Raw genomic sequence first — 55011 nt, 5'->3', positions numbered from 1 at the left:
ATCCTTGCCGCACAGCTCGATGACCTGGGCGCACTGGTTCAGGTTGCCGGTGGCTTCTTTGACGGCGAAGGCCTCGGGCACGGGTCCACGATCATCTTGAGGTGCGCGGGCAGCAGGTTGAGCCCGGTGCGGCCCGGCACGTTGTAGATGACGAAGGGCATGGAGGCTTCGGCGGCGATGGCCTTGAAGTGCTCCACCAGACCCTGCGGCGTGGGTTTGTTGTAGTAGGGCGTGATCTGGAGCGCGGCGTCGGCCCCGGCCGCCTTGGCCATCTTGGTCAGCTCGATGGCCTCGCGGGTGCTGTTGGAGCCCGCGCCGGCCACGACCGGGACACGGCCTTTGACCTGGTCGACGCAGATCTTGATGATGCGGCCCTGTTCCTCGTGGCTCATGGTCGCGGCTTCGCCGGTGGTGCCGCAGGGCACCAGGCCGTCGATGCCCTGCTCGATCTGCCATTCAATGAAGTCGCGGTAGGTGGCTTCATCCACCTGACCGTCCTTGAACGGCGTCGAGAGGGCGGTGATAGCTCCTCGAAGTTGCATGGTCTTCTCCCCTTGCAGTGTTGGAATTGACCGGCGCGGGCCGCTATCTGAAAAGCGCGCTCACATCCGGATTGTCAACGTATTGATCGCCGAGCGGCAGGGACGCCGTGGTGGCCGCGTCCTTGGATTTCCAGGCGGATTTCCCGGAGCGGTCGGGCCAGGCGAAGAGCCGGACCTCGCTCAGCGTCCGTCCCCTGTCGTAGGGGCGGACCCACAGGCAGCGCATGTCGGATTCGAGCCGTCCGTCCACTCCGGAGCCCCAGCCGCTGCCCAGCAGGATGTCGGGCACGGCGTCCGCATGTTGCGCCAGGTATTCCCGCTCGGCCGTCCATCCCCAGTCGGAGAGGGCGACGACGAGACGGGCGTTCTTGCGCTCCGCCCGGATGGTCCGGGAGAGCTTCTCGACCAGGTCCTCGGGCGGGGATTCCTGCCCGGCCCTGAGCGGGGGCAGGCGGAGAAAGGCCACCACATCGCCTCCGGAGGTGGTCACCAGGGTGACCGGCTCCTCGCGCGCCGTCTTGAAGCCCGGTCCGGGGGATGCTTCCGCCCGGGCCAGGGCCTTGGCCTCGTCCTCGGTCAGCAGACCGAGATCATATTTCATCAAATCAAACGCCTTTGCAAGGGCCTTTGTCGCCGCCGGGGCTGGCGGAGCCTCATCGGGATGGAGAAACTCCCAGGCGCCTGCGAGGAGCAGGCGCTGGGAGTCCGTCTTGTAAACGTCGAAAAGATACGTGGCCCGCCGGGCCACGCCGCCGAGAGTACGCCCGCCTCAAGAGGGGCAGGGCTTGATGACGCCGTAGGTGTTGGCCGAATAGAGGAGAGTCAACACCGGCTGCTTCGCCCCGGCCTGGAGAGGGAAGAGCGAGAGGATGGCCAGAAGCAGGCAGGGGAGAAGCCGGCGCATGCTAATCGTTGATGTACTCTTTCAGCTCTTTGCCCGGGCGGAAGAAGGGAAGTTTCTTCGACCGGACCTGGACCACGCTGCCGGTCTTGGGATTGCGGCCGGTGTATCCTTCGTAGTCCTTGATCTTGAAGCTGCCGAAGCCCCTGATCTCGACCCGGTCGCCACGCAGCAGGGCTTCCTTGACGGAATCGACGAAGGCGCCGACCACCTTGGTAGCCTCATCCACGTGCATTTTCTTCTGTTCCGACAGAGCCTTGATCAATTCGCTCTTGTTCATGGTATTCCCCCTGAAACATTGCGTTGCCCGCAGCCCGCATTGGCGGGGTGCGGGGGAACAAAGTGGAGTCACGTTTTAAATTCTTACTAACTATGCCAAAAATTGGCTCTTTTCGTCAACCTCTTATTTGTTTTTTTCACATGAGGACGAAATCCCGCAAAATGGGGCGTTCGACGATCCTTTCCCGGTTGTCTTCGCGGTAGCGCATGAGCCGCCGGGCCAAGCTGTTGATATCCTTGCTGGCCCTTGCTTCCGGGGCGAACTTGAGCAGCGGCGTCTGCCGCCGGACGGACTCCACAAGGGTACGATCCTGGTGGATATAGCCGAGGCTGCTCAGCGTAATGTTCAAAAAGTTTTTGCAGGTCATGGCCAGCCGTTCGAAGGTCTGCTTGGCCTCGGCGGCCGAGGTGGCCTGGTTGACCAGGATGAGGAAGTCACGGATGCGGTGCTGGGTGACCAGGACTTTTATCATGGCGTAGCTGTCGGTCAGGGACGTGGGCTCGGGCGTGACCACCACGATGCGCAACTGCGTCATGGCCGCGAAGGACAGCACAGTGCTGCTGATGCCCGCGCCGAGGTCGAGCATGAGGTAGTCGTACTCGCCCGCCAGGTTGACGAGCTTTTTGAACAGGATGTCCTGCATGTCCTCGTCCATCTCCACCAATTCGGGCACGCCGCTGGTGGCCGGGAGCATGTCGAAGCCGTCCTCGATGGAGACCAGCACGTCCTCGGCGTCCACCCCCTGGCGGAGCAGGTCCTGCAGGTTGCGCTCGGGCGAGATGCCGAGCAGGACGTCCAGGTTGGCGAGGCCTAGGTCGCAGTCCATGAGCATGGCCGTCATGCCCGCGTTGTGCAGGGCGTAGCCGAGGTTGAGCACGATGTTGGTCTTGCCGACACCGCCCTTGCCGCTCATGATGGAGAGGCTCAATGTCTTGTTGGTATTCATATCCTGTCTCCGTTACTTCCCGCCGAACAGGAATTGCTTTTCATGCGCCTGAACCAGGGTGTCGTTGGGCACGCTGTCGAGGAAGGGCAGCTTCGAGATCCTGACCTGGTCCTTGCCCGCCGCCTTGGCCTCGTAGAGCGCTTCGTCGGCCAGGTTGATCAATTCCTTGTCGGTGATGTCGGCCATGCCCTTGAAGCAGGTCAGCCCCACGGAGCAGGTGACCGAAAACGTCTTGCCGCTCGCGGGGTCATGGAATTCCAGCATCCTGAATTCGCTCAGGAAACGGTTCAGCATCCGTTGCGCCTTGACCAGCCCGGTGCCCGCCATGATCAGGGCGAATTCCTCGCCGCCGAAGCGGGCGGCCAGGTCGTAACGCCGGGTCGTGGCGCGAAGCTTTTCCGCAAAACCGGCCAGAACCGCGTCGCCAACGGTGTGGCCGTAGGTGTCGTTGACGGCCTTGAAGTTGTCGAGGTCGAAAATGGCCAGGGATAGCGGGGTCTGGCTCCGGCGGCTGCGCTCGACCTCCACGTCCAGGACGCGGTCGAAGGCGCGGCGGTTGGCCAGCCCGGTGAGCGGATCGTGATCGGTCTGATAGGCCAGCCGCTCCAGGGTTTCCTGGAACCGTTTGAGGTGGGGGAAGGCGTCGCCGTCGATGGGCAGGCTGAGCCAACTGCGCAGGTCGTGGCGTTCGCAGATGTCCTTCCATTCCTCCGGGGTGACCCCGTGAAAGAGGCGGAAGACCCAGACCGAGGAGCCGTTGTCCTCCCCGCCGACCTGGCGCAGCTCCTGCTGGAGCATTTCCAGTTCGGAGGCGAGTTCCCGCTCCGGGAAATTAGTGTCTGTTTCCTTTGGCATGTACGTAGAGTAGGTGGTTTCGGATCATTTCGTCCAGGTCCCCGTCAAGGAACGCGTCCACATTGCCGGTCTCGCTGCCCGAGCGGTGGTCTTTGACCAGCCGGTAGGGTTGCAGGGTGTAGGTCCTGATCTGGCTGCCCCAGGCGATGGCGTCTTTGGACTCGTAGTCCTGGCGGCGGCTTTCCTCGATCTTCTGCAGCTCCATTTCGTAAAGGCGGGCCTTGACGATGCGCAGGGCCGTCGCCTTGTTGCGGTGCTGGGACTTCTCGTTCTGGCACTGGGCCACGATGCCGGTGGGGATGTGCGTGATGCGCACGGCCGAACTGGTCTTGTTGACGCTCTGGCCGCCGGGGCCGCTGGAGCGGAAAGTGTCGATGCGAAGGTCCTCGTCCTTGACCTCGATCTCGATGTCCTCGTCCATGTCCGGGTACACGTCCACCGAGGCGAAGGAGGTGTGGCGGCGGCCCGAGGAGTCGAAGGGCGAGATGCGGATCAGCCGGTGCACCCCCGCCTCGCCCTTGAGCAGGCCGTAGGCGTAGAGTCCCTCCACCTGGAGGGTGACGGACTTGATGCCGGCCTCGTCGCCCTGCTGGAAGTCGAGCTGGGAGGCCTTGAACCCCTTGCGCTCGGCGTAGCGGGTGTACATGCGCAGGAGCATCTCGGCCCAGTCCTGGGACTCGACGCCGCCCGCGCCGGGGTGGATTTCGAGGATGGCGTTGTTCTTGTCGTGCTCGAAGGTGAACATGGTGGCCAGCTCGGTGGTGCCGAGCCGGGAACGGAAGGTCTCCACCTGGGCATCCAGGGCCGTGAGGGATTCCTCGGACGGGTCTTCCTGGGCCAGCTCCAGCCACGCGTCCAGGTCGTCCTTGGCCTCAAGCAGGCTCTCGTACATTTCGAGCTTGCTCGTAAGCTGGCTCTTCTCCTTGAGCACGGGGGTCAGGCTCTCGGGCTTGTCCCATGCGCCGGGGCGGGAGAGCTCCTCTTCTATGGCCGCGAGTCGGGCCCTGATTTCGTCATAGTCAAAGACGCCTCCACAGCGACTCGAAATTGTCCAAGAGTTGCGAGGAGATGGCTTTGAGTTCCGGATGTTCAAGCATTGGATGAAGTTTCCTTTGTTCGTTTGCGATGCGAGAGGAGAATACCCGCAAACCCCAAAATGGTCAGCAAATAAATGCCGCGGCCGATGAGGTGGTAATTGTCATGAAAGAAGGTGGTGTCCCGGCGCGGAGCGATTTTCATGCTCAGGGTCTCGGCCCTGAACTGGTCCGTACGCATGAGGACGCGACCGGCGGGGTCGATGAAGGCGGAGATGCCGGTGTTGGTGGAGCGCACGAGCCAGCGGCCCTGCTCCACGGCGCGCATGGCGGTCAGGTCGAGGTGCTGGCCCGGGGCCGAGGTGTCGCCGAACCAGGCGTCGTTGCTGATGTTGATGATGGCCTGGGCCCCGCGCTCCACCTGCTGCTGCGCCAGCTCCGGGAAGATGGCCTCGTAGCAGATGAGCATGCCGAGCGGCACGCCCTTGATGACCAGGGGCTTATTGTCCGTGCCGGGAACGAAGTTGCCCGCCGCCTGGACCAACTGATCGAAGGGAATGAATGACTTGAGTGGCATGTATTCGCCGAACGGGACCAGGTGTTCCTTGTCGTAGGACTGGTTGGTGCGGCCGGTTTCGTCCATGAGCCAGGCCCGGTTCAGGAGCACGTAGTCCTTCTTTTGCAGGTCGATGACCCGGTAGGCCGGGGCCCCGATGATCAGGTGCGTGCCGGTGTCGCGGGCCAGGATTTCGAGCGCGGTGCGAAAGGAGGTGTTCTCCTCTAGGTAGAAGGGCATGGCCGTCTCGGGCCAAACCACCAGTTCGGGGTGGAAGTCGCTCACGGCCCGGAGGGTCAGCTTGGCGTACTTCTCAACGGTCCTGGCCTGGAAGGCCGGAACCCATTTTTCGGCCTGGTCCACGTTGCCCTGGGCGATGGAGACGCCGAAGTCCGCCTTTTCGCCGGACTGGGCGTCCAGGTGAAAATAGCCGAAGCCCAGGACGGCGGCCGCGAGCCCCACGGTCAGGAACAGGGCGGAGCGGTAGGTGGAGGCGAGGAGCCCGGCCACGGCCAGGGCCGCGAACACGCCGGACAGGCCATAGGCCCCGACCAGGGCGGCCCCCTGGATGGCCAGGGGCCAGGGCGCGAAGGCCGAGGCCAGGTTCATCCACGGGAATCCGGTGAAGACCGAGCCGAGCAGCATTTCCAGCGAGGCCCAGGTCAGCCCGGCCAGCAGGCACAGGGGCACGCCCGTGACGCTTTTCCCGGCCAGGTGCAGGCCCAGGCTGAAAAGGCCGTAATAGAGGGCCAGGAACGCGCCCAGGAGCGCGGGGCAGGGCAGGGCCACGTACCAGGGCAGGCCGCCGTAGAACTGGACCGGGATGACCATCCAGTAGAAGCAGCCCACACAGGCGAGCAGCCCGGCCAGCCAGCCGAAGAGAAAGGCCTTCCTGGCCGAGGTGGCGCGCAGGCCGATCCAGGCCAGCCCGACGGGGAAGGCAAGGACGGCGAGCGGAAATTGGAGCACGGGGTTTGCAAACCCGATCCAGGCCCCGAGGGTCGCCAGCAAAACCAGTTTGAGCACGATGATTATTCCAGCGGTTCTATCTTGATGGACCAGACCTGCCGTTCATCCGCCTCAAGTACGGTGAACCGCTTGCCGTCGCAGGTGAAGGATTCGCCCACGCGCGGGATACGCCCGGCCATGGCCGCCAGGAAGCCGCCGATGGAGTCCACGTCGCCGCTTTCCAGCTTGAGGGCGCAGCATTCGCAGACCTCGTCCAGGGGCACGCGGCCGGAGACGATGAACGTGCCGTCGCCCAGGTCCCGGATCTCGTCGGGCCGGTCCTGGTCGTATTCGTCGGCGATTTCGCCCACGATCTCCTCCAGCACGTCCTCCATGGTCACCAGGCCGGAGGTCCCGCCGTATTCGTCGATGACGATGGCCATGTGCAGCTTCTCGCGCTTGAAGGTGGCCAGGACGTCGTCGAGGCGCATGTCCTCGGGCACAAAGTGGACCTGGCGCATGATCTCGGGCACGGGCATGTCCGCGCGGCCCTCGATGAGCGGGTTGAGCAGGTCTTTGGCATGGACCACGCCGATGATGTGGTCCTTGTTTTCCTTGAAGACGGGGATGCGGGAGTGGGCTCCCTGGGTGACGATGGCGTCGGCCACGTCGCGAATGGTGCCGGTAAAATCCACACAGATCATGTCCGTGCGGGGGACCATGATCTCGGAAACCTCTTTCTTGTCGAAATCCAATATGTTGAGAAGCATCGAGACTTCGTCCCGATCAATCTCGCCCTCGGCGCTGGCTTCCAGGATGTGCGATTCCAGTTGTTGCTCGTTGGAGCCGAAAAGTTTTTTGAAAATGGAGGCGATTCGACTGTCAGACCCTTCGTCCAAGACCAGACTCCTTGAAAAGTGTTAACGGCTTTTCGTTTGGGGAAAAGCGCCCGACGGCGCGGGCTCGCATCATATTTGAAATTCTTAGACAGTGGTTGACACCCTGTCAATAGCATCCGTTGGCGGTATTGTTACAATACCCCTTGTTTTTTCAGATGAATCTCAAGGCAGGCCAGGGCCGCCGGGGTGACGCCGGAGATGCGCCCGGCCTGTCCCAGGGTCACGGGGCGGACGGCGGACAGCTTTTCGACCACCTCCCGGGTGAACCCGGCCACGGCCGAATAGTCGAGGTCGGCGGGCAAGGGCACGTCCTCCAGGCGGCGAAACTTGGCCACCAGCTCCTCCTGCTTGACCAGGTAGCCCTCGTAGCGGACCTGGGTCTCGGCCTCGCGCAGCACCTCCTCGTCCATCCCGGCCAGTTCGGGATAGAAAACGGCCAGTTGGCCGATCTCCACCTGCGGCTGGCGGAGCAGGGCGGCCAGCTCCACGGCCTTGCCGGGCACGGCCGCGCCCAGCTCGTTCAGCAGGTCGCGTGTGGGGGCGTCGGGCCGGACGCGGATGGAATGCAGCCCTTCAAGCACGGTGCGCAGCCGGTCCTGCTTGGCGCTGAAAAGTTTCCAGTGGCCGTCGTCCACCAGGCCGAGCTCGCGGCCGATGCCGGTCAGCCGCTCGTCCGCATTGCCCTCGCGCAGGAGCAGCCGGTGCTCGGCCCGGGAGGTGAACATGCGGTAGGGCTCGCGGGTTCCCTTGGTCACCAGGTCGTCCACCAGCACGGCCATGTAGGCCTGGTCGCGCCTGAGCAGGAAGGGCGGACGCCCCGTGAGGGCGCAGGCCGCGTTGACCGCCGCCCACATGCCCTGGGCCGCCGCCTCCTCGTACCCGCTGGTGCCGTTGATTTGCCCGGCCAGGTAGAGCCCCGGCAGGACCTTGGTCTCCAGGGTGGGCAGGAGCTGGGTGGGCGGCGCGAAGTCGTACTCGATGGCGTAGCCGGGCCGCACGATCTGGGCGTTCTCCAGGCCGACCACGGCCCGGACCATCCGCTTCTGCACGTCGAAGGGCAGGCTGGTGGGGATGCCGCTCGGGTACATTTCGGGATGGTCCAGCCCCTCGGGCTCGACGAAAATCTGGTGCCGGTCCTTTTCCGGGAACCGGGCCACCTTGTCCTCGATGGACGGGCAATAGCGCGCGCCCGTGCCCTCGATGACGCCGGTGAACATGGGCGAGCGGTCGAAGCCGGAGCGGATGATCTCGTGCGCCTCGGGGTTGGTGTAGGTCAGCCAGCAGGAGACCTGGGGCATGGGCGCCGAGGTGTTGCGAAAGCTGAAGGGGCGGGGCGGATTGTCGCCAGGCTGCTCCTGCATCTTGCTGAAATCGATGGAGGACTTGAGCAGACGCGGGGTGGTGCCGGTCTTGAGGCGGCCGAGCTCCAGGCCCACGGCCCGCAGGCTGTCGGACAGGGCGTTGGAGGGCGGGTCGCCCATGCGGCCGCTGCCGAAATGGTTGAGGCCCACGTGGACCAGGCCGCGCAGGAAGGTGCCGGTGGTCAGGAGCACGGAGCGGGCCTGGAGGATTTCCCCGAGCTGGGTGCGCACGCCCGCAGCGCGCCCGTCTTCCACGAGCACGGCGTCGGCCATGTCCTGGAAGACCCAGAGGTGGTCCTGGTTGAAGATAGAGCGCTGGACCACGCGCATGTACTCGGCGCGGTCGATCTGGGCGCGGCTGGAGCGCACGGCCGGGCCCTTGCGCGTGTTGAGAACCCGAAACTGGATGCCTGCGGCGTCGGCCCACAGCCCCATCATGCCGCCCAGGGCGTCGATCTCCTTGACCATGTGGCCCTTGGCCAGGCCGCCGATGGCCGGGTTGCAGGAGAGGTGGCCGATGCGCTCGACGTTGATGGTCAGCAGCAGGGTGTCGAGCCCCATGCGGGCGGCGGCCATGGCCGCCTCGCATCCGGCGTGGCCCGCGCCGACCACGATCAGGTCGAACCGTTCGGGGAAACGGGGCTTTTCCTGCATGAGCCCTCCGGGACCGGGCTAGGAGACCAGCATGTCGGCGATGACCTTGGCGTCGCCGATGGCATGCTTGATGGAAGCCGATTCATTGGGCTGGTGCGCGTTGTGGTGCAGGGTGGCCCAGACCACGGCCTGGTAGCCATTGCGGCGCAGGAAGGCTGCCACGGTGCCGCCGCCCACGCCCATGGGACGCGGATTGTTGGCGTAGACGCGGCGCGAGCTCTCCATGACCTTGCGCACGATGGCGCTGTCCGGCGGGGTGACCGGGGCGGCCTGTTCCCACATGACCGGCTCGCAGGAGATGGCCACGCCGTATTCCTTTTCCACCTCGGCCCCGTATTCGCGAATCTTGTCCAGGACCTCGTCCAGCGAGTACTGGGGCATGACGCGGCTGTCCACGTAGAAGACGTCGCGGCCGGGGATGGTGTTGATGTTCTCCACGTTGGCTTCGCGCTTGGTGGGCTGGAAGGTGGAGCGCGGCGGGCTGAAAAGCTGGTCCTCCGCGTCGAACACGGTTTCGAGCTGCTTGAGCTTGAGGATCAGGGCGGCGGCCGGGATCATGGCGTTGACGCCCTGGTCCGGGGTGGAGGCGTGGCACTGCTTGCCCTCGACCACCACCTTGAGCCAGAACATGGATTTTTCGGCGATCTCGACCATCTCGCCGGTGGGTTCGCCCGAGTCGGGCACCAGGAACATGTCGTCCCGGCCGAAGAGGTCCTCGTGGGCGCGGACCAGGTAGTCCAGGCCGAACTCGCTGCCGGTCTCCTCGTCGGCCACGAAGAGCATGCCGAAGTTGATCTCCGGAGTGACGGAGAGGTCGAGCAGCGCCTTGGCCACGAGCAGCGTGGAGACGATGCCCTGCTGGTTGTCTTCGACGCCGCGCCCGTAGAGGGTGTCGCCGTCGCGGACCATGTCGTAGGGATCGGTCTTCCACAGCGCCAGGTCGCCCGGCGGCACGATGTCCATGTGGGAGATGACCCACAGGGTCCTGCTCCGGTCCTTGCCGGGAATCACGGCCGCGACGTTGGGCCGGTAGCCGCAGGGGACCGACTGGTCCGGCGCGGGGTATTCGCGGATGTCCTCGATGCCCAGGGCCTGGAGCCGGTCGAGGAGGTATTCCGCCTTTTCCTTCTCTCCATCGCCGCCGTTCTTCGGCCCCAGGGCCGGAATGGCCGTCAGGGCGCGTTGCAGCTCGACCACGGTTTCGGTCTGCCGGTCCAATTCCTCGAAAAGTACGTTCATGATGCCTCCCGGCTTGGTTTTCTTTGCCGGCCCAGTATGGTGCAAGCGGTTGCAATAGACAACCCGGGGCCAACAAAAAAGGCGGGGACAAGCCCCGCCTCCATATCCGATCTCGTGGTGTCTACCGACCGCGCGCGGCGCGCTTGGAGGCCTTGAGCGGGTTGATCTTGACCTTGCCGCCCTTTTCCACTTCGGCGCGGACGTGGGTGGCGAAATTGCAGACCCCGGCGGCCCACTTGCGAGAGGGCTGGGCGTAGGTGGGGCAGTACTTCTGGTCCTCGAAGTCGACGGCGCGTTCGCAACCTTCACACTTCTCGACAATGGGCTCCAGGACGACGCCCTTGTAGGTCAGGCCCGCATCGGTCTTGACGGCCCCTTCCAGGGATACGGTGTTTTTCTTAGCCATGCTGTTCCTTCCTTTCGTATTGATGCGGCGTGGGCCGACAATGAAATTCGCTTTGGTGCAAGAGCAGATTTCGATAGGCGGCCAGGCCGGGTGTTGTCAAGTTTTTTTGAGAGATTTTTAGGAGTCGCGGACCGAACGGGCCCACTCGGCCGCACGGCGCGCCTCCTCCCGGAGCGATGCCACGTCCAAAGTCTTGAATTCCCCGTAGAGGTAAAGGACCCGCCCGGCGACCATGGTCATGCACACCTCCTTGCCGGTGGTGGCGTAGACCGCGTGGGACACCGGGTCGAACAGGGGAATCAGGTTCGGTTCCGCCAGCTCCAGGGCCACCATGTCGGCCGGGTGGCCCGCCTGGATGCGGCCGAGCTCGGGCCAGCCGATGCACCGGGCCGATCCGCGGGTGGCCATGTCCAGCACGGACGCGGCGTTCACCGCCGAGGCGTCGCCCGCCTGGATCTTGCCCACCAGGGCGGCCAGTCCCATGTCGCGGAACAGGTTGAGCTGGTTGTTGCTCGATGCGCCGTCCGTGCCCAGGCCCACGGTCACCCCGGCGTCGAGGTAGCGCTGGGCCGGGGCCATGCCCGAGGCCAGCTTGAAGTTCGAGGCCGGACAGTGGACCACGCAGGTGTCGGAGTCGGCCACCAGCCCGGTTTCCTCCTCCGAGAGGTCCACGCAGTGGTGCAGCACAGTGCGCGGGGAGAGCAGCCCTTCGTCGCGCAGGATCTCCAGGGGGCGCTTGCCGTACTTTTCCAGGCAGGTGGCCGTCTCCACCGGGGATTCGGCCAGGTGGGTCTGCCAGGGGATGTCCAGGTCGCACGCCAGCTCGAAGCTGGCCGCCAGGTTCTCCGGCGACACGGTGAAGGCCGCGTGGGGCGTCACGGCCGTGCGCACCAGGGGATTGCCCCGGAACCGCTCGTCCAGGCGACGGACAGTGGCCCAGCACGCCTCGGCGTCCGGGAACATGGGGGAGGGGAAATTGAAGAATCCCTCGCCCAGCACGGCCCGGAGTCCGGCGGCCGAAGCGGCCTCGCCGGTGATCTCCTCATGAAAATAGCCGTTGAGGAAGGCGGTGCATCCGGTACGGATGAGCTCGGCGCAGCCGATGCGCGCCCCGATGTCGAGCAGACCCTCGGTGAGCCGGGCCTCCACGGGCCAGATGTGGTCCCGCAGCCAGTCCATGAGGGGCAGGTCGTCGGCAAAGCCCCGGAACAGGGTCATGGGCAGGTGGGTGTGGCCGTTGACCAGCCCCGGCAGGAGCATCTTGCCCGAGAGGTCGAGCCTGGCGTCCGGCTCGTAGCGGCGGTCGAGATCGGCATAGGGGCCCACCTCGGCCACCAGGCCTTCCCGCACGGCCACGCCGCCGTGTTCGAGGGTGGTCCGCTCGTCGTCCTGGGTGACTACCAGGTCGGCCCGGACGAGCAGGTCGCAGCGTCTGGGCCGGGACGAGAGGGGAATTTCCGGGGACATGGATCAGTCCATGGTCTTGATGGTTTCGAAGAGCAGGGAGACCACCTTTTCAACGTTGCCCTTGAAGACCTTGAGGATTTCCTCCCAGGTCACCGGGGCCTCGTCGGTCTTCCAGCAGTCGTAGTCCGTGCTCATGGCCACGCAGCCGTAGGGAATCCCGGCCTCGTTGGCCAGGATGCACTCAGGGGCCACGCTCATGTTGATGACGTCCGCGCCCCAGATGCGGAACATGTTGGATTCCGCACGGGTGGAGAAGCGCGCGCCCTCGATGGTTATTACGGTGCCGGTCTTGTGGTGGGCCAGGCCGAGCTTGTCGCAGCCCGCGTTGAGCAGCGCGCGCAGCTTTTCGTCAAAGGGGTCGGCCATGGCCGTGTGCACCGCGCCGTGGGGCTCGAATTCCTCATGGAAGGAAACGGCGCGCCGCCGGGTGAAGTCGATGAACTGGTCGAGGATGACCAGGTGCCCCCGTTCGATCTCCTCGCGCAGCGACCCGCAGGCCGTGGTGGACAGGATCACGCCGCAGCCCGCGTCCTTGAGGGCCCGGATGTTGGCCCGGTAGTTGACGAAGGTGGGGGGAATGGTGTGCTCGCGGCCGTGGCGGGCCAGCATGACCACCTCCCTGCCCGCGATGGCGCCGGTCTTGAGCGGGGCGGAGGGCTTGCCGTACGGGGTGCATACTTCCACGTCCCGCGCGTCCTTCAGGATGTCGGGATTGTCCAGGCCGCTGCCGCCGATGATGCCGATCTTGGTCATGCGTAAGCTCCGGCGGTTAGTCGATTTCCAGCAGGAAACAGTGCTGCTGCCCGGCCTTGTCCAGAATCTTGGCGCCGTCGAGGAAACCTAGCTGGACCACGAAGCCGCAGCCCACGATGTCGCCGCCCGCCTCGCGCACGAGCTGGAGCATGCCCTCGGCCGTGCCGCCGGTGGCCAGCAGGTCGTCGATGATAAGCACCTTCTCGCCTTCCTTGATGGCGTCCTCGTGCATGCACAGGGTGTCGGTGCCGTATTCCAGGTCGTAGGTGACGCAACGGGTCTTGTAGGGCAGCTTGCCCGGCTTGCGCACCGGGACGAACCCGATGCCCATCTTGTAGGCCAGTGGAGCGCCGAAGATGAAGCCGCGCGCCTCGGCGGCCACGATCTTGGTCGCGCCGGAGTCCTTGAACTTCTCGGCCAGACAGTCCACGGTGTAGCGAAAAGCGTCGGGATCGGAGAGGATCGGCGTGATGTCGAAGAAGACGATGCCTTCCTTGGGGTAGTCGGGAATGTCTCGAATGTAGTCGCGAATGTTCATGGATGCCTCCTGGTGGTGAATACCGGTGATTCATAAGGTTATGCCCGCCATGGTGTCAATGCGGTTGCCACCTTTCGCGGGTTCGGCTAGTGATGGCCCACACGGAGAGGACGACATGCAGCAAGACCCCGGACCCCACCGGGCCAAGAAGAGCCTGGGCCAGAATTTTCTGAAGGACGACAACATCTGCCGCAAGATCGTTGACGCACTGGGACTGGAGCCCGGCGACCGCGTCGTCGAGATCGGCCCGGGGCAGGGGGCCCTGACCCGGTTCATCGCGGACGCGGCCCCGGCCCGGTTCACCGCGGTGGAAAAGGACGACGCCCTGGCCGACCGGCTGGAGGCGGAATTCCCTACTATGGAAATAGTCCGGCAGGACGCCCTGGAATTCCCCTGGGACGAACTGGCCGGGCCGTGCCGGATCGTCGGGAACCTTCCCTACAACGTCGGGTCCAAACTCATCTGGGACATCGTCAGCCGGGCGCGCATGCGCAGGGCCGTGTTCATGGTCCAGCACGAAGTGGCCCTCCGCCTGACTGCCGAGCCGAACGGCAAGGCCTACGGCGGGCTGACCGTATGGGTGCGGAACTTCTGCGCGACCCGCTACCTGTTCAAGGTGCCGCCCACGGTTTTCCACCCCCGGCCCAAGGTGGACTCCGCCGTGGTCCGGTTCGATCCTCTGCCGGCGGAGGAGTGGCCCGTCCACCCGGAGCGGCTCTCCCGGCTCATCAAGCTTCTGTTCCAGCAGCGCCGCAAGCAGCTCGGGACCATACTCAAAAAAGATTGGACGCCCGAAGTGGCGGAGTGGTTCGAGCGGCACGGGATGGACACCCGGTTGCGGCCCGAAAATCTCTCTCCGGAGCAGTTTCGGTCCCTCTCCGGGCACGTTTAGTTCTTTTTTTCACGAAACGCCGTCTTTCCGAGGCGTTGGCGCTGTTCGTTGACGCTCTGGAACGAAAGGGGACGGATGTGACAAAAGGCCGGAAAGCACCAGTTGGCGGGGTTTTTTTCTGTTTTTTGCCGCTACGGGCTGGACACGATGGCAAAGTTCCTTTAAAGCCCAAAAAGGAACTTGGCTGGAAACAAAGCGCATACGCCGGTTGCGGCCGGACGCACTGAACTCAATAGTTTTTCATTTGAGGAGGAAGGACTGATGACTAAGGCTGATTTGATCGTAAAAATCGCGGAGAAGGCCAATCTGACCAAAGCCAATGCGGAGCGCGCCCTGAACGCTTTCCTGGAGACCGTCGAGGCCACTCTGGTCAAGGAAGGCAAGCTGACCCTGACCGGCTTCGGCACCTTCAGCGTCGACAAGCGCAAGGCCCGCGTGGGTCGCAACCCCCGCACCGGCGCCGAGATCAAGATTCCCGCCACCAAGGTGGTCAAGTTCCACCCCGGCAAGGTCCTCAAAGACGCCGTCAAGTAGTCGGGAGGATTACCAATGATCCACGGTGAAACCGTTCATAGCCCGTTGCCTCAGGACCTTCCTTGGTGGCAGCCCGACCATTTCGTCTTCTTCGGTGTTCTCTACATCGTCCTGGGCGTCATCGGCATCGGCCTTGCCTACACCATCTTCAAATCCTGGACTGACTCCAAGTCCGTTCACCACTAGTTCCGAACCCCGACAGGGGACGAGGGCCTGCCGCCGGTGCGGCAGGCCCTTTTGCTGACCTGCGTCCGCCTTGCATTTTTTGCACAAATTCTGTTGCATTTCACGGCGGATGCGGCTATGGATACCTTCCATTTCGCCCGCCAAGCACACCAGTGCTGGTTCACCGAGGAGGTGATTTACTTTGCCCGGCGTATACTTAGACGAAGGCGACAACTTCGACATCTCTCTCCGCCGCTTCAAGAAGCAGGTCGAGAAAGCCGGAATCCTTTCCGAGTTGAAGAAACGTCAGCACTACGAAAAGCCCAGCGTGCAGAAGAAGAAAAAGAAAGCTGCCGCCAAGAAAAGGCTTGCCAAAAAAATCCGCAAGATGCGCGGTGTGTAGCCAATGAGTCTTTCTGAAAGGATCGACAAGGATTACATCGCAGCCTACAAGGCGAAAGAGACGACAAAAGTGGCCGTCTTGAGACATCTCAAGACGGCCATTAAAAATCGTATGGTCGACGAGATGCGCGACGCGCTCTCCGATGACGTCGTGCTCGAACTCATCGCCAAGCAGGTCAAGCAGCGCAAGGACGCCTTTGACCAGTATTCCAAGGCCGGCCGGGACGATCTCGCCCAGGTGGAGGCCGCGGAAATGGTCGAGCTTGAGCAGTACCTGCCCAAGCAGCTCACCGATGACGAGCTTTCGGCCGCCATCGATGCGGTCATCGCGCAGACCGGCGCTTCCGGCATGAAGGACATGGGCAAGGTCATGGGCGCGGTTCTCGCAGCCCACAAGGGCCAGGTCGACGGCAAGCAAGCCAGCGACATGGTCAAGGCCAAGCTCTCCGCCTAACTCTCCAACCATAGTCGACTCGCATGGAGTCAAGAACATTCGAGCTATTGGAATTCCCCAAGGTCCTCGGGGCGCTGGCCGGTTTCGCCGTTTCGGAACCGGGGGCTTCCGCGTGCCGTGGGCTCCGGCCGCTCAACTCCCTTGAAGAGGTCCGCGCGGCCGCCGAGCTCTTCGAGCAGTGCGCCGCCTGGGTCAACGAGACCGGCTTTTCCTTCCCGGCCTTCCCGGAGCTCGACGGGATGTTCGCCTTCCTGAACAACCCCAAGGGCGTCCTGGACCTGGACGACCTTTTCGCCCTCAAGCAGACCCTGGATATCGCGAGCGGCGCCCGCGACTCGCTGCGCCGGTTCGAGAACCGGGGCTGGGACGCGCTCCTGGCCACGCTCTTCGGCTATGACTGGCCGCAGAAGACCGTGTCCGGCATCGGCCGCTGCCTGGACCCGGAAGGCCAGTTGCGCGACGAAAGCTCGCCCGGCCTGCGGGAGGTCCGGGGCGAGATCCGCGCCATCCACCAGCGCTGCACCAAGCGGGTCAAGGACTTCATCCTCCAGGAAAACCTGGCCCAGGCCGTTCAGGACGAGTTCATGACCGTCTCGTCCGACCGTTACGTCCTGCCCCTGAAGGTGAACTACAAGAACAAGATCAAGGGCATCATCCACGACTACTCCCAGACCGGCGAAACCTGCTATTTCGAGCCGCTCTTTCTGGTGGAGACCAACAACCGCCTCCAGGAGCTCAAGCGGCGCGAGCGGGAGGAGGAGTACAAGGTCCTGACCTACCTGACCGGCCTGGTCCGCGACGAACAGCGAGGGCTGGCCGACGCCTACGACGGCCTGGTGGTCCTGGACGTGCTCATGGCCAAGGTCAAGCTCGCCCGGGCCTTCGACGGCCGGGCCATCGAAATCACCGACGGCGGCGAGCCCCGGCTGCGCAAGGCGCGCCATCCGCTCCTGGCCCTGGCCGACGAGTCGGTCCACCCGCTGGACATCCTGCTCAACGAGGGCCAGCGCGCCCTGATCATCAGCGGCGGCAACGCGGGCGGCAAGACGGTCTGCCTCAAGACCCTGGGACTTATCGGGCTGATGGCCCTTTCCGGGCTCCCGGTCCCGGCGGCCGAGGGCAGTTCGCTCCCTCTCTGGGCCAACGTCTTCGTGGTCATGGGCGACGAGCAGTCCCTGGAGGAGAACGTCTCCACCTTCACGGCCCAGATTCACTATTTGAAGCGGGTCTGGGAGCGCATCGACGCGCGGACCCTGTTCATCCTCGACGAATTCGGGGCGGGCACCGATCCCACCCAGGGCGCGGCCTTGGCTCAGGCCGTGGTCGACAGCCTGGTGGAGAAGCGCGCCGTGGCCCTCATCGCCACCCATTTCCCGGCCCTCAAGGCTTACGCCATGGCGGCCAGGGGCGTGCGCGCCGCCAGCGTGCTCTTCGACCCGTCCACCAAAAAACCGCTCTACAAGCTGGCCTACGACCAGGTGGGGGCGTCCATCGCCCTGGACGTGGCCCGGGAGCACGGCCTGCCCGCCGAGGTGCTCGATCGCGCCGAGCGCTACCTGCTCCTGGACGGCTCGGACACCTCCGCCGTTCTCGACCGGCTCAACGCCATGGCTGTGAAGCGGGAGGGCGAGCTGGAAGCCATCGAGGCCGAACGGGCCCGGATGGAAGCCAAGCGCGCCCGGCTGGAGGAGCGGTTCGAGAAGGAGCGCGCCTCCCTGCTGAAGGACCTCCAGTCCAAGGCGCAGACCATCGTTCGCGAGTGGCAGTCCGAACGCGTCGGCCGAAAGGAAACCCGCAAGAAACTCGCCGAGGTGCGCGAGCGGATCGTTGAACTCGGCCCTGAGGTTGAAACCGAGGCCCCAACTTTTTCGATCAAGGATATTGTTCCGGGCCTCAAAGTGTCGTATCCGGCTTGGAACAAGTCCGGCGTGGTCCTTGAAGTCAACGACCGGAAGCGGCAGGCCAAGGTGGACATCGGCGGCGTCGCCATGTGGATCAAGGCAGATCAACTCGCCCCGGCCGAGGGCGGTCCGGACTTCGGCAAGCCCGCGCCACAGGCCCCGGCGGCCCCGGCATCGTCCGGCCCGGCCCTGGAGGTGGACCTGCGCGGCCAGCGGGCGGACATGGCGCTCAGCATGTTGGAGCGCGCCCTGGACGAAGCCCTGCGCAAGGGGGCGGGCCGCCTGGAGATCGTCCACGGGCGGGGCACCGGCGCGCTGCGGCGCGAAGTGCACGATTTTCTGAGCCATTACCCGGCCGTGGAGAGCTTCTCGCTGGCCAACGAGGAGCGGGGCGGGGATGGCATGACCGAAGCGGTCCTCAAATAGCCGGTCGACCGACCGGTACGGAGCTTGGCAATGGACAGGAGTGCCATCGAGGCCGTCAAGGCCCGCGTCAGCATTGCGGAAGTGGTGCGCCGCTATGTTGACCTGAAGCCGGTCTCGGGCCGGTGGATGGGGGCCTGTCCCTTTCACCAGGAGACCAAGCCGTCCATGTCGGTGAACGACGAGGAGGGCTTTTTCTATTGCTTCGGGTGCCAGGCCTCGGGAGACGTCATCGATTTTTACGGCCGGATCAACGGCCTCGACTTCCGCGAGGCCCTTGAGCAGTTGGCCGCCGAGGCCGGGATCGAGCTGGGCAACGTGGCCCCGGACCCGCAGGCCGCGGAGCGCAAGGCGCGCAAGAACCTGCTCATGACCATGCACGACGAGGCCTCGGAGTGGTTCCGGCGCAACCTGCGCATGGCCGCCGGGGAAACGGCCCGTCGCTACCTCTCGAAGCGGGGCATGACCCCGGACGTCATCGAGAAATTCGGCCTGGGCTACAGCCCGGATGACTGGCACGGCCTGCTGAACCACCTGAACAGCCGGGGCCGTACCCCGGACCTGGGCGTGGAGGCCGGGCTGCTCTCGAAAAACGATAAAGGCAACATCTACGACCGGTTCCGTGGAAGACTGATCTTCCCCATCCAAAATTTATCGGGCCGGGTCATTGCTTTTGGCGGCAGAATAATTACAGAGGGAGAACCAAAGTACCTGAACAGCTCGGATACGCCGATCTACAAGAAAGGCGACCACCTGTACGGGTTGCATCTGGCGCGGACCACCATGACCCGTTCCAAGCGGGCCTTGCTGACCGAGGGGTACATGGACGTGATCTCGCTGCATCAGTTCGGCTACACCGACGCCTGCGGTGTCCTGGGCACGGCCCTGACATCGGACCAGGTCAAACGGTTGGCCGGCTTCTGCTCGCGCGTCGATCTTGTTTTCGACGGAGACAACGCGGGCCGTAAAGCCGCGCTCAAAAGCAGCCGAATGATCCTGTTGCAGGGAGTGGCCTGCCGCGCCGTGCTCCTGCCCGACGGCGAGGACGTGGACAGCCTGCTCCAGACCCGCGGCCGGGACGGCTTCGAGGCCTGCCTGGCCGACGCGCCGTCCGGGCTGGATTTTTGTCTGGAGACCCTGCGCGCGCAGTTTGCGCCCAGGGAGATCATGGATTGGGCCAAGTCCTTCATGGCCGAGCTGGCCGATCCGTCGTTGAGGGCGTACTACCTGCCTCGCATCGCGGGCGGGCTCGGGCTTTCCGAGGCCGACTTCCGGCGCGATGCGGGCGTTGCACCAGCGCGGTACGCCGGACAGGGCCAGCAGGGGCGGGGACCGGCGCGAAACGTTCCGCAGGGACAGGGCAGAGGGGCGCAGCCGCGGCCGCGCAACCTGACCGCCTGCGGCAAGGAAGACAAGGACGATCAATATTTTTTGCGGTTCCCCATCCAGTACCCGGACTACGTGCCGGAGCTGGCGAGAAGAGGGTTTGGACAGATCCTCGGGACGCAGTGGGCCCGCGACATCTGGGAAAAGCTGAAACATGCGCAGCAAGGCCACGTCATGAGCCTGCTGAACGAAGAAGAAAAACGCTTTTACATCCGATGCCGCGAGGAGATGCGGGAAAACGTACTTTCCGGCAGCGAACTACTGGACGAATGGGAACACATCTGTAATAAAATCGCGTTTGGACAGCAGAAACAGGATCGGCAGCAGCTCAAAGAGGCCCTGCGTGAAGCGCAGATCAGCGGAGACAGCCGACGAATCGACGAATGTTTTCGGGCCTTGGAAGAATCTCTCAGGAGGGACGATGAGCAACATTAAGGAAATCCAACAAATCAAAACCCTGATCTCCGAGGGCAAGAAACGCGGATTCCTGACGTACGAAGAGTTGAGCAAGGCACTGCCTTCCGACTATAATACACCGGAACAACTTGAAGAAATCCAGTCCATCTTCGACCAGATGGGCATCGCCCTGGTGGACGAGGACGAAGACGTCAAGGACATCGATCCCGACAAGGACGATCTCGATCTCACGGACGACAAGGACGACGACAGCGCCGACTACGCCTCGCGCAGCACCGACCCGGTGCGCATGTACCTGCGCGAGATGGGTGCCGTGCCCCTGCTCGACCGCGAGGGCGAGGTCGTCATCGCCAAGAAGATCGAGAACGGCGAGATGGAGGTCCTGTACTCCCTGGTGGAGGTCCCAGTGGCCGTGGAGGAGCTCGTCGTCGTGGGCGACGACCTGCGCGACGGCCGCGTCAAGCTCAAGGACGTCGTCAAGACCATCGAGGAGGACGATCCCAGCGAGGACGAGATGAACCAGCGCCAGCGGGTCATCTTTCTGCTCGACGAGGTCAAGAAGCTCTACAAGAAAAAGAGGAAGATCTACGAGAAGCTGGACTACTGCGCCCAGACGGACAAGCGCGTGGCGGGCGTCCAAAAGGACATCCTCGGCTACAAGGACGAGGTGGTCAACCGGCTGCGCGACATCAAGCTCGAAAAGACGCTCATCGACCGCGTCATCGAGACGGTCAACGACTACGTCCGCCAGATGCACAACTGCCAGCGCGACCTCTCGGCCTACGTCCTGTCCGTGGGGCAGACCAAGGCCGAGATCGAGGTGCTGTTCAAGAAGGTGGACGACCGCGAGATCAATCCCGTGGTGGCCGCCGACACCCTGGGCATGACCGTGGAGGAGTTCTTCTCCTTCAAGGAAATGCTCGCGGGCAAGCTGGAGATCATGCATCGGCTCCAGGAGAAGTGCTGCCACTCGGTCCACGACCTGGAAGAGGTGCTGTGGCGCATCAAGCGCGGCAATGAGTCCGCCATGCGCGCCAAGCAGGAGCTCATCCGGGCCAACCTGCGCCTCGTCGTGTCCATCGCCAAGAAGTACACCAACCGCGGCCTCCAGTTCCTGGACCTGATCCAGGAGGGCAACATCGGCCTGATGAAGGCCGTGGACAAGTTCGAATACCAGCGCGGCTACAAGTTCTCGACCTACGCCACCTGGTGGATTCGCCAGGCCATCACCCGCGCCATCGCGGACCAGGCCCGGACCATCCGCATCCCGGTGCACATGATCGAGACCATCAACAAGCTCATCCGCACCTCGCGTTACCTGGTGCAGGAGCTGGGCCGCGACCCGTCTCCCGAGGAAATCGCCGAGCGCATGGACTATCCGCTGGAGAAGGTCAAGAAGGTGCTCAAAATCGCCAAGGAACCCATTTCCCTCGAAACCCCCATCGGTGACGAGGAGGATTCGAGCCTGGGCGATTTCATCGAGGACAAGAAGGCCGCCGCGCCCGCCGAGGAGGTGGTCTCCACCAAGCTGAGCGAGCAGATCGCCTCGGTCCTCTCCGACCTGACCCCGCGCGAGGAACAGGTCCTGCGCAAGCGGTTCGGCATCGGCGAGAAGTCCGACCACACCCTCGAAGAGGTGGGCAAGCTCTTCAACGTCACCCGCGAGCGCATCCGCCAGATCGAGGCCAAGGCCCTGCGCAAGCTGCGCCATCCGGTGCGCAGCGCGCTGCTTCGGTCCTACTTCGAAAACTAGACTCGACCGGGGGCCGGGAGGAACATTCCTCCCGGCCCCTTTTCATTTTTCACCATGGAACAATACTTCCTCGCCTTTTTCATTCCGGCCGCCGCCATGCTCCTGGACTCCCTGTTCGGGGACCCGCGCGGCCTGCCGCACCCGGTTCGCTGGATCGGCAAGGGGCTCGACCTGTACGAGGCCTCGGCCCGCAGGGTGGGCTTCAACCTGCGCGCCGCGGGCTGGACGGCCGTGGTCCTCTTCGGGGCCGGGGCCTTGCTCCTGGCCGAAATCCTGATGGCCATCCCGTACGTCGGCGTCCTCATCGCCGTGTACCTGGCCTATGCCGGGCTGGCCATGGGCTGCCTGGTGCGCGAGGCCCGGCAGGTGGCCGCACGCCTGGACGACGGCGACCTGGACGGCGCGCGCAGGGCCCTGTCCATGCTCGTCAGCCGCGACACTTCGGTCCTGGACGCACAGGGCGTCCGCCGGACCCTGGCCGAAACCGTGAGCGAGAACCTCAACGACGGCTTCGTGGCCCCGATGTTCTATCTGGCGATCTTCGGCCCCGGCGGCATGTGGGCCTACAAGGCGGTCAGCACCATGGACTCCATGTGGGGCTACCGCACCGAACGCTTCCGCGACCTGGGGCGCGGCGCGGCCAGGACTGACGACGTCCTGGCCTGGATTCCGGCCCGGATCACGGCCTGGGCCCTGCTGATCACCGGCAGGATGCGCGGCCTGGACTACCGCGCGGCCAGGGCGAACTTAGCCGCCGACGCCATGAAGATGGAGAGCCCCAACGCGGGCTGGCCCATGGCGGCCGCCGCGTGGCTCATGGACGCGGGCATGGGCGGCCGGGCCGTGTATTTCGGAAAGGTGAAGGAGAAGCCGGTGCTCGGCCCGGGAGAAAAGCCCTGGGACCGGGCGAAAATCCGCGCCCTGATCGCCCTGTGCAAGGTTTCCGGCCACCGGGCGGGGTGGGTGTTCATCCTGCTGTTCGGATGGCTCCGGATTGCTTTTTAGGCGCTATAGCCACAACAGGAAAGAAGAAGGGCTCCTTGCGGAGCCCTTTTCGTTTACTTGCCGAGTTCGATGCTCCGTTCGCAGCACTTGAAGATGGCGTCGATGATGTCGCCGCGCATACCCTGGCGGTCGAAGTGCATCAGCGCCCGGACCGTGGTGCCGCCGGGAGAGGTGACCATTTCCCGGAGCTGGGGCACGGAGTGCTCGCTCTGGTCGGCCATCTTGGCCGAGCCGAGGAAGAGCCCCTTGACCATTTGCGTGGCCTGCGGCCGGGTCAGGCCCAGGGCCACGCCCGCCTCGATCATCGCCTCCATGAAGTAGAAGACGTAGGCCGGGCCGGAGCCGATGACGCCGGTGAAGGCGTCGAAGAGCCTCTCGGGCAGGATGTGCACCTGGCCGATGGCCTTGAACAGGCCGGGGATGAAGGCCCGGAGCTCGTCGCTCAGGTCCTTGTCGTCCAGGCAGACGGCGGAAACGGATTCACCCACCAGGGCCGGGGTGTCGGGCATGACCCGCACCACGGGGCAGCGGCCCTCGCTCCAGTCCCGGAACCGCTCAACGGTCAGTCCGGCGCAGATGGAGACCAGGCATTTGGACGCATCGAGGGAGGCGGCGATCTCCTTGACCACTGCCTCGGCGTACTGGGGCTTGACGGCCACCACCACGATGTCGCAGGCCTCGGCCAGGGACAGGACGCTGTCGTGCGCCTTGAGGCCGCAGGACGCGGCGAGCTGCGCGAGCTTCTCTTGGTGATGGTCGTAGCCGTGCCGTTCGATGTCGTCGCGGGAGGCCAATCCGTTCAGGATGGCCGATCCCATGTTGCCCGTGCCGATGAACCCGATTCTCTTGGTCATTATCCCACCAGCTCGTCGTCGTTGAAGAAGTAGGCCACCTCGGTCCTGGCGGTGTCGGGACCGTCGGAGCCGTGGCAGGCGTTGTTCTGGATGCTCATGCCGTAAGCGGCGCGGATGGTGCCTTCCTCGGCCTGGGCCGGGTTGGTGGCGCCCATCAGCTTGCGGTAGTTCTCGATGGCGTTCTCGCCTTCCAGGCAGGAAACCACCACCGGGCCGGAGATCATGTAGTCCACCAGCTCGCCGAAGAAGGGGCGCTCCTTGTGGACGGCGTAGAAGCCCTCGGCCTTGGCGCGGTCCATGCGCATCATCTTCATGCCTTTGATCTTCAGGCCGGAGTCGGTGATCATCTTGAGGATTTCGGCGATCAGGCCGCGCTCCACGGCGTCCGGCTTGATGATGGAAAAGGTGCGTTCGATAGCCATTAATGCCTCCCTATGGTTGTCTGTCTTATACGTATCGGCAGCAATTTGCCAGTCTTCCCCGGGGACCGCCTCGCGCGGGCCCCACCAATGGGTCATGCGGTCCCTAGTAAAACCGCGCGATCCACTAACAAAGCAACATGCGGTCGGACACGCCTTCGTCGCCGCGCAGTTCGGAAAAGCGGCGGAGCAGGTCATCGACCTTGAGATTTCGTTTTTCCTCGCCCGCGATGTCCAGGACGATCCGGCCCCGGTGAAACATAATCAGCCGGTTGCCCAGGGTGATGGCCTGGTTCATGTTGTGGGTGACCATCAGGGCCGTGAGGTTCTGGGACCGGACCAGCTCCTCGGTCAGCTCCAGGATCATGCTTCCTGTCTTGGGGTCCAGGGCGGCGGTGTGCTCGTCGAGGAGCAGCAGACGCGGCCGGACCAGGGTGGCCATGAGCATGGTCAGGGCCTGGCGCTGCCCGCCGGAGAGCAGGCCTGTGGAGGTTTTGAGCCGCTCCTCCAGCCCGAGGCCGAGCACGGCGAGCTTTTCCTTGAAGAAGGCGCGGTCCCTGGCCCGGATGCCGATTCCCAGCGTGCGGCGCTGGCCCCGCTTCATGGCCATGGCCAGGTTCTGCTCGATGGTCGCTCCGGCGCAGGTGCCGAGTAGCGGGTCCTGGAAGACTCGGCCGATCAGGGCGGCGCGCTTGTATTCCGGCCATTTGGTCACGTCCTGGTCCTCCAGGACGATACGGCCGCTGTCCAGCGGAAAGGTCCCGGCGATGGCGTTGAGGAACGTGGACTTTCCGGCCCCGTTGGAGCCGATGATGGTGATGAAGTCGCCATCCTTCACTTCGAGGTCCACGCCGTTCAGGGCCCGGACCTCGTTGACGCTGCCCAGGTTGAAGGCCTTGGTCACGTTGGTGATGGAGATCATCGTACGCCTCCCAGAAGCCTGCGTTTCATGCGCGGCATGACCAGGGCGAAGATGACCAGCAGGGCGGTGATCAGGTTCAGGTCGCTCGGGGTGAAGGAGAAGGAGCCGAGCTTGAGCCCCAGGGCCAGGGCGATGGCCACGCGATAGAGCACCGAGCCGAGCAGGGCGGCGATGAACGCGCGGGAGATGGTCTTGTCGCCGAACACGGTCTCGCCCACGATGACCGAGGCCAGGCCCGCGACGATGGTGCCAACGCCCATGTTGACGTCGGCCGAGCCCTGGTTCTGGGCCACCAGGGCCCCGGACATGGCGACCAGGGCGTTGGAGAGTCCCACGCCGAAAATGATGACGACGTCCGTGTTGACGCCCTGGCTGGTGATCATCTGCTTGTTGTCGCCCGTGGCCAGGAAGGCGAAGCCCTTCTCGGTGTGCAGGAACCAGATGAGCGCGGCCACGGCCACGGAGCAGATGACGGCGAAGAGGATGGGCGTCGAGACGTAGGAGGGCAGTCCGCTGAAGGCCTGGAACCAGTCCACCACCGTATCCTTGCCGAGCAGGCTCATGTTGGGCCGCCCCATGATGCGCAGGTTGATGGAGTAGAGCGAGATCATGGTCAGGATGGAGGCCAGGAGGTGGAGGATCTTGAACTTGGTGTTCAGGATGCCGGTGATCGCTCCGGCCAGGAAGCCCGCGCCCCCCGCCAGGAGGATGGCCAGCACCGGGGAATGGCCGGAAGTCACGACCACGGCGGCCACCGAGGCCCCCAGGGGCAGGCTGCCGTCCACGGTCAGGTCCGGGAAGTCGAGCACCCGGAAGGTCAGGTAGACGCCCAGGACCATCAGGCCGTAGGCGAATCCCTGCTCAAGAGCGCCGAATAGTGCGTAACTCGTCATGATTGTTTCCTAATTTCTCGCCGGAAGATGCCAGCCTCGCCCGCCCGGTCCGGAGGGCGGAAAAAAGGCGCGTTGCGGACAACGCGCCTTGTATACTGAATGCGCCCAATACGCAAATGGAGCCTATTCGACGACCTTGGCGGCGCGCTGGAGCAGGTCGTCGGACAGGGTGACGCCCATGGCGGCGGCCGACGCCTTGTTGACGTGCAGGTTCAGGTCGTTGAGGAACTCCACAGGCATGGCGGAGGGAGCCACGCCCTCGGCCAGGATGCGGTAGGCCATGTCGCCGGTTTGAAGGCCCATCTTGTAGTAGTCCAGGGCCACGGCGGCAATGGCTCCCCGGTCCACGGAGTCGACGTCGGCGGCGATGAGCGGCAGCTTGTTGTCCTTGCAGACCTTGACGGCGGACTCGATGGCCGAGACCACGGTGTTGTCCGTGGGCACGTACACGGCCTGGCAGCGGCCGACCAGGCTCTTGGCCGCCTGGTAGACGCCGCTGGAGTTGGCGATGGTCGCCTCCTCCACGGTCAGGCCGGCCTTGGCGGCCTCTTCCTTGAGCTTGTCCACCAGGACCACGGAGTTGGGCTCGCCCGCGTTATAGATGACGCCGATGGCCTTTACGCCGGGCACCAGCTCGCGGATCAGCGCCACGTGCTTGTCCATGGGGCTGAAGTCGGACATGCCTGTGATGTTGCCGCCGCCGGTGTTTTCGAGATTCTTGACCAGGCCGGCGGAAACCGGGTCGGTGACGCCGGTGAAGAGGATGGGCCGGTCATGAATCTTCTGTGCGGCGGCCTGCGCGCCGGGGGTGGCGATGGCCAGGACCAGGTCGGGCTGCTCGCCCATGATCTGGCTGATGATCTGGACGTTGGTGGCCGGATTGCCCTGGGCTATGTGCACGTTGGCCATCACGTCGAGTCCCTTCTCCTTGAGCCGGTCGATCACGCCGTTGCGCATGGCGTCCAGGGCGGGGTGTTCGACGATCTGGGTCACGGAGACCACATACTGTCTGGCCTGTGCCTGGCCGGCGACGAGCAGACAGAGCGCGGCCAGCAAAACGAACAAAATTTTCTTCATGGACGGATTCCTCCCTTGAAATAGTGAAGCGAAATTTTGAACTCGGGGGCTATTTGAAGTCAAGCGCTTTTGGGTACGGCAAAGAAAAGGCCGCGCGAAGCGGCCCTTGAAAATCGGTTGAAAACGGTCTCAGAAGCGGATTTCCTCCTCCTTGACCACCTTGAACGCCTTGTTGCCCTTGACCCGGCCGGGAAACCCCATGAACTTGCGCACGCCCTCGACCTCGGCTTCCAGCAGCTCGTCCTCGTCGGTGTCCAGCAGGATGATGTCGCCCTCCTGGAGATAGAGGAGCTGGCGGCCGCTGATGGAGGTGCGACCCAGACGGATGACCATCTCGACCGGCGTCTCCATGAGCCGCTCCTTGAAGCGGTTGATCCAGACGTGGTCCACCTCCAGCCGCTCGGACTGGAAGGATGCGTGCAGCTTGGAGCGGATGGGCTCCATGGTGGCGTAGGGCAGGCAGACGATGAGCGAGCCGATGGCGTTCTCCAGCTCCACCTCGAAGGTGACGACGATGACCACGTCTGACGGCGGCACGATGGCCGCGAACTGGGGGTTCACCTCGGTGCGGACCATCTCGACATGGACCTCGTGCACCGGTTTCCAGGACTCCTCCATGTTTGCCAGGGCGATCTTGACCACGCGTTCGACGATGGCCTGCTCGATGGGCGTGAAGTCGCGCCCCTCGACCTTGGGCTGGCTGCCGGCGCCGCCGAAGAAGTTCTCCACCAGGGCGAAGACCAGGCGGGAATCGACCACCAGCAGGGCGTTGCCGCGCAGGGGGTCCATCTTGAAGATGGAGATGGAGGTCGGCACCGGCAGGGAGCGCATGAAGTCGCCGAACTTGGACATGTCGATGGAGATGGGGTTGATGTCCACGCGCTTGCGCATGGTGTTGGCCAGCGCGTTGGTGCACAACCGGGAGAAGCGGTCGTTGACGATTTCGAGAACGGGCATTCGGCCCCGGATGATCCGGTCCTGGTTGGCCAGATCAAACGAGACCACGCCGGAGTCGTCCTCCGGTATCTCGGTCTCCGTCTCGACATCCCCTCCGGAAAGGCCCCGGAGCAGGGCATCGACTTCATCTTGTTCGAGAATTTTGCTCATCTGCGAAAAGCCTCACTCTCTTGCCGCCTGTGCGGCCCGGTTGCGTCCGGCTGCGACGTAATTTTGAACATCGTGGAAAGGTTAGCAAAAACCGGACCGCTCCTTCCCGGCTCATCGGCCGGACCGGCCGTTCTCTTTAAAAATTTGTTACACGCCAGCCGCTCGCAAGGCAAGCGCAGGGACCATATCACGCCCGGAATTTGTTAAAGAAGTTCTAGAAGTTTTTAAGATATTATAGAGTAACGCTAAAATAATCAATGAAATCAGCATGGATTTTGTCAGATGACGCACATGGCAAAAACGGTGTGCGACAACCCATGGACACAGGGGGGTGACGTGGAAAAAAAGGAGCGGGGCGAAAAAAATGCTATTCCGGCTTCATCTGGGAGAGGGGAACAAGCCGGACGGCGGTGTTCCGGCTTGCGGCCCATTCCCGGAGGCCGGCCAGGGTGGCCGGGTAGGGGTGGCCGATGGCGATGGCGCGACCCTGCTTGCGGGCCACGTTCTCTGCCTTCTTGAGCTGGAGGATGATGGCGTTCACGTCCTTGACGTTATCCAGGAAGATGTCGCGCTCGTAAAAGGGGACGCCCAGTTCACGGGCGACCTTGCGGCCCACGCTGTGCGGGGTGGTCAGGCTGTCCAGGAAGAAGAGGCCGCGCTGCCGGAATTCGTCCAGGGCGGCGCGCATGCCGGGGCCGTTCTCGGTGAAGCGGGAGCCCATGTGGTTGTTGACGCCGATGGCCCCAGGCACCCTGGCCAGGTTTTGGGCCACGCGGGCCCGCACCTGGGCGTCGGTCATGGTGATGAACAGGGCGTCGTCGCCGGGGTTGTATTTGGGGTATCCCTGCGGCTCCATGGGGAAGTGGACGATGAGGTCGTGGCCGGAGCTCTTGGCCAGGGCCACGCTCTCGTCCGTGTGGCTGGCGTTGGGCCAGACGGCCAGGGTCACGGGAAAGTCGAGCCGGACCAGCCCTTCGAGCACGGTCGTGTTCTCGCCGATGTCGTCGATGACCACGGCCAGTTGCGGGCCCTTCTTCTCGGGCCTGGGCAGGACGAAGGGAACAGTGCGCAGCAGCAGTCGATGGGTGGGCAGGGCGCCCACGCTGACTGCGGCCTCGGCCGTGCCGTTGTCGCTCAGCAGGGCTTCGGGCTCGCGCTCGGCCAGCCGCTCCTTGAGGGCCGTCAGGAAGGCGGCGGCGTCCCTGGTCTCGGGAATGCGCAGGACCTGGTAGTGGTAGCCCTGGCCGTCCTTGTGGCGGAGCTCCACGTCGAGCAGCTCCAGGTCGGCCAGGTTCAGTCCGAGGCGGCGCATGGCCTCGATGATGGCCAGGTCCACCTCCTTGACCTTGTCCTCGATGGTGGAGGTCTCTTCCTCGTAAATCTTTGGGGCGGCGGGAACCGGTTCTGGACGGGTGACGACCTCGGGCGGGGGCGTCTCCTCGGTGGCCAGGTGGTAGCCGAACCAGAGCAGGCCGCCGATGGCGACGGCAAAGAGGAAAACAAGAGGACCGGGTCGGTAGAGCTTCGCAAGGAAGCTCCCGGACCCGGCCGTCTCTTTCTTTTCGTCGGGACGCTCGTCCATGAAAAGTCGTCGTCTCCGCTAGTTGATTTCCCTGAGCTTGGGCAGGCTCTTGACCAGCTCCAGGGCCATGCGCAACTGGTTGTCGCGCGCCAGGCGGTCCTTGGCCAGTTCGGCGTCCTCGTTCTCGCCTTCGCTCTTGTCGCTCCTGCCCTTGTTGCCGTTTTCCAGATGGCGGTTCAGGTCCTTCTCGCGAACGATGAATCGGTCGCGCATCTCCATGTCGTCATCCTTGGGCGGGGCCACGAAGGGAATTCGAAGGTCGGGCTCGATGCCCAGCGCCTGGATGGAGCGGCCCTTGGGCGTGTAGTAGAGGGCGGTGGTCAGCTTGATGGCCGAGCCGTCGGCCATGGGCACGATGGTCTGGACCGACCCCTTGCCGAAGGAACGCTCGCCCACGATCAGGCCGCGATTGTGATCCTGCAGGGCGCCCGCCACGATCTCGGAGGCGGAAGCGGAGCCCGCGTTGATCAGCACCACCAGGGGCACGGTGACCTCCTCGGCGGTGCGGGAGGCGAAGAAGTCCTTGCGGTTGGCCTTGTCCTTGCCCTGGATGTAGACGATGGTTCCTTCGTCGATGAAGGTGTCGGCCACGGAAACGGCCTGGCCGAGCAGGCCGCCGGGGTTGTTGCGCAGGTCGAGGACGATGCCCTTGAGCTCGTGGCTCTTCCGGTATTCCGCGATCTTCTCGCGCATGTTCTTGGTGGTTGACTCGTGGAACTTGGTCAGCCGCACATAGAGATAGCCGTCCTCCAGGGACATGGACTTGACGCTGACGATGGGGATGGTGCCCCGGACGATGGCGATTTCCTGCGGCTTGTTGGAGTCCTTGTGCAGGATCATCAGCTTGACGGTGGTGCCCTTCTTGCCCCGGATGCGCTTGACCGCGTCCATGAGGCTCATGTCCTGGGTGGACTCGCCGTCGATTTCCAGGATCAGGTCGCCCGCGAGCATGCCCGCCTTGTCGGCCGGGGTGTCCTCGATGGGAGTGACGCAGGTCAGCCGTCCCTGGTCCAGGCTGATTTCAATGCCGATGCCGCTGAACTTGCCGGAGGTGTCCACCTGCATCTCCTTGTAGTCCTCGGGAGTGAGGTAGGAGGAGTGCGGGTCGAGCTGCTCGATCATCCCCTTGATGGAATTGTCGATCAGCTCCTTGCGGGTCACGGGCTTGACGTAATAGGTCTCCACCATGTCGAGGACCTGGGAGAAACGCTTGAGGGCCTCGAAGTGGTCGTTCTTGGCGGCCATTGTCGGGCCGGGAGCAACCGTGAGGGTGAAGAGAAGGATGAACGTGGCAAACCAAAGCGCAATCCGCATGAAAGCCTCCCGTAATTCGGCGTCGGTTGGGTAGGCCGGCTCGCCGCCCTAGGGCAGTGAAGTCAACCAGAGTTTCGGATTAATTGGTTTTTGGTGAAAACGCAATTCAAAATACAGTCCGGGCCCGTCGGCCTTGGGATAATAGCCGACCACGCCAAGGGGTTCGTCCTTTTCCACCTCCTGTCCGTTGCGGACGAAGGCTTGCGACAAGTAGGCGTAGAGGCTGTAATAATCGAATCCGTGATACACGATGACCACGTGGCCGAAGCCGCGAAGGGTGTCGTTGTGCACCACCTTGCCCCAGAAGATGGACTGGACCTGGGCGTTCGCCGCCGTGCCGATGCCCAGGCCGCGCGCCGGGGGCTGCGACGAGGGGTTGAAGCCGGACACCAGCCGTCCCTTGACCGGCCACGGGAGCATGCGCTGGTACAGGGCGAAGCGTTTGGTCTTCTGCGACTGCAACTGGTACTTGAGCTCCTGGATGGTCGCCAGGATATCGTTCAGCTCGCCTTCGAGGCCCTCGCGTTGCCTTCTGATTTTCTTGAGGTTCTTGCGCAGGGCGTACTTGTTGCCGAGAAGCCGGTCCTTGTTCTGGTTGATCTCGTCGAGCTGCTGCTCGGCCTCGTGCTCCAGGAGCCGCTGCCGCTCCAGGTTCTGGGCGATGCGTCGGGAGTTGTCCCGGGCCTCGTCCAGCTTGCCGCGGGTGGCCTCGTAGATGTCGGAGAGCCAGTTGAAGCGACGGTCGAACATGTCCCAACTGTCCACGCCCTTGAACCGGGCCCGGATGTTCTGGAGATGCACGGGCCACAGGGTCCGCATCAGGCCGGAAAGCTCCAGGGCGATACGCTGCTTCTCCTTTTCCAGGGCGAAGTGGTCCTGGCGGGCCTTGTGCTCGCTCTCCCGGATTTCGCCCAGGACCTTTTCCTGGGCGTTGATGCGGCCGCGCAGAGTGCGGATGTCGTCCTCGATGTCCGAAAGGCGGGTGGAGATGTCCCCGGCCTTGCGGGTCAGCTCCCGGACCTCCATCTGCTTTTCGTCCGCGCGCCGGTGCTCCTTCTGAAGGGATTCGTGCAGGGCCTCGGGCACGGCTTCAGCCGAGCTGTCGGGCGCAGCCTCGGACGGCTCCTGGGCCGAGAGGGCGGCCGGACAGAGGAGGGCGGCCAAAAGGAGGATCAACGCGAGTCGCATCGGGCTCTAGGTATCCAGAAAGGGTCCAAGCGGGCAGCTCTCGCACAGTCCCGCCTTTTTCTTGCACCAGTCCTTGCCCACGCGCACGAGGAGCGCATGGTACTCGTTGTAGAGTGCCACATCTTCGGGCAGGGCGTCCATGAAAACCGCCCGCAGGGCGTGATAGTCCATATCTTCGTCCGCCAGGCCGTGGCGGCCGAGCATGCGGAAGGTGTAGGCGTCCACCACGAAGGTGGGCTGTTCCAGGGCATAGAGCAGGATGGCGTCCGCCGTCTCCGGGCCGATGCCGCTGATGCCGAGCACCCTGGGCCGCAGGGAATGCAGCGGCCATTCCCTGAGAGTCGTGATGTCGAAGTCCGCCTCCTCGCCGAGAAAGGCCAGGAAGTTGCGCAGCCGCTTGGTCTTGATGTTGTAATAGCCCGCCGGACGGATCAGCTCGGCCAGCTCGGACGGGGGCAGCCCGTACATGGCCTCGGCGTCGAGCAGGCCGCGCGACTTGAGGTTGCCGATGGCCTTCTCCACGTTCCCCCAGTTGGTGTTCTGGGTCAGGATGGCGCCAACGGCGATCTCGAAGGGCGTCTCCCCCGGCCACCAGTCGCTCGGCCCCAGGGCGGCGCGCATGGCCTCGAACATGGCGAGCAGCGTGTCGGCCGTGCGCACGGCTACGCCCCGACGTTTTCCCAGATCAGGGCCGCCCATTCGCCGTCGATGCGGCGCTCGGGCTCGTCCAGCCCCTGGCGCACGTAAGCCCCGGCCACGGCGTCGGCCTGGCGGTCGGCCAGGATGCCGGAGAGGATGAGGTTGCCTCCCTCGCGGACGCGCGGGGCCAGCAAGTGGGCGATCTCGATGAGCGGGCCGGAGAGGATGTTGGCCACCACGGTGTCGAACTGGACGGACTCGTCCAGGCTGTCCACGGTGCCCACGGTCAGGGTGACGGCGTCGGCCACCCCGTTGGCCGCCACGTTCTCGCGCGCGCAGACCACGGCCTGGGGATCGATGTCCACGGCCAGGCCGGTCAGGCCGAGCTTGCACAGGCCGATGGCCAGGATGCCCGAGCCGGTGCCAAGGTCGAGGAATGCCCCGCCCGCCTTGATCCGGCCCTTTTTCATCAGGTCGGCGATGACCTGGAGGCAGAGCGAGGTGGTGGGATGGTGGCCGGTGCCGAAGGCCATCTTGGGCTCGATGGTGATGCAGGTGTGGCCGTCGGCGCACTGGTCCTGCAGCCACGGCGGCACGATGGTGAAGGTTTCGCCGCAATTGACCGGGATGAAGAAATCCTTCCAGGCCATGGCCCAGTTCTCGGACTCCTGCTCGCTGTGGGCGACCTCGCCCGCGGGGAACCGGGCCTCGAACTCGCGCACCATCTCCATGCCCAGGGGATGGTCCTCCAGGTAGAGGGTGAAGTGGCGCTGGTCGCCTCGGGGCGTCTCCTCCCACCCGTGGGGGGCGCGGGCGGCGATGAAGACCCCGGCCGCGTCGGCCTCGGTCTCGGGAACGTTGAACTCGATCTTCAGAAGGGTGGACATGCGGTCGTCTGCTCTCTTTTGGATATGAGAGGGCCGGGAAACTGTTTCCCGGCCCTCGGTTATGGCGATGTTGCGGCGCTAAAACACGCCGTCGATGAAGGCTCCCTTGCCGGTGTAGGCGAAGCCCTGCACCGTGGTCTTCTGATCCTGCTGCGCGGCCTCTGCCTTGACGACCGGGGCCTGCACCCGCTCCAGGCGCTCGGGAGCGGGTTCGATGTCGCGCCTGGCCCGTTCGTACCGGTCCGGGGCGTACTCGCTGATGGGTTCGGTTGCCGTGATGTCGCTCATGGCTGGACCTCCGTCTCCCGTGTACCCTCTTTGGCCCGGACGGGTCAAGGAATGGGCTACAGCGCCGTCAGGACCTTGTCGAGGACGGCCATGAAGACCAGGATGTCCGCCTTCTCGACGACCAGGGGCGGAACCAGCCGCAGGATCTTGCCCTGGGTCAGGTTGCAGACCACCTTGTTGGCCAGCAGTCCGCTCCAGACCGCCTTGCCGTCGCAGCTCAGCTCGATGCCGAAGAGCAGGCCGAGGCCGCGCGCCCCAGCAATCTTGTCCGGGTGCTTGAGCCGCAGCTTCTCCGCCTCGGAGGCGGCGAAGGCCCCCATTTCGGCGGCCCGCTCGGCCATGTGTTCGGAGACCATGATGTCGATGACCTTGGCGGCCACGGCCGAGACCACGCACCCGCCGCCGAAGGTGGAGGCGTGGGAACCGGGCTCGAATCCCTTGGCCGCCTCGTCGGTGCAGAGCACCGCGCCCATGGGCAGGCCGTTGGCCAGGGCCTTGGCCGAGGTGAAGATGTCCGGGGTGATGCCGTAGTGCTGGTGCGCCCAGAACCGCCCGGTCCGGCAGACGCCGGTCTGGACCTCGTCCACGATCAGCAGCAGGCCGTTCTCCTTGCACAGGGCCACGATGTCGTTCACGTAGTCCTGGGACAGGGGGCGCACGCCGCCCTCGCCCTGGACCATCTCGATCATGATGGCGGCGGTGTTGGCGCCGATGGCGCCCCGCAGGGCGTTGACGTTGCCGAAGGGCACGGTGACGAACCCCTGCGGCAGGGGATCGAAGCCGTCCTTGATGGGCCCGTACTGACCGGTGGCCGTCAGGGTGGCCAGGGTCCGGCCGTGGAAGGAGTGGTCAAGGGTGATGACCTCGTACCGGTCCTCGCCCCGGACCTTGCGCATGTAGCGCCGGGCCAGCTTGATGGCCCCCTCGTTGGCCTCGGCCCCGGAGTTGGCGAAGAATACCTTGCCCGCCGCGCAGGTGGACAAGAGCTTCTCTGCCAGGTCGAGCTGCGGTTCCTGGTAGAAAAGGTTGCTGAGATGGACCATCTTGCGCGCCTGCTCGGCCATGACGTCGGCCAGGTCGTCCCGGCCGTGGCCCAGACTGCACACGGCGATGCCCGCCAGGAAATCCAGGTATTCCTCGCCGTCCAGGTCGTAGAGCCTGCACCCTTTGGCCCGGGAGACGGCCAGGGGATACCGGCCGTAGGTGTTGCAGAGAAGGTTGCCGGTCCGTTCTTTTATCGCTTCGAATTTATTGCTCATTGTCATTCTCTTTGAACTTATTGTTTTCCGGTGGAGCCGAATCCTCCGGCCCCCCGGTCGGTGGTTCCCAGTTCGTCCGTCGCGTGGAGGACGCCCTGGAAGACGGGCATGAAGACCAGTTGGGCAATCCGCTGCCCACGCCGGATTCGTCGCACCTCGCCGGAGGTGTTGAGCAGGGAGACCTTGATCTCGCCCCGGTAGTCCGGGTCGATGACGCCCACGCCCTGGCTGACCGTCAGGCCATCCTTGGTGCCCAGGCCGCTGCGGGAAAAGACAAAACCGGCCACGCTCTCCTCGCGGATCTCGATGGCCACGCCCGTCGGGACGGCGGCCTTTTCGCCTGGGCCGATCTCCAGCTCCTCGGCGTCGAGGCAGGCGCGCAGGTCGAGCCCGGCCGAATGCTCGGTGGCGTAAGCGAGGCCGTTTTCCCTGGCGACCTCGTGCAGGTACTTCACGTTCACGTCGATTTTTCTCATTCGTTCCACCTGGTATATGCGTTGAATGGGTTGGTTATGGAGCCTAACAACAACGCTGTCAAACATATAAAAAAGGGAGCGCCGCTTCCCCTGAAGGGCGCGGCGCTCGATGGTGTCGTCCTATGGCGACGGGATCAGCACAGCCCCTCCCAGCAGAGGTCGAGATGACGCTGCTCCATGCGCCGGGTGGCCAGGGACGCGCCCACGGCCAGGCACAGGGAAACGGGCAGGGCGACCACGTTGGGGTCCACCCACTGCATCAGCCAGAGCCAGGAGCCGGGCGCGGCGGCCGCCGCCAGGGTGGCCTTGCCGGTCAGGGCCTGGCACAGGCCGATGTATTCGGCCTCCTTGACGTGCACGAACAGGAGCCAGAACATGGAGAAGGCGAACCCGCCGACCATGGATATCTTGGCCCCGGCCTTTGTCATGCCCTTCCAGTAGAGCCCGAGCACGTAGATGGGCAGGAAGGAAGCGGCGCACAGGCCGAAGAAGAAGGCCGTGGCCCTGGCGATGACCCCGCCGGGCAGCAGCCAGGCCCAGACCAGGGTGGCGATGACCGCCACGGTCACGCCCAGCCGGTTCAGCTTCATGGACGAGCCGCTGTTGCCGACGACCACGTGCTGCTCCAGGAAGTCGCGCGAAAGCGATGTTCCGCCCACGTGGTACTGGGAGCTCATGGTGGACATGGCGGCCGCGAACATGGCCACCAGGAACAGGCCGGAGAACCAGCCCGGCATGACCTTGTCGATGTAGATGGGGATGATCTTGTCGAAGTTGCCGCCCGCCATGGCGATGGCTATCTTGCCGAACTGCTGGTGGAAGACCACGTTTGAAAGCGCGCCGGTGACGAAGGCCACGCCGGTCATCAGCAGGATGAACACGCCGCCGATGGCCACGGCCCGGTTCAGCTCCCGGTCCGAGGGAACGGTCATGAACCGGATGGCCAGTTGCGGCTGGGCCAGGACGCCGATGCCCACGCCGTAGATAATAGTTGTATAGATGGTCAGGCCGATGGGCGACCCGAGCCTGGGGCCGGCGGTCCAGCCGGTCATGCCGCCCTTGACGAGCTTCTCGGGCGCCAGGTTGATCATGTCGGTCAGGGCCTGGTGGGCCTCGGTGACGCCGCCGAGCAGGGAGTAGGTGGTGACGATGAGGATGAGCATCATCAGGGCCATGATGGAACCTTGGAAGGCGTCGGTGTACATGACCGCCTTGAGCCCGCCCGTGACCACGTACAGGGCCACGATGCCGGTGACGATGAGCAGCCACGCGCCGTAGCTGATGATCGGGAAGGCGACTTCGAGCATCCGGCAGATGCCGATGAGCACGGCCGCCGCGTAGACCGGGATGAAGACGAAGATGACCACCCCGGAGAATTGCTGGATGAACTTGGAGTGATAGCGCCGCCCCAGCAGCTCGGGAAAGGTATGGGCGTCGAGCGCCAGTCCCATGCGTCTCGTCCGCTTGCCGAAAAAGACCATGGCCACAAAGATGCCGACGAAGATGGTCAGGAAGGTCAGCCAGAGCAGGGACATGCCGAACATGCCGGACACGCCGCCGAAACCGATGATGGCCGAGGTGGACACGAAGGTCGCGCCATAGGACATGGCCAGGATGAACGGGTTCATCCGCCGTCCGGCCAGCATGTAGTCCGTGGACTGGCGGGTGTTCCTCCACGCCTTGTAGCCCAGGTAGAAAACCACGCCCAGGTAGAGGAGAACGCCGAGGATCTTGCCTTCCATCTATGCATCCCCCCCTGGCCACTTGTTGCCGCCTTTGTTCCAGTTCACAATTCCGTAAACGACGCACAGCGCCGTCGCCGCCAGGCTGAGCCAGAAGGCCAGCGCTATCTCAACGCTTCCAAACCCCAACATCATCTCGGTGCCCCTTTCCTGTTTGCGGACCGGGGACTCCGGCGGCCGGACAATAGAAAAGGGCCGCCGGCTGTATGCCCGCGGCCCCTGTTGCTGTCGTGAATCCTTCCTTGCCGGTTACACGCACACCCCAAGACCGCAGGCGCTTCTAAAGAAGCGAAAGCCGAAAAAGAAGCAGCGGAAGCGGTTCAGGTTGGTATGCATTACTGACCGATTAGGCGGGATTGATCAAAATGTCAAGGAGCGCCGCGCAAAGGTCCGCCAGTCGGGCCCGGCCGGACTCCTTCGCCTACCGCCGTCTTGCGGACGAAGGCCGCCGCCGGACGTGAAAGGGCGGAGAAGTGCAGGAAGTTGCGACAATTTATCTTTTAAATTCAAGCTATTAAAACTTTTCTTGACAGTTCGGCGAGACTTGTGTTTTTGTGGCTCCCCTTTACGATCGGCGCATTGCCCGATTTGTGAAACGAGAAAGAGGCCGCTCAAGTCATCGTGCCGGAAAGATGACTTTTTTGGCAACCAAACCGAAAGAGGGTACCCGTCTTGCTGTTTCAACCCATCAACAAGAACTATCACGAGTTCTGCATCGACCGGGACAAGGACCTGTGCATCAACTGTCAGGTCTGCGTCCGCCAGTGTTCTTACGAGGCCCATTTCTGGGACGAGGCGCGGCAGAAGGTCATGCACGACAATTCCAAGTGCATCGGCTGCCACCGCTGCGAGGCCCTGTGTCCCACGGCGGCCCTGAACATCCGCAAGAAGCCGTCCGACTTCCGCACCAACAGTCTCTGGCGGCCCGTGTTTCTGCAGAACATCTACAAGCAGGCGGACACCGGCGGCGTGCTCCTGGCGGGCATGGGCTCCCCGGTGGACATCCCGGTCTACTGGGACCGCATGCTGCTCGACGCCAGCCAGGTGACCAATCCCTCCATCGACCCGCTGCGCGAGCCCATGGAGCTCAAGACCTTTCTGGGCGCCAAGCCCAAGAGGGTCGAGATCGTCACCGGCAAGGACGGCAAACCCTCGCTCAAGACCAAGCTCACCCCGCAGATCGAGCTGAACTATCCCATGATGTTCGCGGCCATGAGCTTCGGGGCCATCAATTTCAACCTGCACCGGGCCATGGCCCGCGCGGCCACCGAGACCGGCATCGTCTACAACACCGGCGAGGGCGGGCTGCACAAGTCCCTCTACAAATACGGCAGGAACACCATCGTCCAGGTGGCCTCGGGCCGTTTCGGCGTGCACCTCGACTACCTCAAGGCGGGCGCGGGCATCGAAATCAAGGTGGGGCAGGGCGCCAAGCCCGGCATCGGCGGCCACCTGCCCGGCGCCAAGATCAACGCCAAGGTCTCGGAAACGCGCATGGTCCCCCTCGGGTCCGACGCCATTTCCCCGGCCCCGCACCATGACATCTACTCCATCGAGGACCTGCTCCAGCTCATTTACGCGCTGAAGGAGGCCTCGGAATACAAGGTGCCCGTCTCGGTCAAGATCGCGGCAGTGCACAACGTCTCGGCCATCGCCTCGGGCATCGCCCGGGCGGGCGCGGACATCATCGCCATCGACGGCATGCGCGGCGGCACGGGCGCGGCCCCGGCCATGATCCGCGACAACGTCGGCATTCCCATCGAGCTGGCCCTGGCCCAGGTGGACCAGCGGCTGCGCGACGAGGGCATCCGCAACAACGTCTCCATCGTGGCCTCGGGCGGCATCCGCTGCTCCGGCGACGTCATCAAGGCCATCGCGCTGGGCGCGGACGCCGTCTACCTCGGCACGGCCACTCTCATCGCCGTGGGCTGCACCCTGTGCGGCCGCTGCTACACCGGCAAGTGTCCCTGGGGCATCGCCACCAACGACACCAAGCTGTCCAAACGCCAGAACCCGGACATCGCGGCCAAAAAGCTGGCCAATCTCATCCGGGCCTGGGGCCATGAGATCGAGGAGATGCTCGGCGGCATGGGCCTCAACTCCATCGAATCCCTGCGCGGCAACCGCGACAAGCTGCGCGGCGTGGGGCTCTCGGACACCGAACTCGACATTCTCGGCATCAAGCACGCCGGGCGCTAGACGGAGGACCATATGAAAAGAGTCTATCCGGACAAGGAATACTGCATCGGCTGCCATCTCTGCGAGCTGGCCTGCATCACCGCCCACTCGAAGTCCAAGGACGTGATCATCGCCTATCGCGAGGAGCGGGGCCAGACCGGCCTCTCCCCGTGCAAGCGGGTCTTCGAGAAGGGGGACACCTGCGTGGCCGTCAGTTGCCGCCACTGCGACGACCCGTCGTGCGTGGCCGCCTGCATCTCCGGCGCGCTGCACAAGGACCCGGAGACGGGCCGCACGGTCTACGAGCGCGAAAAGTGCGTGGGCTGCTGGTCCTGCCTCATGGCCTGTCCCTACGGCGCCATCCGCAGACACCCCATGGAGAACAAGATCGTCAAGTGCGACCTGTGCGAGGGCAGGGAGGGCGGACCGGCCTGCGTGGCCGCCTGTCCCAACCAGGCCCTGAAATTCGAAGAGCGCGACTAGGGGGAAGACCATGAAATACGTCATCATCGGCAACGGCATCGCCTCCATCGGGGCCATCGAGGGCATCCGCAAGGTGGATACCGAAAGCCCCATCCTGGTCATCGGTTCCGAGGACGCCCCGGCCTACGGCCGCCCGCTCATCTCCTACCTGCTGGCGGGCAAGATCACCCCGGACCGGCTCTCCCTGCGCCCCCTGGAGTTCTACGAGAAATCCCGGGTGGGCCTGAAGCTCGGCACCACCGTGGCCTCCATCGACACCTCGGCCAAGTCCGTGACCACGGACAAGGGCGAGGTCATCGGCTACGAGAACCTGCTCATCGCCACGGGCGGCATTCCCTTCACCCCGCCCATCCCCGGCGCGGACGGCCCGGACGTGTACAACTTCACCAACCTGGCCCATGCCCAGACCCTTATCGCCAAGGCGGGCGAGATCAAGCGGGCCGTGGTCATCGGCGGCGGGCTCATCGGCCTCAAAGCGGGCGAGTCCCTGTTCGACCGGGGCGTGGACGTGACCATCCTGGAGCTCTCCCCGCGCATCCTGAGCCTGGCCTTTGACGAGAACGCGGCCACCCTGGCCGGGGCCCGGCTCGACGAGGTGGGCCTGAACGTCCGCTGCGGCGTCTCGGCCAAGGAGATTCAGCGCGACAAGGAGGGCGCCCTCAAGGGCGTGCACCTGACCGACGGCGACTTCCTCCAGTGCGACGTGGTGGTCATCGCCATCGGCGTGGTGCCCAACTACACCCTGGCCAAGGACGCGGGCATCGCCGTGGATCGCGGCATCCAGGTGGACGACCACATGCGCGCCAGCGCGGACGGCGTCTACGCCGCGGGGGACGTGGCCCAGGCGCGCGACTTGCTCTTCGGCGAGGACCGGGTCATCCCCATCTGGACCAACGCCTACAACCAGGGGTTCTGCGCGGGCAAGAACATGGCCGGCAAGGACGTCCCGTTCACCGGCTCCCTGTCCATGAACTCCATCTCCTTCTATGGGCTGCCGACCATCTCCGTGGGCACGGTCAACCCGCCCGAGGGCGACAAGTCCTACGAGATCGCCGCCTCCCTGGACGCCAAGAAGAAGAGCTACCGCAAGCTGGTCTTCCACAACGACCGGCTGGTGGGCTACGTCCTGGTGGGCGACATCGAGATGGCGGGCATGTACACCGCCTTCGTCAAGTTCCAGATGGCGGTCCCCGAGGAGGCCAAGAAGCAGATTCTGGCCGGTGCGCCGGACGTGCTCATGTGGCCCGACGATTTCTTCAAGGAGACCTGGAACCCCGGCGTGGTGGAACAGGATTAAGAGAGGACTTAGATGAAAGCGCCTGAAAGATATTACGATTTCCAAAAGGACATCTCCGGCTGCGGCATCTTCGGAGTCATCCACAAGAAGCGCGGCCTCATCGGCGGCGCGATGCCCATCGCGGCCATGACCTGCATGCACGACCGGGGCAACGGCCTGGGCGGCGGCTTTGCGGCCTACGGCATCTACCCCGAGCACGCGGACCATTACTGCTTCCACATGATGTACGACGAGGAAGCGGCCATCGAGAAGACCGAGAAGGTGCTGCGCGCCTACTTCGACCTGCACCACTTCGAGCCCATCCCCACCCGGCGGACCCTGGCCATCCCCAATCCGCCCACCTTCATCCGCTACTTCGTCACCGTGCCCGAGCGGCCGGTCAACGAATTCGGGGAGCAGGGCGAGGAGGATTACGTGGTCTCCGTGGTCATGAAGATCAACACCAACATCCCCGGCGCCTTTGTCGTTTCGAGCGGCAAGAACATGGGCGCCTTCAAGGGCGTCGGCTTCCCCGAGGACATCGCGGAATTCTTCCGCCTGGACGAATACAAGGCGTACATCTGGACCGGCCATAACCGGTTCCCTACCAACACGCCCGGCTGGTGGGGCGGGGCGCACCCCTTCACCATCCTCAACTGGTCCATCGTCCACAACGGCGAAATCTCCTCCTACGGCATCAACCGGCGCTGGCTGTGCGAGCACGACTACCTGTGCACCATGATGACCGACACCGAGGTCGTGGCCTACGAGCTCGACCTGCTGATCCGCAAGCACGGCCTCTCCTGGGAGATGGCCGCCAAGTGCTTCGCCCCGCCTTTCTGGGACGAGATCGCGCGGATGGACGAGAACGACCGCGAGCTCTACACCACGTTGCGCGCCACCTACGGCTCGGGCCTGCTCAACGGCCCCTTCGCCATCCTGGTGGCGGACAACAACCGGCTCATGGGCCTGAACGACCGCATCAAGCTGCGGCCGCTGCTGGTGGCCGAGAAGGACGACATGGTCTTCATGTCCAGCGAGGAATCGGCGGTGCGCGATGTCTGCCCCGAGCTCGACCGTGTCTGGATGCCCAAGGCGGGCGAACCCGTGATCGTGGACCTGGAGGGTTGATGATGGCCACCAAGCGCAAGAAGAAGACCCTGACCGCAGGGAGCACCTACTACAAGCAGTTCAACGAGGAAATCCGCGCCCTGGTCAAGGAGGGCGTCACGGACTTCACACTCAATGCCGTCAACGGCCAGCGCTACATCGCCACGGCGCTGGAGGGCGACCTGACCTTCGACATCCACGGCGTGCCTGGCCAGGACCTGGCCGCGTTCATGCGCGGGCCCTACGTTCGGGTGCGCAACAACGCCCAGGACGGTGTGGGCAACACCATGGACAACGGCCGCATCGTCATCGAAGGGCTGGCGGGCGACGTCATCGGCTACGCCATGCGCGGCGGCGAGATATTCATCAAGGGGGACGTGGGATACCGCGTCGGCATCCACATGAAGGCGTACCTCGACCACCAGCCGAAAATCGTGGTCGGCGGCAAGGCCGGGGACTTCCTCGGCGAATACATGGCCGGTGGAATTATTTTGCTCTTGGGTATGTTTTCTGATAAGCCTGATGCGCCTGTTGCGGGACGAAGCCTCGGAACGGGAATGCACGGCGGCGTGATCTACGTGCGCGGCGAAGTGCCCGAAAATCAGCTCGGCCCCGGCCTGCACGCGCAGCCCGTGGACTCCGACGATCTCAAGGTCATCGAAGGCCTCGTCAAGGACTACGCCAGGGAATTGAAGCTGGACAGCAAGGCGATTATGGGCGAGAACTTCCTAAAAATTCGGCCGTTCTCGCACCGGCCGTACGGCAACCTGTACGTGCCCTGCTAGCAGGGCGGACGCCGGGCCCGCCGGGGGGTGACCCGCGGCGGCGCATCCGTCCACGGTTCGGCCCAGATTTACAGTGTGACGGGAACACAACTTTACTACCTGTTGGAGGATTCATGTTCTTTGATTCCGTAGCCTACGCAATGGCCCCGCCTTCCGGCGGAGGCGCCGGCGCTCCGGGCGGCCTGGGCGCCATCCTCGGCGGTCCGCTGCCGATGCTCATCTTGATGTTCGCCATCTTCTACTTCCTGCTCATTCGCCCGCAGCAGAAGAAGCAGAAGCTGCACCGGGCCATGCTCGACGCGCTCAAGAAGGGCGACAAGGTCTGGACCAACGGCGGCATCCTCGGCGTCATCACCGACATCGACGGTGACAACCTCACCATCGAGATCGCCCAGGGCGTCAACGTCGTCATCAAGCGCGGGTTCGTCGCCGACAAGGACGGCAAGCCCGCAGCAGACGAAAAGAAAAAGAAGTAGGGTTGACAGCCTGCCCATCGGACTTCCATGCGGGCCGGGCCACGCTTGCTGTGGCCCGGTCCGTCTTCATGTTTGAGGAAGTGACGGGAACAGGTTGTAACGTGTTCGTATCATAGGGAGATTTCATGCAGAGTCTGCGTCTAAGAATCATCATCACCGCGGCCGTGCTGATCCTGGGTCTGGCCTACATGCTGCCGTCGATCCCCGGCGTGCAGCGGACCGTCGGCAAGTTCCTGCCGGGCAACCCGGTCAGCCTCGGCCTCGACCTCAAGGGCGGCATTCATCTCACCCTCGGCGTGGACATGACCACCGCCATGAAAAACAATCTTTCGCTCCAGGGCGAGGACCTCAAGGCCAGCGCCCGGGAGAAGGGCATCTTCATCCTCCGGCCCAACGTCATCTCCGGCAACCGGGTCGAACTGGTGCTGCTCAAGAGCGAGCAGCGGGACGAGCTGGACAAGCTGATCAAGGCCCAGACTCCCTTCGCCATCGACAGCACCGAGTCCATGGAGGGCGACAAGCTCAAGTACATCGTCTCCGTGCCGCCCCGGTACGTGGACGAGATGACCAAGCTGACCATGGACCAGGCAATCAAGACCATCCGCAACCGCATCGACCAGTTCGGCGTGGCCGAGCCGGACATCCGCAAGCAGCAGGGCAACCGCATCCAGGTGCAGTTGCCCGGCCTGCAGGACCCGGAGCGCGCCATCAAGATCATCGGCCAGACCGCCCACCTCGAGTTCAAGATGGTGGACGACACCGCCGACGTGCAGAAGGCGGTCAAGGGCATCCTGGCCCCGGGCCGCGAGCTGTCCGTGCTGCTGCACCGCAACGCCGACCAGTCCTACTCCGAGACGCCCATCGTCCTGAAGAAGGACGCCGTGCTCACCGGCGAATACATCACCGACGCCAAGGTCCTGATGGACCAGTGGAACTCGCCCTACGTCTCCATCACCTTCAACAACCGGGGCGGCAACATCTTCGCCGACCTGACCGGTGAGAACGTGAACAAGCGCATGGCCATCGTCCTGGACGGCAAGGTCTATTCCGCGCCGGTCATCCAGGAGAAGATCGGCGGCGGGCGCGCCTCCATCACCGGCCGGTTCACCAAGGAAGAGGCCAGGGACCTGGCTGTCGTCCTGCGCGCCGGATCGCTTCCCGCGCCGGTCAAGATTCTGGAACAGCGGACCGTCGGTCCTTCCCTGGGCCAGGAGTCCATCAACAAGGGCATCCTTTCCGCCGTCATCGGCCTGGCGGTCGTACTCGGCTTCATGGTTATCTACTATGGTTTCGGCGGCTTTGTGGCCGACGTGGTGCTCTGCCTGAACATCATGCTCATCCTGGGCGGCCTGGCCGCCTTCGGGGCCACGCTGACCCTGCCGGGCATCGCAGGCATCATCCTGACCATCGGCATGGCTGTGGACGCCAATGTCATCATCTTCGAGCGCATCCGCGAGGAACTCAGGCGAGGCCTGACCCCGCGCGCCGCCCTCGACGAGGGTTACGGCCGCGCCACCCTGACCATCATGGACGCAAACGTGACCACGGTCATCGCGGCCATCATCCTCTATCAGTTCGGCACCGGTCCGGTGCGAGGCTTTGCCGTCACCCTGACGCTCGGCATCATCACCTCCATGTTCACGGCCATCTTCGTGTCGCGCATCCTGTTCGACCTGTACCTCAAAAGCCGCGCCGACAGCGCCAAACTGAGCATCTAGGGGGAGAAACATGGGACTTCAACTCATCAAACCCGATACCAACATCAACTTCATCGGCATCAGGAAGATCGCCTTCATCATCTCGGGGCTCTTCATCCTGGCCGGGCTGATCTCGCTGACCATCAACGGCGGCCCCAAGTACGGCATCGACTTCGCGGGCGGCATGATCGTCCAGGTCAAGGCCGAGAAGCCGATGGACGTGAGCGAGTTCAAGAAGGGCCTTGCCGGCCTTGAGCTGCCCGGCCTGGTGGTCCAGACCCTGGGCCTTGAAGGCGACCACGAATACCTGGTGCGCACCTCCACCTCGGAGATATCGTCGCAGGAAATCCGCGACCAGCTCACCGACGCTCTGGCCAAGAACATCAAGGACAACTCCTTCGAGATCCAACGACTCGAAATGGTCGGGCCCAAGGTCGGCGCGGACCTGCGCGCCAAGGCGCTTGAGGCCATGTTCTACGCGGTGCTGCTCATCGCGGTGTACATCTCCGGACGGTTCGAGCAACGATGGACCGTGGCGGCCATCATGGCGGCGGTCCTGGGCGGCGTCATCTACGGCGTAAGTCTCGCCGGGCTCGACATGGGGTGGCTCATCATCATCGCCATGGTCGTGACCCTGGTAATGTGCTGGTACCTGAAACTCAACTACGCCTTGGGAGCCGTAGTCGCCCTGATACACGACGTGATGATAACGGTGGGCATCTTCTCCATCCTGGGCAAGGAGTTCGACCTGACCATCATTGCGGCGCTCCTGACGATCATCGGTTACTCGCTCAACGACACCATCATCGTCTTCGACCGTATCCGCGAGAACAATCTGGCCAGCAAGAGCGGCGACGACTTCGCCTGGATCATCAACCGATCCATCAACCAGACCCTGTCGCGCACAATCATGACGTCGGCGACGACGCTCCTGGTCGTGGTCTGCCTGTACATCCTGGGCGGCAGCGTCATCCACGACTTCGCCCTGGCCCTGCTCATCGGCATCGTGGTGGGCACCTATTCGTCCATCTACGTGGCCAGCCCGATCCTGCTCGGATTCGGCGTGAGCAAGCCCGCCAAGGCCGTCGAAGCCTAAACGGCAGCAATACCAAAGCAAGAGGGGAGGGACTGCGGTCCTTCCCCTCTTTTCTTTTGGGGCTGTACCGGATAACTTCTCTAAATTATCCGGTACAGCCCTTCTAAACCATACGCAGGACTTTGCGCCATGCGCAGCGATCAATGGATTCCAATCGACGATGGGGCGACGGTAGGGTCTACTGGAACAGAGGGTATAATCGTCCAGGGCCTCTGTCTGCCAGGTGAAGCCCGTGCCACGCTCGAAAAGAGGGTGACAAATTTGCCATGACCGTAGGCATCAATGGTTGGATGGTGCATACCATATTCCTTGCGGAGAAAGAATCCGAAAGCCTGTTTGCCGAGGTGCAGGTAGAGCTGCAAAGGATCGTGAACTTGATCCCGTCCATAGAAGACGCTTCCGATGAGGCTCTGTATGCCGTGGCCGGTGAAATCACCCGGTTCGTAAAAAGGCATTAGACGTGTAACGGCTAATGGTGCTACATAAAGTTGTAGCGGGTTGCGACACGGTGATGAATCTCCCGGCCGTAACACGGCGCGCCAAAAGGCGTGACGGAGTGCTATGCGGGGTTTCCGGATTCAGTCCGGACGGGAGGCCCCGCCAACCAGCTATTTGACTCCTGATGACTGGAAAAACGTCGGGCCAGCGGACAGTGAGCGAAAGCCCACTACCAATGCGGGAGTGCCAGGCTTCGTCCTGGAGGGCGTCCCGCCAGGAGTCATTATAAAATGAGCCCCGCTTCAGCGGGGCTCATTCCTTTTGCCCCCCCTTATGGTTACAGTGCCCAATCAAGCACGCGCCTTCCGCCTGGCATCTGTCCATAAATGGCGCATGGCGAAGATAAACAAGCCGGGACGTTCCCGAATGCCGGTGGCACAGGCATGAAAAAGCCCCTCCCGGGAGACCGGAAGGGGCTGGAACATCCAAGCGGATGAGAAGCTAGGCAAGCTGGCTGACCAGGTAATCCTTGATGGCGCTGATGGAATCCTCGCCGTTCAGTTCGATGTACTTGAAGCCGCCGTCCTTCATGTTCTTGTAGAAGTTGCAGGCGGCCATGGTGCCGGTCTTTTCATCGTAGTAGATGTCGTGGCGCTTGTTGATGGCGTCCTCGTCCTGGTCGTCGCTACGGGCGGAGAGCTCGCCGCCGCAGACACGGCACTTGTCGCCGTCAGGGGCGATGACCGGGATGCCGACGTTGTTGGGGTGGTTCGGGTTGTTGGCGCAGAGGCGGCGACCCATGATGCGGGCCTTGGCGATCTCGCGGGGCAGCTTGATCTCGATGACGTAGTCGAGCTTCACGCCGTCCTTCTGCAGGGCGTCCCACAGCTTCTCGCCCTGAACCAGGGAGCGGGGGAAGCCGTCGAGCAGCCAGCCGTTCTTGGAGGAGGCCAGCACGTCGAGAACCATGGGAATGGTGATGTCATCGGGAACGAGTTCGCCCTTGTTGATATATTCCTTGGCTTTCATGCCCAGTTCGGTGCCGCCGCCGATGTGCTTGCGGAAAATGGCGCCGGACTCGATGTGATCCAGGTTGTACTTGTCCTTGGCAATGTTGCCCTGGGTGCCTTTACCGGAGCCGTTGGGCCCGAAAATCAGAATGTTCATGCTAACTCCTCCTGATGATGAAAAAGGCAATGCCGCTGCATTGCCGCACATTGTGCAAAAGATCACATGCTCTTATACCGGGGATACGAGGAAGTCAATGCTTGGCGGAGAAAAGCACGCCGGAAGCGGTGATTGCGGCCGTCCGGTCACCCGGGAACTGGAACACCGCGCCGATCCGGCCCTCGGTCCAGGCCGTATCCAGCCTGAACAGGGTGTCGGCCAGGACCTGGCCGCCGCCGATCCCGTCCAGGGCCGACTTGTAGAGCCGCAGCCGCAGCGCCTTATGGGCCGCGTGCAGCCGACGGTTGTCCAGCAGCCCGTCAGCACCCGTGGTCTGCTCGGCCCAGTAGCCGGCGTCCAGCGCGCCCAAGCGCCAGAGCCGGGCCACGGCCTCGGGAAAATTCGGGTTTTCCTCAAGCAGCAGCGGCAGGATGGCGTGGCGGACCCGGTTTCGCGTCCAGCGCTCGTCCGAATTGGAACAATCTTCGCGCCAGCCCACACCAATGTCGGCGAGCAGGCCTGTCAGCTCGGCCTTCCGGGTGAGCAGGAAGGGGCGGAGCAGCCGACGGACGGGATCGTATCCGGCCATGCCCGAGAGGCCGGGCCAGCCCGTGCCTCGCACCAGGCGCATGAGCACGTCCTCGGCCAGGTCGTCCAGGTGGTGGGCCACGGCCACCGCGTCGCCGCCGTGCCCGGCCAGGACCTCCGCAAAGAGGGCATAGCGGGCGTTGCGGCCCGCTTCCTCCAGGCCCACGCCGCTGGTCTCGGCCAGATCCGCCACGTCGACCCGGCGGACCACGCACTCAACGCCAAGGGCGTCGCAGAGGCCGCGCACGAAGGCCGCGTCATCCCCGGATTCGGGCCGCAGGCCGTGGTCCAGGTGGACGCCCACGACGCGGCCGCCGCTCCGGCTGGCCAGCCAGTGCAGGACCAGGAGCAGGGCGGTGGAGTCCGCGCCGCCGGAACAGGCGGAAATCAGGGTCTTTTTGGAAAGGTCCAAGCCCAGTTCATCGGTGATGAACCGCTCGACGCGCAGGGAGAAATGCGCCCATTTCGGCGGGAGGCCCTGAAGGGACCCCGGAGGGGCGCCGGGCGCGGCCCCCATCAGGCGGAAACGCCGAGATCCCCGATGAACCGGTCGAGGTACTCGATCATGTGCTTGCGCTGCGCGGGCGTGGCGTAGGTGATGCAGGAGCAGCGGATCTTGCTGCGGCCGCGCACAAGCAGTTCAAGGCGCAACTGGCTTTCAGCCACCCCCTGGACGGTCTCCAGGGCCATGAAGTAGGGCCCGCACTCGCCCAGGTGTTCCTTCTGCTCCGGTTCGAGCAGCTCTTCGGGCAGAGGGAGGTAGTAGATGCCCTCCAGTGGGCCGTTCAGCTTGATCTCGTCGAGGGCTTTGACGATCTTGGCGTAGTCGTCCTCGTAGAGGTCTTCTATGACGTAGGTGCGCATTATTGTTCCTTGTTCTTGGAGGCGTCGATGAACTGTTCAATGTCCTCGGGCGAGCAGGCGGTCGTCTTGCGGTCCATGTGGGCCGTGGACGGAACGGTCTCGTCGTCAAGGTTGAACATGCGGCGGGCCAGATCGATGAACCGCTCGGCCGATCCCTCTTCCTGGGTCCGGCGCTTGAGAAAACAGATGGGCTCGTGCAGCGTCTTGTGGGCCACGGAGAGGACCAGCGTTTCCAAGGCGTTGCGGGTCTTCTCGTCCACCTGGCCGATTTTTTTCAGGGTCTTGCCGAGCTCGCGCAGGGCGATCTCCTCGCCCCGGTCCACCAAGTCCACGATGGTCGGCTGAAGTTCGAGGGACTTGAGCCAGTTGCTGAAGATGACGGTTTCCGCACCGACCACGGCACGGGCCTTGCCCGCCTCCTCCTGGCGCTGGGCCATATTCTCCTCCACGACTTCCTTCAGGTCGTCGATGTCGTAGAGGTAGACGTTGTCAAGCTGGTTGACGTCCGGGTCGATGTCGCGCGGCACGGCGATGTCGATGAAGAACATGGGCTTGTTCTTGCGCCGCTTCAGGACCTGCTTCACGTCCTTGGCCTTGATGACGGCCACGGGGGAACCGGTGGAGCTGATGACGATGTCCACATCGGGCAGCCGGTCGGGCATGGATTCGATCTGGATGGGCTCGCCGCCGAGGTTGGCGGCCAGCTCCTTGGCCCGGGACAGGGTGCGGTTGGCGATGATGATGGACTGCACGCCGCTGTGGAGCAGGTGGGTGGCGGCCAGCTCGGCCATCTCGCCCGCGCCCACCAGCATGGCCTTGGTGCCGCTCAGGTTGCCGAAGATCTTCTTGGCCAACTCCACGGCCGCGTAGCTGATGGACACCGCGCTGGAGGCGATGGCCGTCTCGGTGCGGACGCGCTTGGCCACGGAAAAAGACTTGTGCAGCAGCCGGTTGATGATGGTCTTGGCCGAGCCCTCGTCCACGGCGGAGCGATAGGCGTCCTTGAGCTGCCCCAGGATCTGCGGCTCGCCCATGACCATGGAGTCCAGGCTGCACGCCACGGTGAAGAGGTGCTCCACCGCCTCCAGATCGGCGTAACGGTAGGTGTTCTCCCAGAGCAGGTCCGCCGGGCCCTTGCACACGCCCGCCCAGTACTGGATCACGGCGTCCATGGCCTCGCGCTCCGGCACGTTGCGGGTCACGGCCACGATCTCCACCCGGTTGCAGGTGGAGAGCGCCATGCACTCCTGGAGCGGACAGTGGGCCAACAGCCCCTTTTCCACGTGCTCCAGGTCGGTGAGGGCGAACTTCTCCCGCACCTCGACGCCCGCGGTGCGGTGGTTCAGGCCTACGAGGATTATCTTCCGGTTCATGGCATCGCCCTGAAGGTTACGGCGTGATGGAGCAGGGAGATGCACATGCCCGCGAACACCCAGATGGCGAGCACGGCGGGCTTGCGCCCGCGCCAACCCAGCACCGTGCGCTGGTGAAAGAGAAAGGCATAGAGAAACCAGACGGCCAGGGAGACCACCTTCATGGCGTCCCAGGCAAAGGGCCGGTCAGGGGCGATCAGGTACCAGATGTAGGTGGAAAAAAGCCCCAGGGTGTAAAGCGGAAAGCCGAAAAGCACGGCCCAGCGGTTCACGGTGTCGAACTTGTCCAGGGACGGCACGTCCCGGCCCATGCTCGACAACCCGGCCTTGGTCTTGAGCTTGCGGTTGTAATAGAGGAACGCAACCCCCGCGCCGAAGGCCATGGTCAGCACGCCGATGGTCAGGACGAGGGCGCCGATGTGCAGCACGAAGAACAGGGAGGTCAGGACCGGGGGCATGACCACGCGGATGCCGCCCAGGGCAAGCGAGGCCACGAAGAGCAGCAGGGCGAGCGGCAGGGCGGTGATGGCCAGGAATTCGAGCCTGAGCCGCCACCACAGGAAAAAGTACAGGGCCAGGACGCACCAGGCCATGATGTTGAAATAGAACGCGCTCCCGCTCAGGGCCGCGCGGTCGTCCAGCAGAACCATGGCGAGGTCCAGGGTGTTGAGCGCGAAGCCCGCTGCCGCGAACCAGACCGAGACGCGCCGCAAACGGTTGTTGCCCGTGCCGCTCCCGGTCAGGAAAAGCAGGGTGCCAAGCGCATAAAGCGCAATGATGAGGATATGCAAGGTCTCAAACAAGCCCATCGACAAGCTCCGGGATGGTTTCGTGCAACGGCTCCGGCAATGACTTTTTAAGAATTTCCCCGACTTCGTCAAGGTCGCGGCTTTTCATGGCGTCCAGGAGATGGGAGTCCACCAACCCCCTGAACACGGCCGTGTTCTCGGCGGTGGTCCGGCCCAGGCCCAGGAGCAGGGGGCGGAGGCGGCCCATGAGCGTCAGCAGACTGGCGTATTCCTCGCCAAAATTTTCCTGCAGTTCCTTGCGGATGCGCTTGGCCATGGCCGGACTCCTCCCGGCGGTGGAGATGGCCACCGTCAGGTCGCCGCGCTTGACCGTGGCCGGGACGATGAAGCTGCACTTCTCGGGCTGGTCCACGATATTGCACAGGATGCCGCGCTCGGCGCACAGGTTGCTGATCCGCCAGTTGACCGTCTCGCTGGAGGTGCAGGCGATGACCAGGAAACGGCCGTCCACGTCAGTGTCCTCGAAACCGCGCTGGAAGAACTCCACGTTGTCCCGAGCGAGCAGGGGAGCCAGCTCCGGCGCGGCAGGAGCGGTGTCGACAATGGTCAGCCAGCCCGGTCCGGCGTCCAGCAGGGACTGGATCTTGCGCTTGCCGACCTCGCCCGCGCCGACCACCAGGCAGCGCTTGTTTTCCAGGTTCACGAAGATGGGGTAGTATCGCATCGGGGGACTATAGCCCCGGTCGGGCCGCATGTAAAACGCCAATTGCCCGGTTCTTGCAATGAAACCCCGAGTTACGATAGATATTTGACGCCAAGGGCGACATGAAACGATACCTCGTCATACAACTGGCCCGTTTCGGGGACCTCCTCCAGACCAAACGGCTGCTGGCGACGCTCTGCGCCCGGCCGGAAGCCTCGGTCCACCTCTGCCTGGACCGCTCCCTGGCCCCCCTGGCACGGCTGGTCCACCCGGAGGCCGTCCTGCACCCGATCACGGCCCACGGCACCGGACTTGACGCGGCCGAGGCGGCCTGTGCGCTGCTCACGGACAACCGCGCCGCGTTTGCCGAACTACAGGCCGCCCGCTTCGACGAGGTGTACAATCTCAATTTTTCCGGCCTCAACTTCCGGCTGGCCGCGCTGTTCGACCCGGACAGCGTGCGCGGCTACGCCTGGAAGGACGGCCAGGAGCTGATCGGCCCCTGGCCCGCCATGGCCATGCGCTGGTCCGAGAAACGGCGCATCGGCCTGAACCTGGTGGATTTCTGGGGCGCGTACTGCCCGGACGCGATCGCGCCCGAGACGGTCAACCCGACCGCAACGCCGCACGGCGGCGGCATCGGCGTGGTCCTGTCCGGTCGCGAGTCGCGGCGTTCCCTGCCCGTGGATGTCCTGGCCCAGGCCGCGTCCACCCTGGTCAGGTCGCGCGGAGCAAAGGACGTCTTCCTGCTGGGCGGCCCGGCCGAAGCCCCGGCGGGGCAGGCGGTCCGCAAGCGGATGAGCCCGGCCGTGCAGGACCTGACGGCCAACCTGGCCGGAAAGACCGACTGGGCGGACCTTGTCGAGGTCGTTTCCGGCCTGGACCTGCTCCTGACTCCGGACACCGGCACCATGCACCTGGCCGCCCACCTGGGCACGCCGGTCATGGCCTGCTTCCTCTCGTCGGCGTGGTGCTTCGAGACCGGGCCCTACGGCGCGGGCCACACGGTCCTCCAGTCCGCGCTCCCGTGCGGCCCCTGCCTTGAGACCGCACCCTGCCAAAACGGCGTGGCCTGCCTGCGCCCCTTCGCCGATCCCGGCTTTCAGCGCCACCTGGTCACGGGCCGGGCCGAGCACCTGCCCGAAGGGCTGACGGCCTACGCCTCGGCCTTCGACGGTCTGGGCCTGACCTTCGCCCCCCTGGGCGGCGCGGACCCGGACGTGAAGGAGCGAACCGCGTTCCGAAGGTTCATCCAGCAATACCTAACTGGAAACATTGATGAAATTTGCATGTCCGACCACGAGCTCGGCCGCCAACTCTACCGGGAGGCGGACTGGATGGCCCGCCCCGGCGAACAACGCAAGGAACAGCCATGAACCATTTGCGCATTCTCGTGGTCCTGCCGCTCTACGGCGGCTCGCTGCCCATCGGCCGCTACGTGGCCGCGGCGCTCCGGGACGAGGGGCACCTGGTGGAAACCTTCGAGGCCCCGGACTTCAACGCGGCCTACGACTCCCTCAAGAAGCTCAAGGTGACCACGGACCGGCTCAGCTACCTGCAAAACAGCTTTCTCAACGTGGTCAGCCAGTCCGTGCTGGCCAAGGTGGAGACCTTCGAGCCCGACCTGGTGCTGGCTATGGCCCAGGCCCCGCTGAACCACCAGGCCCTCAAGCGGCTGCGCCGGGACGGCGTGGCCACCGCCATGTGGTTTGTCGAGGATTACCGGCTGTTTACCTACTGGAAATCCTTTGCGCCCCTCTACGATGTCTTCGCCGTTATCCAGAAGGAGCCGTTCCACGGAGAACTGGCGGCTATCGGCCAGCCCAACGCCCTCTACCTGCCCCTGGCCGCGCTGCCGGCGTTCCACAGGCCCGTGGAGCTGTCCCCGGTGGAGCGGCGCAAGTTCGGCTCTGCCGTGTCCTTCATGGGCGCGGGCTATCCCAACCGGCGACGGGCCTTCCACGAGCTGGTGGACCGCGACTTCAAGATATGGGGCACCGAATGGGAGGGCGACCACGTCCTCACGCCCCTGGTCCAGATGAAGGGCGCGCGCGTATCCTCCGAGGATTGCGTGAAAATCTTCAACGCCACCACCATCAACCTGAACCTGCATTCCAGCATCCAGGCCGAGGAACTGGTCACGGGCGGGGACTTCATCAACCCGCGCACCTTCGAACTGGCGGCCTGCGGCGCGTTTCAGTTGGTGGACCGCCGCTCGCTTCTGTCCGAAGCCTTTGCGGACGACGAACTCGCCATCTTCGACTCCATGGAGGAGCTGTCGGCCAAGATCGACCATTTCCTGAACCATCCCGCAGAGATGGCGGCCATCACCCGCAAGGGCAGGGAGCGCGTGCTGCGCGACCACACCTATCAGGCGCGCATGAGGACGCTCCTCGACTTCACGGCCGAGCGCATCCCCGGCTGGCCCCGGTCCCGCTCCGCCGCCTCGCCCCTTGGCGACGGCTTCCCGCCCGAGCTGGCGGCCGACATCCGGGCCCTGATCGCCCGCCTGGGGCTCCCCGAGGACGTCCCCTTCCTCGACCTGGTCTGGGCCGTGCGCCAGCAGCAGGGCACACTTTCCGACCTGGACACGGCCATCCTGTTTCTGGACGAATGGCGCAAACTCTACGCAAAACGAGGTTGACTTTTCTTAAAGCGCCGCATGAAGAA

At 64.2% G+C, this 55011-nt stretch carries 56 protein-coding genes and 1 pseudogene; 20 read left to right on the top strand and 37 right to left on the bottom strand.

All coding sequences use genetic code 11. The features are described 5' to 3' along the window. The 15 genes and pseudogenes from dapA to PHP91_RS07880 form a co-directional block, all read right to left on the bottom strand. Positions 1 to 542, bottom strand: a pseudogene (gene dapA / locus PHP91_RS07950) (4-hydroxy-tetrahydrodipicolinate synthase); the annotation flags it as partial. Positions 543 to 585: 43 nt separating this feature from the next. Continuing rightward, the gene (locus PHP91_RS07945) at positions 586 to 1143 is read right to left on the bottom strand and encodes a hypothetical protein (protein WP_300139343.1); all 558 of its coding nucleotides are present in this window, start codon (positions 1141 to 1143) and stop codon (positions 586 to 588) included. A 168-nt stretch (positions 1144 to 1311) separates the two neighbouring features. Then, entirely contained in the window at positions 1312 to 1446 is a 135-nt protein-coding gene (locus tag PHP91_RS07940) for a hypothetical protein (protein WP_300139341.1), read from the bottom strand. Between the two features lies 1 nt (position 1447). Continuing rightward, on the bottom strand, positions 1448 to 1756 hold the full coding sequence (locus PHP91_RS07935) for an HU family DNA-binding protein (RefSeq protein ID WP_300139347.1): 309 nt from the start codon (positions 1754 to 1756) through the stop codon (positions 1448 to 1450). 103 nt (positions 1757 to 1859) lie between these two features. Further along, on the bottom strand, positions 1860 to 2669 hold the full coding sequence (locus PHP91_RS07930) for a MinD/ParA family protein (RefSeq protein WP_300139339.1): 810 nt from the start codon (positions 2667 to 2669) through the stop codon (positions 1860 to 1862). 12 nt (positions 2670 to 2681) lie between these two features. Beyond that, the gene (locus PHP91_RS07925) at positions 2682 to 3524 is read right to left on the bottom strand and encodes a GGDEF domain-containing protein (protein ID WP_300139337.1); all 843 of its coding nucleotides are present in this window, start codon (positions 3522 to 3524) and stop codon (positions 2682 to 2684) included. After that, positions 3502 to 4621 (bottom strand): peptide chain release factor 2 gene (gene prfB, locus PHP91_RS07920; protein ID WP_300139336.1). Its coding sequence is split into 2 segments (ribosomal slippage): positions 3502 to 4545 and positions 4547 to 4621, totalling 1119 coding nucleotides; the frame shifts between segments, so codons are not numbered across the junction. The genes PHP91_RS07925 and prfB overlap by 23 nt, the downstream gene beginning before the upstream one ends. Continuing rightward, positions 4614 to 6140: an apolipoprotein N-acyltransferase gene (gene lnt / locus PHP91_RS07915; RefSeq protein ID WP_300139334.1), complete on the bottom strand. Its 1527-nt coding sequence runs from the start codon at positions 6138 to 6140 to the stop codon at positions 4614 to 4616. The genes prfB and lnt overlap by 8 nt, the downstream gene beginning before the upstream one ends. Before the next feature lie 5 nt (positions 6141 to 6145). Next, positions 6146 to 6961 carry a hemolysin family protein gene (locus PHP91_RS07910; protein WP_300139332.1) on the bottom strand — a complete coding sequence of 272 codons (816 nt, stop codon included), beginning with the start codon at positions 6959 to 6961 and terminating at the stop codon, positions 6146 to 6148. A gap of 131 nt (positions 6962 to 7092) precedes the next feature. Next, positions 7093 to 8976 carry a tRNA uridine-5-carboxymethylaminomethyl(34) synthesis enzyme MnmG gene (gene mnmG / locus PHP91_RS07905; RefSeq protein WP_300139330.1) on the bottom strand — a complete coding sequence of 628 codons (1884 nt, stop codon included), beginning with the start codon at positions 8974 to 8976 and terminating at the stop codon, positions 7093 to 7095. A gap of 18 nt (positions 8977 to 8994) precedes the next feature. Beyond that, positions 8995 to 10215 carry a M20 family metallo-hydrolase gene (locus PHP91_RS07900; RefSeq protein ID WP_300139328.1) on the bottom strand — a complete coding sequence of 407 codons (1221 nt, stop codon included), beginning with the start codon at positions 10213 to 10215 and terminating at the stop codon, positions 8995 to 8997. 121 nt (positions 10216 to 10336) lie between these two features. Beyond that, a complete protein-coding gene (locus PHP91_RS07895; RefSeq protein ID WP_300139326.1) occupies positions 10337 to 10621 on the bottom strand; it encodes a PxxKW family cysteine-rich protein in 285 nt (94 codons plus the stop codon). 117 nt (positions 10622 to 10738) lie between these two features. Beyond that, entirely contained in the window at positions 10739 to 12088 is a 1350-nt protein-coding gene (locus PHP91_RS07890; RefSeq protein ID WP_300139325.1) for an amidohydrolase, read from the bottom strand. 3 nt (positions 12089 to 12091) lie between these two features. Next, complete coding sequence (gene mtnP, locus PHP91_RS07885) at positions 12092 to 12841, bottom strand: S-methyl-5'-thioadenosine phosphorylase (RefSeq protein WP_300139323.1); 750 nt, start codon at positions 12839 to 12841, stop codon at positions 12092 to 12094. Positions 12842 to 12857: 16 nt separating this feature from the next. After that, a complete protein-coding gene (locus PHP91_RS07880) occupies positions 12858 to 13379 on the bottom strand; it encodes an adenine phosphoribosyltransferase (protein WP_300139321.1) in 522 nt (173 codons plus the stop codon). A gap of 115 nt (positions 13380 to 13494) precedes the next feature. Here PHP91_RS07880 and rsmA point away from each other — a divergent pair, with 115 nt between their 5' ends. The 9 genes from rsmA (at position 13495) to cbiB (ending at position 22711) form a co-directional block, all read left to right on the top strand. Beyond that, positions 13495 to 14271, top strand: coding sequence for a 16S rRNA (adenine(1518)-N(6)/adenine(1519)-N(6))-dimethyltransferase RsmA (gene rsmA, locus PHP91_RS07875; protein ID WP_300139319.1), 777 nt, complete (start codon positions 13495 to 13497; stop codon positions 14269 to 14271). A 261-nt stretch (positions 14272 to 14532) separates the two neighbouring features. Next, entirely contained in the window at positions 14533 to 14805 is a 273-nt protein-coding gene (locus PHP91_RS07870; RefSeq protein WP_300139317.1) for an HU family DNA-binding protein, read from the top strand. A 15-nt stretch (positions 14806 to 14820) separates the two neighbouring features. Then, on the top strand, positions 14821 to 14991 hold the full coding sequence (locus PHP91_RS07865; RefSeq protein WP_300139315.1) for a hypothetical protein: 171 nt from the start codon (positions 14821 to 14823) through the stop codon (positions 14989 to 14991). Between the two features lie 181 nt (positions 14992 to 15172). After that, positions 15173 to 15373 (top strand): 30S ribosomal protein S21, encoded by a 201-nt coding sequence (gene rpsU / locus PHP91_RS07860; protein ID WP_300139313.1) that lies wholly within the window; start codon positions 15173 to 15175, stop codon positions 15371 to 15373. A gap of 3 nt (positions 15374 to 15376) precedes the next feature. After that, positions 15377 to 15826 carry a GatB/YqeY domain-containing protein gene (locus tag PHP91_RS07855; protein ID WP_300139311.1) on the top strand — a complete coding sequence of 150 codons (450 nt, stop codon included), beginning with the start codon at positions 15377 to 15379 and terminating at the stop codon, positions 15824 to 15826. A gap of 23 nt (positions 15827 to 15849) precedes the next feature. After that, a complete protein-coding gene (locus PHP91_RS07850) occupies positions 15850 to 18153 on the top strand; it encodes a Smr/MutS family protein (protein WP_300139309.1) in 2304 nt (767 codons plus the stop codon). Positions 18154 to 18183: 30 nt separating this feature from the next. After that, on the top strand, positions 18184 to 19971 hold the full coding sequence (gene dnaG, locus PHP91_RS07845) for a DNA primase (RefSeq protein ID WP_300139307.1): 1788 nt from the start codon (positions 18184 to 18186) through the stop codon (positions 19969 to 19971). Further along, the gene (gene rpoD, locus PHP91_RS07840; RefSeq protein WP_300139305.1) at positions 19958 to 21706 is read left to right on the top strand and encodes an RNA polymerase sigma factor RpoD; all 1749 of its coding nucleotides are present in this window, start codon (positions 19958 to 19960) and stop codon (positions 21704 to 21706) included. The genes dnaG and rpoD overlap by 14 nt, the downstream gene beginning before the upstream one ends. A 54-nt stretch (positions 21707 to 21760) precedes the next feature. Beyond that, positions 21761 to 22711, top strand: coding sequence for an adenosylcobinamide-phosphate synthase CbiB (gene cbiB / locus PHP91_RS07835; RefSeq protein ID WP_300139303.1), 951 nt, complete (start codon positions 21761 to 21763; stop codon positions 22709 to 22711). Positions 22712 to 22764: 53 nt separating this feature from the next. Here cbiB and proC read toward each other — a convergent pair whose 3' ends face one another. From proC to PHP91_RS17285, 16 genes are all read right to left on the bottom strand, one after another. Next, positions 22765 to 23565: a pyrroline-5-carboxylate reductase gene (proC, locus tag PHP91_RS07830; protein ID WP_300139301.1), complete on the bottom strand. Its 801-nt coding sequence runs from the start codon at positions 23563 to 23565 to the stop codon at positions 22765 to 22767. Then, positions 23565 to 23987: a nucleoside-diphosphate kinase gene (gene ndk, locus PHP91_RS07825; RefSeq protein ID WP_300139299.1), complete on the bottom strand. Its 423-nt coding sequence runs from the start codon at positions 23985 to 23987 to the stop codon at positions 23565 to 23567. The genes proC and ndk overlap by 1 nt, the downstream gene beginning before the upstream one ends. A 124-nt stretch (positions 23988 to 24111) precedes the next feature. Further along, positions 24112 to 24906 (bottom strand): ATP-binding cassette domain-containing protein, encoded by a 795-nt coding sequence (locus tag PHP91_RS07820; protein WP_300139297.1) that lies wholly within the window; start codon positions 24904 to 24906, stop codon positions 24112 to 24114. Then, entirely contained in the window at positions 24903 to 25799 is an 897-nt protein-coding gene (locus PHP91_RS07815; protein WP_300139295.1) for an ABC transporter permease, read from the bottom strand. The genes PHP91_RS07820 and PHP91_RS07815 overlap by 4 nt, the downstream gene beginning before the upstream one ends. 123 nt (positions 25800 to 25922) lie before the next feature. Continuing rightward, the gene (locus tag PHP91_RS07810; RefSeq protein ID WP_300139293.1) at positions 25923 to 26876 is read right to left on the bottom strand and encodes an ABC transporter substrate-binding protein; all 954 of its coding nucleotides are present in this window, start codon (positions 26874 to 26876) and stop codon (positions 25923 to 25925) included. 129 nt (positions 26877 to 27005) lie between these two features. Beyond that, positions 27006 to 27983, bottom strand: a complete 978-nt coding sequence (gene fliM, locus PHP91_RS07805; RefSeq protein WP_300139291.1) for a flagellar motor switch protein FliM — start codon at positions 27981 to 27983, stop codon at positions 27006 to 27008. A 367-nt stretch (positions 27984 to 28350) separates the two neighbouring features. Next, complete coding sequence (locus tag PHP91_RS07800) at positions 28351 to 29565, bottom strand: divergent polysaccharide deacetylase family protein (RefSeq protein WP_300139289.1); 1215 nt, start codon at positions 29563 to 29565, stop codon at positions 28351 to 28353. 18 nt (positions 29566 to 29583) lie between these two features. Further along, on the bottom strand, positions 29584 to 30879 hold the full coding sequence (locus PHP91_RS07795) for a S41 family peptidase (protein WP_300139287.1): 1296 nt from the start codon (positions 30877 to 30879) through the stop codon (positions 29584 to 29586). 48 nt (positions 30880 to 30927) lie between these two features. Further along, positions 30928 to 32067: a peptidoglycan DD-metalloendopeptidase family protein gene (locus PHP91_RS07790; protein ID WP_300139286.1), complete on the bottom strand. Its 1140-nt coding sequence runs from the start codon at positions 32065 to 32067 to the stop codon at positions 30928 to 30930. A gap of 6 nt (positions 32068 to 32073) precedes the next feature. Next, positions 32074 to 32727 (bottom strand): endonuclease III domain-containing protein, encoded by a 654-nt coding sequence (locus tag PHP91_RS07785; RefSeq protein WP_300139284.1) that lies wholly within the window; start codon positions 32725 to 32727, stop codon positions 32074 to 32076. 2 nt (positions 32728 to 32729) lie between these two features. Then, positions 32730 to 33593: a 50S ribosomal protein L11 methyltransferase gene (gene prmA / locus PHP91_RS07780; protein WP_300139282.1), complete on the bottom strand. Its 864-nt coding sequence runs from the start codon at positions 33591 to 33593 to the stop codon at positions 32730 to 32732. Positions 33594 to 33671: 78 nt separating this feature from the next. Beyond that, entirely contained in the window at positions 33672 to 33881 is a 210-nt protein-coding gene (locus PHP91_RS07775; RefSeq protein ID WP_300139280.1) for a hypothetical protein, read from the bottom strand. 56 nt (positions 33882 to 33937) lie between these two features. Further along, the gene (locus PHP91_RS07770; protein ID WP_300139278.1) at positions 33938 to 35140 is read right to left on the bottom strand and encodes an aspartate aminotransferase family protein; all 1203 of its coding nucleotides are present in this window, start codon (positions 35138 to 35140) and stop codon (positions 33938 to 33940) included. A gap of 17 nt (positions 35141 to 35157) precedes the next feature. Continuing rightward, complete coding sequence (gene dut, locus PHP91_RS07765) at positions 35158 to 35616, bottom strand: dUTP diphosphatase (protein ID WP_300139276.1); 459 nt, start codon at positions 35614 to 35616, stop codon at positions 35158 to 35160. A gap of 134 nt (positions 35617 to 35750) precedes the next feature. Further along, the gene (locus PHP91_RS07760; protein WP_300139274.1) at positions 35751 to 37358 is read right to left on the bottom strand and encodes a sodium:solute symporter family protein; all 1608 of its coding nucleotides are present in this window, start codon (positions 37356 to 37358) and stop codon (positions 35751 to 35753) included. Next, positions 37359 to 37490: a symporter small accessory protein gene (locus PHP91_RS17285; protein WP_366141550.1), complete on the bottom strand. Its 132-nt coding sequence runs from the start codon at positions 37488 to 37490 to the stop codon at positions 37359 to 37361. It abuts the gene before it with no gap. Positions 37491 to 38030: 540 nt separating this feature from the next. Between PHP91_RS17285 and PHP91_RS07755 the strand changes: the two genes are divergently transcribed. From PHP91_RS07755 to PHP91_RS07715, 9 genes are all read left to right on the top strand, one after another. Continuing rightward, positions 38031 to 39557, top strand: a complete 1527-nt coding sequence (locus tag PHP91_RS07755) for a glutamate synthase-related protein (protein ID WP_300139273.1) — start codon at positions 38031 to 38033, stop codon at positions 39555 to 39557. A gap of 12 nt (positions 39558 to 39569) precedes the next feature. After that, positions 39570 to 40019 (top strand): 4Fe-4S dicluster domain-containing protein, encoded by a 450-nt coding sequence (locus PHP91_RS07750; protein ID WP_300139272.1) that lies wholly within the window; start codon positions 39570 to 39572, stop codon positions 40017 to 40019. A gap of 10 nt (positions 40020 to 40029) precedes the next feature. After that, positions 40030 to 41316, top strand: coding sequence for an FAD-dependent oxidoreductase (locus PHP91_RS07745; protein WP_300139270.1), 1287 nt, complete (start codon positions 40030 to 40032; stop codon positions 41314 to 41316). Between the two features lie 12 nt (positions 41317 to 41328). Beyond that, on the top strand, positions 41329 to 42426 hold the full coding sequence (locus PHP91_RS07740) for a glutamine amidotransferase family protein (protein WP_300139268.1): 1098 nt from the start codon (positions 41329 to 41331) through the stop codon (positions 42424 to 42426). Positions 42427 to 42428: 2 nt separating this feature from the next. Further along, positions 42429 to 43190, top strand: a complete 762-nt coding sequence (locus tag PHP91_RS07735) for a hypothetical protein (protein ID WP_300139345.1) — start codon at positions 42429 to 42431, stop codon at positions 43188 to 43190. A gap of 113 nt (positions 43191 to 43303) precedes the next feature. Then, complete coding sequence (yajC, locus tag PHP91_RS07730) at positions 43304 to 43666, top strand: preprotein translocase subunit YajC (RefSeq protein ID WP_300139266.1); 363 nt, start codon at positions 43304 to 43306, stop codon at positions 43664 to 43666. A gap of 125 nt (positions 43667 to 43791) precedes the next feature. Beyond that, on the top strand, positions 43792 to 45384 hold the full coding sequence (gene secD / locus PHP91_RS07725; RefSeq protein ID WP_300139264.1) for a protein translocase subunit SecD: 1593 nt from the start codon (positions 43792 to 43794) through the stop codon (positions 45382 to 45384). Between the two features lie 10 nt (positions 45385 to 45394). After that, a complete protein-coding gene (secF, locus tag PHP91_RS07720) occupies positions 45395 to 46459 on the top strand; it encodes a protein translocase subunit SecF (protein ID WP_300139262.1) in 1065 nt (354 codons plus the stop codon). 266 nt (positions 46460 to 46725) lie between these two features. Further along, positions 46726 to 46917, top strand: coding sequence for a hypothetical protein (locus PHP91_RS07715; protein WP_300139260.1), 192 nt, complete (start codon positions 46726 to 46728; stop codon positions 46915 to 46917). Between the two features lie 481 nt (positions 46918 to 47398). Here the strand turns inward: PHP91_RS07715 and PHP91_RS07710 are convergent, their stop codons facing one another. The 6 genes from PHP91_RS07710 to PHP91_RS07685 form a co-directional block, all read right to left on the bottom strand. Continuing rightward, positions 47399 to 48064, bottom strand: coding sequence for an adenylate kinase (locus PHP91_RS07710; protein ID WP_300139258.1), 666 nt, complete (start codon positions 48062 to 48064; stop codon positions 47399 to 47401). A 94-nt stretch (positions 48065 to 48158) separates the two neighbouring features. Then, a complete protein-coding gene (tilS, locus tag PHP91_RS07705; RefSeq protein WP_366141548.1) occupies positions 48159 to 49064 on the bottom strand; it encodes a tRNA lysidine(34) synthetase TilS in 906 nt (301 codons plus the stop codon). Between the two features lie 104 nt (positions 49065 to 49168). After that, complete coding sequence (locus tag PHP91_RS07700) at positions 49169 to 49516, bottom strand: hypothetical protein (protein WP_300139254.1); 348 nt, start codon at positions 49514 to 49516, stop codon at positions 49169 to 49171. Beyond that, entirely contained in the window at positions 49516 to 50889 is a 1374-nt protein-coding gene (hemA, locus tag PHP91_RS07695) for a glutamyl-tRNA reductase (RefSeq protein WP_300139252.1), read from the bottom strand. Before hemA ends, PHP91_RS07700 begins: the two co-directional genes overlap by 1 nt. Beyond that, the gene (gene ccsA, locus PHP91_RS07690) at positions 50886 to 51698 is read right to left on the bottom strand and encodes a cytochrome c biogenesis protein CcsA (protein ID WP_300139250.1); all 813 of its coding nucleotides are present in this window, start codon (positions 51696 to 51698) and stop codon (positions 50886 to 50888) included. The genes hemA and ccsA overlap by 4 nt, the downstream gene beginning before the upstream one ends. After that, the gene (locus PHP91_RS07685) at positions 51685 to 52362 is read right to left on the bottom strand and encodes a bifunctional precorrin-2 dehydrogenase/sirohydrochlorin ferrochelatase (RefSeq protein ID WP_300139248.1); all 678 of its coding nucleotides are present in this window, start codon (positions 52360 to 52362) and stop codon (positions 51685 to 51687) included. The genes ccsA and PHP91_RS07685 overlap by 14 nt, the downstream gene beginning before the upstream one ends. Before the next feature lie 101 nt (positions 52363 to 52463). Between PHP91_RS07685 and PHP91_RS07680 the strand changes: the two genes are divergently transcribed. Both PHP91_RS07680 and PHP91_RS07675 read left to right on the top strand, forming a co-directional pair. Further along, positions 52464 to 53717 (top strand): glycosyltransferase family 9 protein, encoded by a 1254-nt coding sequence (locus PHP91_RS07680; protein WP_300139247.1) that lies wholly within the window; start codon positions 52464 to 52466, stop codon positions 53715 to 53717. Further along, on the top strand, positions 53714 to 54985 hold the full coding sequence (locus PHP91_RS07675) for a glycosyltransferase (protein WP_300139245.1): 1272 nt from the start codon (positions 53714 to 53716) through the stop codon (positions 54983 to 54985). The genes PHP91_RS07680 and PHP91_RS07675 overlap by 4 nt, the downstream gene beginning before the upstream one ends. Positions 54986 to 55011 lie beyond the last annotated feature (26 nt).

The sequence above is a fragment of the Pseudodesulfovibrio sp. genome (genome assembly GCF_028692895.1).
In the GTDB taxonomy this organism is placed as follows: domain Bacteria; phylum Desulfobacterota; class Desulfovibrionia; order Desulfovibrionales; family Desulfovibrionaceae; genus Pseudodesulfovibrio.
Note: the sequence above shows the minus strand (reverse complement) of the source record. Positions and strands in the feature narration are given on the sequence as shown.

Bases quoted from the DNA above. Each gene is read 5' to 3' on its own strand.
- PHP91_RS07810 (WP_300139293.1), bottom strand. From the start codon at position 26,876: ATGAAGAAAATTTTGTTCGTTTTGCTGGCCGCGCTCTGTCTGCTCGTC.
- PHP91_RS07880 (WP_300139321.1), bottom strand. From the start codon at position 13,379: ATGAACATTCGCGACTACATTCGAGACATTCCCGACTACCCCAAGGAA.
- PHP91_RS07800 (WP_300139289.1), bottom strand. From the start codon at position 29,565: ATGGACGAGCGTCCCGACGAAAAGAAAGAGACGGCCGGGTCCGGGAGC.
- PHP91_RS07775 (WP_300139280.1), bottom strand. From the start codon at position 33,881: ATGAGCGACATCACGGCAACCGAACCCATCAGCGAGTACGCCCCGGAC.
- secD (WP_300139264.1), top strand. From the start codon at position 43,792: ATGCAGAGTCTGCGTCTAAGAATCATCATCACCGCGGCCGTGCTGATC.
- cbiB (WP_300139303.1), top strand. From the start codon at position 21,761: ATGGAACAATACTTCCTCGCCTTTTTCATTCCGGCCGCCGCCATGCTC.
- mtnP (WP_300139323.1), bottom strand. From the start codon at position 12,841: ATGACCAAGATCGGCATCATCGGCGGCAGCGGCCTGGACAATCCCGAC.
- PHP91_RS07925 (WP_300139337.1), bottom strand. From the start codon at position 3,524: ATGCCAAAGGAAACAGACACTAATTTCCCGGAGCGGGAACTCGCCTCC.
- PHP91_RS07945 (WP_300139343.1), bottom strand. From the start codon at position 1,143: ATGAAATATGATCTCGGTCTGCTGACCGAGGACGAGGCCAAGGCCCTG.
- dnaG (WP_300139307.1), top strand. From the start codon at position 18,184: ATGGACAGGAGTGCCATCGAGGCCGTCAAGGCCCGCGTCAGCATTGCG.
- dut (WP_300139276.1), bottom strand. From the start codon at position 35,616: ATGAGAAAAATCGACGTGAACGTGAAGTACCTGCACGAGGTCGCCAGG.
- PHP91_RS07855 (WP_300139311.1), top strand. From the start codon at position 15,377: ATGAGTCTTTCTGAAAGGATCGACAAGGATTACATCGCAGCCTACAAG.
- PHP91_RS07745 (WP_300139270.1), top strand. From the start codon at position 40,030: ATGAAATACGTCATCATCGGCAACGGCATCGCCTCCATCGGGGCCATC.
- PHP91_RS07770 (WP_300139278.1), bottom strand. From the start codon at position 35,140: ATGAGCAATAAATTCGAAGCGATAAAAGAACGGACCGGCAACCTTCTC.
- ndk (WP_300139299.1), bottom strand. From the start codon at position 23,987: ATGGCTATCGAACGCACCTTTTCCATCATCAAGCCGGACGCCGTGGAG.
- PHP91_RS07675 (WP_300139245.1), top strand. From the start codon at position 53,714: ATGAACCATTTGCGCATTCTCGTGGTCCTGCCGCTCTACGGCGGCTCG.
- hemA (WP_300139252.1), bottom strand. From the start codon at position 50,889: ATGAACCGGAAGATAATCCTCGTAGGCCTGAACCACCGCACCGCGGGC.
- PHP91_RS07865 (WP_300139315.1), top strand. From the start codon at position 14,821: ATGATCCACGGTGAAACCGTTCATAGCCCGTTGCCTCAGGACCTTCCT.
- secF (WP_300139262.1), top strand. From the start codon at position 45,395: ATGGGACTTCAACTCATCAAACCCGATACCAACATCAACTTCATCGGC.
- rsmA (WP_300139319.1), top strand. From the start codon at position 13,495: ATGCAGCAAGACCCCGGACCCCACCGGGCCAAGAAGAGCCTGGGCCAG.
- PHP91_RS07870 (WP_300139317.1), top strand. From the start codon at position 14,533: ATGACTAAGGCTGATTTGATCGTAAAAATCGCGGAGAAGGCCAATCTG.
- PHP91_RS07930 (WP_300139339.1), bottom strand. From the start codon at position 2,669: ATGAATACCAACAAGACATTGAGCCTCTCCATCATGAGCGGCAAGGGC.
- prmA (WP_300139282.1), bottom strand. From the start codon at position 33,593: ATGTCCACCCTTCTGAAGATCGAGTTCAACGTTCCCGAGACCGAGGCC.
- PHP91_RS07890 (WP_300139325.1), bottom strand. From the start codon at position 12,088: ATGTCCCCGGAAATTCCCCTCTCGTCCCGGCCCAGACGCTGCGACCTG.
- PHP91_RS07820 (WP_300139297.1), bottom strand. From the start codon at position 24,906: ATGATCTCCATCACCAACGTGACCAAGGCCTTCAACCTGGGCAGCGTC.
- proC (WP_300139301.1), bottom strand. From the start codon at position 23,565: ATGACCAAGAGAATCGGGTTCATCGGCACGGGCAACATGGGATCGGCC.
- PHP91_RS07900 (WP_300139328.1), bottom strand. From the start codon at position 10,215: ATGAACGTACTTTTCGAGGAATTGGACCGGCAGACCGAAACCGTGGTC.
- PHP91_RS07790 (WP_300139286.1), bottom strand. From the start codon at position 32,067: ATGCGACTCGCGTTGATCCTCCTTTTGGCCGCCCTCCTCTGTCCGGCC.
- PHP91_RS07940 (WP_300139341.1), bottom strand. From the start codon at position 1,446: ATGCGCCGGCTTCTCCCCTGCCTGCTTCTGGCCATCCTCTCGCTCTTC.
- PHP91_RS07685 (WP_300139248.1), bottom strand. From the start codon at position 52,362: ATGCGATACTACCCCATCTTCGTGAACCTGGAAAACAAGCGCTGCCTG.
- PHP91_RS07850 (WP_300139309.1), top strand. From the start codon at position 15,850: ATGGAGTCAAGAACATTCGAGCTATTGGAATTCCCCAAGGTCCTCGGG.
- PHP91_RS07710 (WP_300139258.1), bottom strand. From the start codon at position 48,064: ATGAACATTCTGATTTTCGGGCCCAACGGCTCCGGTAAAGGCACCCAG.
- PHP91_RS07895 (WP_300139326.1), bottom strand. From the start codon at position 10,621: ATGGCTAAGAAAAACACCGTATCCCTGGAAGGGGCCGTCAAGACCGAT.
- fliM (WP_300139291.1), bottom strand. From the start codon at position 27,983: ATGAGCAAAATTCTCGAACAAGATGAAGTCGATGCCCTGCTCCGGGGC.
- PHP91_RS07680 (WP_300139247.1), top strand. From the start codon at position 52,464: ATGAAACGATACCTCGTCATACAACTGGCCCGTTTCGGGGACCTCCTC.
- ccsA (WP_300139250.1), bottom strand. From the start codon at position 51,698: ATGGGCTTGTTTGAGACCTTGCATATCCTCATCATTGCGCTTTATGCG.
- PHP91_RS07795 (WP_300139287.1), bottom strand. From the start codon at position 30,879: ATGCGGATTGCGCTTTGGTTTGCCACGTTCATCCTTCTCTTCACCCTC.
- PHP91_RS07815 (WP_300139295.1), bottom strand. From the start codon at position 25,799: ATGACGAGTTACGCACTATTCGGCGCTCTTGAGCAGGGATTCGCCTAC.
- mnmG (WP_300139330.1), bottom strand. From the start codon at position 8,976: ATGCAGGAAAAGCCCCGTTTCCCCGAACGGTTCGACCTGATCGTGGTC.
- PHP91_RS17285 (WP_366141550.1), bottom strand. From the start codon at position 37,490: ATGTTGGGGTTTGGAAGCGTTGAGATAGCGCTGGCCTTCTGGCTCAGC.
- PHP91_RS07715 (WP_300139260.1), top strand. From the start codon at position 46,726: ATGACCGTAGGCATCAATGGTTGGATGGTGCATACCATATTCCTTGCG.
- PHP91_RS07750 (WP_300139272.1), top strand. From the start codon at position 39,570: ATGAAAAGAGTCTATCCGGACAAGGAATACTGCATCGGCTGCCATCTC.
- PHP91_RS07760 (WP_300139274.1), bottom strand. From the start codon at position 37,358: ATGGAAGGCAAGATCCTCGGCGTTCTCCTCTACCTGGGCGTGGTTTTC.
- yajC (WP_300139266.1), top strand. From the start codon at position 43,304: ATGTTCTTTGATTCCGTAGCCTACGCAATGGCCCCGCCTTCCGGCGGA.
- PHP91_RS07735 (WP_300139345.1), top strand. From the start codon at position 42,429: ATGGCCACCAAGCGCAAGAAGAAGACCCTGACCGCAGGGAGCACCTAC.
- PHP91_RS07700 (WP_300139254.1), bottom strand. From the start codon at position 49,516: ATGCGCACCTACGTCATAGAAGACCTCTACGAGGACGACTACGCCAAG.
- rpoD (WP_300139305.1), top strand. From the start codon at position 19,958: ATGAGCAACATTAAGGAAATCCAACAAATCAAAACCCTGATCTCCGAG.
- PHP91_RS07740 (WP_300139268.1), top strand. From the start codon at position 41,329: ATGAAAGCGCCTGAAAGATATTACGATTTCCAAAAGGACATCTCCGGC.